Annotated in this window: 53 protein-coding genes; 17 read left to right on the plus strand and 36 right to left on the minus strand. The window is 62.5% G+C overall.

The genetic code is table 11. The features are described from left to right. Positions 1-391 precede the first annotated feature (391 nt). Both tyrS and ACFWEM_RS31895 read right to left on the minus strand, forming a co-directional pair. Positions 392-1,669 carry a tyrosine--tRNA ligase gene (gene tyrS, locus ACFWEM_RS31890; protein ID WP_037131306.1) on the minus strand — a complete coding sequence of 426 codons (1,278 nt, stop codon included), beginning with the start codon at positions 1,667-1,669 and terminating at the stop codon, positions 392-394. A gap of 19 nt (positions 1,670-1,688) precedes the next feature. Continuing rightward, positions 1,689-2,297, minus strand: a complete 609-nt coding sequence (locus ACFWEM_RS31895; RefSeq protein WP_378539681.1) for a DNA-3-methyladenine glycosylase — start codon at positions 2,295-2,297, stop codon at positions 1,689-1,691. Between the two features lie 86 nt (positions 2,298-2,383). Between ACFWEM_RS31895 and ACFWEM_RS31900 the strand changes: the two genes are divergently transcribed. Genes ACFWEM_RS31900 through ACFWEM_RS31910 form a run of 3 tightly spaced genes read left to right on the plus strand, consistent with a single transcriptional unit; the run spans position 2,384 to position 4,484 of the window. Continuing rightward, a complete protein-coding gene (locus ACFWEM_RS31900; protein WP_378539682.1) occupies positions 2,384-3,118 on the plus strand; it encodes an ABC transporter ATP-binding protein in 735 nt (244 codons plus the stop codon). Next, positions 3,115-3,870 carry an ABC transporter permease gene (locus tag ACFWEM_RS31905; protein ID WP_003944033.1) on the plus strand — a complete coding sequence of 252 codons (756 nt, stop codon included), beginning with the start codon at positions 3,115-3,117 and terminating at the stop codon, positions 3,868-3,870. Before ACFWEM_RS31900 ends, ACFWEM_RS31905 begins: the two co-directional genes overlap by 4 nt. Beyond that, entirely contained in the window at positions 3,867-4,484 is a 618-nt protein-coding gene (locus tag ACFWEM_RS31910; protein WP_378539683.1) for a TetR family transcriptional regulator, read from the plus strand. Before ACFWEM_RS31905 ends, ACFWEM_RS31910 begins: the two co-directional genes overlap by 4 nt. Here the strand turns inward: ACFWEM_RS31910 and ACFWEM_RS31915 are convergent. From ACFWEM_RS31915 to ACFWEM_RS31980, 14 genes are all read right to left on the minus strand, one after another. Next, complete coding sequence (locus ACFWEM_RS31915) at positions 4,481-4,687, minus strand: Trm112 family protein (protein ID WP_003944045.1); 207 nt, start codon at positions 4,685-4,687, stop codon at positions 4,481-4,483. The two genes, ACFWEM_RS31910 and ACFWEM_RS31915, sit on opposite strands and share 4 nt — an antisense overlap. Before the next feature lie 39 nt (positions 4,688-4,726). Further along, positions 4,727-7,708: an acyl-CoA synthetase gene (locus ACFWEM_RS31920; RefSeq protein WP_378539684.1), complete on the minus strand. Its 2,982-nt coding sequence runs from the start codon at positions 7,706-7,708 to the stop codon at positions 4,727-4,729. A 170-nt stretch (positions 7,709-7,878) separates the two neighbouring features. Then, the gene (gene argH, locus ACFWEM_RS31925; RefSeq protein WP_378539685.1) at positions 7,879-9,348 is read right to left on the minus strand and encodes an argininosuccinate lyase; all 1,470 of its coding nucleotides are present in this window, start codon (positions 9,346-9,348) and stop codon (positions 7,879-7,881) included. 3 nt (positions 9,349-9,351) lie between these two features. Further along, positions 9,352-10,551, minus strand: coding sequence for an argininosuccinate synthase (locus ACFWEM_RS31930; protein WP_003944066.1), 1,200 nt, complete (start codon positions 10,549-10,551; stop codon positions 9,352-9,354). 47 nt (positions 10,552-10,598) lie between these two features. Next, on the minus strand, positions 10,599-11,078 hold the full coding sequence (locus tag ACFWEM_RS31935) for an arginine repressor (RefSeq protein WP_007736224.1): 480 nt from the start codon (positions 11,076-11,078) through the stop codon (positions 10,599-10,601). Then, a complete protein-coding gene (argF, locus tag ACFWEM_RS31940) occupies positions 11,075-12,025 on the minus strand; it encodes an ornithine carbamoyltransferase (RefSeq protein ID WP_378539686.1) in 951 nt (316 codons plus the stop codon). The genes ACFWEM_RS31935 and argF overlap by 4 nt, the downstream gene beginning before the upstream one ends. After that, positions 12,022-13,221 carry an acetylornithine transaminase gene (locus ACFWEM_RS31945; RefSeq protein WP_378539687.1) on the minus strand — a complete coding sequence of 400 codons (1,200 nt, stop codon included), beginning with the start codon at positions 13,219-13,221 and terminating at the stop codon, positions 12,022-12,024. The genes argF and ACFWEM_RS31945 overlap by 4 nt, the downstream gene beginning before the upstream one ends. Continuing rightward, a complete protein-coding gene (gene argB, locus ACFWEM_RS31950) occupies positions 13,218-14,141 on the minus strand; it encodes an acetylglutamate kinase (RefSeq protein WP_317553961.1) in 924 nt (307 codons plus the stop codon). The genes ACFWEM_RS31945 and argB overlap by 4 nt, the downstream gene beginning before the upstream one ends. Next, positions 14,138-15,349: a bifunctional glutamate N-acetyltransferase/amino-acid acetyltransferase ArgJ gene (gene argJ, locus ACFWEM_RS31955; protein ID WP_317828995.1), complete on the minus strand. Its 1,212-nt coding sequence runs from the start codon at positions 15,347-15,349 to the stop codon at positions 14,138-14,140. Before argJ ends, argB begins: the two co-directional genes overlap by 4 nt. 44 nt (positions 15,350-15,393) lie before the next feature. After that, complete coding sequence (argC, locus tag ACFWEM_RS31960; protein ID WP_378539688.1) at positions 15,394-16,464, minus strand: N-acetyl-gamma-glutamyl-phosphate reductase; 1,071 nt, start codon at positions 16,462-16,464, stop codon at positions 15,394-15,396. 38 nt (positions 16,465-16,502) lie between these two features. Then, a complete protein-coding gene (locus ACFWEM_RS31965; protein WP_378539749.1) occupies positions 16,503-16,802 on the minus strand; it encodes a PspA domain-containing protein in 300 nt (99 codons plus the stop codon). Positions 16,803-17,080: 278 nt separating this feature from the next. Continuing rightward, positions 17,081-18,016: an SDR family oxidoreductase gene (locus ACFWEM_RS31970; protein WP_378539689.1), complete on the minus strand. Its 936-nt coding sequence runs from the start codon at positions 18,014-18,016 to the stop codon at positions 17,081-17,083. Continuing rightward, a complete protein-coding gene (locus ACFWEM_RS31975) occupies positions 18,013-18,924 on the minus strand; it encodes a bile acid:sodium symporter family protein (protein WP_378539690.1) in 912 nt (303 codons plus the stop codon). Before ACFWEM_RS31975 ends, ACFWEM_RS31970 begins: the two co-directional genes overlap by 4 nt. Continuing rightward, positions 18,924-20,243: a flavin-containing monooxygenase gene (locus ACFWEM_RS31980; RefSeq protein WP_378539691.1), complete on the minus strand. Its 1,320-nt coding sequence runs from the start codon at positions 20,241-20,243 to the stop codon at positions 18,924-18,926. Before ACFWEM_RS31980 ends, ACFWEM_RS31975 begins: the two co-directional genes overlap by 1 nt. A 56-nt stretch (positions 20,244-20,299) precedes the next feature. Between ACFWEM_RS31980 and ACFWEM_RS31985 the strand changes: the two genes are divergently transcribed. After that, entirely contained in the window at positions 20,300-21,364 is a 1,065-nt protein-coding gene (locus ACFWEM_RS31985) for an Lrp/AsnC family transcriptional regulator (RefSeq protein ID WP_378539692.1), read from the plus strand. A gap of 58 nt (positions 21,365-21,422) precedes the next feature. Here the strand turns inward: ACFWEM_RS31985 and pheT are convergent, their stop codons facing one another. From pheT to infC, 6 genes are all read right to left on the minus strand, one after another. After that, positions 21,423-23,909 carry a phenylalanine--tRNA ligase subunit beta gene (gene pheT, locus ACFWEM_RS31990; RefSeq protein ID WP_378539693.1) on the minus strand — a complete coding sequence of 829 codons (2,487 nt, stop codon included), beginning with the start codon at positions 23,907-23,909 and terminating at the stop codon, positions 21,423-21,425. A 60-nt stretch (positions 23,910-23,969) separates the two neighbouring features. Further along, complete coding sequence (gene pheS / locus ACFWEM_RS31995; protein ID WP_003944109.1) at positions 23,970-25,040, minus strand: phenylalanine--tRNA ligase subunit alpha; 1,071 nt, start codon at positions 25,038-25,040, stop codon at positions 23,970-23,972. Between the two features lie 154 nt (positions 25,041-25,194). Then, a complete protein-coding gene (locus tag ACFWEM_RS32000) occupies positions 25,195-26,025 on the minus strand; it encodes a TrmH family RNA methyltransferase (protein ID WP_378539694.1) in 831 nt (276 codons plus the stop codon). A 23-nt stretch (positions 26,026-26,048) separates the two neighbouring features. Then, positions 26,049-26,438, minus strand: a complete 390-nt coding sequence (rplT, locus tag ACFWEM_RS32005; RefSeq protein WP_019748616.1) for a 50S ribosomal protein L20 — start codon at positions 26,436-26,438, stop codon at positions 26,049-26,051. Between the two features lie 63 nt (positions 26,439-26,501). Further along, entirely contained in the window at positions 26,502-26,696 is a 195-nt protein-coding gene (gene rpmI, locus ACFWEM_RS32010) for a 50S ribosomal protein L35 (RefSeq protein WP_003944043.1), read from the minus strand. Between the two features lie 43 nt (positions 26,697-26,739). Further along, entirely contained in the window at positions 26,740-27,432 is a 693-nt protein-coding gene (gene infC / locus ACFWEM_RS32015; RefSeq protein WP_378450004.1) for a translation initiation factor IF-3, read from the minus strand. Between the two features lie 388 nt (positions 27,433-27,820). Between infC and ACFWEM_RS32020 the strand changes: the two genes are divergently transcribed. Both ACFWEM_RS32020 and ACFWEM_RS32025 read left to right on the plus strand, forming a co-directional pair. Beyond that, positions 27,821-28,189: a DUF1844 domain-containing protein gene (locus ACFWEM_RS32020; RefSeq protein ID WP_020907885.1), complete on the plus strand. Its 369-nt coding sequence runs from the start codon at positions 27,821-27,823 to the stop codon at positions 28,187-28,189. Between the two features lies 1 nt (position 28,190). Further along, positions 28,191-28,607: a DUF1801 domain-containing protein gene (locus ACFWEM_RS32025; protein WP_378539695.1), complete on the plus strand. Its 417-nt coding sequence runs from the start codon at positions 28,191-28,193 to the stop codon at positions 28,605-28,607. A 5-nt stretch (positions 28,608-28,612) separates the two neighbouring features. Here ACFWEM_RS32025 and ACFWEM_RS32030 read toward each other — a convergent pair whose 3' ends face one another. After that, positions 28,613-29,323: a helix-turn-helix transcriptional regulator gene (locus ACFWEM_RS32030; RefSeq protein WP_378539696.1), complete on the minus strand. Its 711-nt coding sequence runs from the start codon at positions 29,321-29,323 to the stop codon at positions 28,613-28,615. Between the two features lie 80 nt (positions 29,324-29,403). Between ACFWEM_RS32030 and ACFWEM_RS32035 the strand changes: the two genes are divergently transcribed. Then, positions 29,404-30,111: an alpha/beta fold hydrolase gene (locus ACFWEM_RS32035; RefSeq protein ID WP_378539697.1), complete on the plus strand. Its 708-nt coding sequence runs from the start codon at positions 29,404-29,406 to the stop codon at positions 30,109-30,111. Positions 30,112-30,183: 72 nt separating this feature from the next. Here ACFWEM_RS32035 and uvrA read toward each other — a convergent pair whose 3' ends face one another. Continuing rightward, positions 30,184-33,144: an excinuclease ABC subunit UvrA gene (gene uvrA, locus ACFWEM_RS32040; RefSeq protein WP_378539698.1), complete on the minus strand. Its 2,961-nt coding sequence runs from the start codon at positions 33,142-33,144 to the stop codon at positions 30,184-30,186. Positions 33,145-33,318: 174 nt separating this feature from the next. Here uvrA and ACFWEM_RS32045 point away from each other — a divergent pair, with 174 nt between their 5' ends. Further along, the gene (locus tag ACFWEM_RS32045) at positions 33,319-34,005 is read left to right on the plus strand and encodes an MBL fold metallo-hydrolase (RefSeq protein WP_378539699.1); all 687 of its coding nucleotides are present in this window, start codon (positions 33,319-33,321) and stop codon (positions 34,003-34,005) included. A gap of 28 nt (positions 34,006-34,033) precedes the next feature. Here the strand turns inward: ACFWEM_RS32045 and ACFWEM_RS32050 are convergent, their stop codons facing one another. Then, positions 34,034-34,603 carry a DUF2716 domain-containing protein gene (locus ACFWEM_RS32050; protein WP_378539700.1) on the minus strand — a complete coding sequence of 190 codons (570 nt, stop codon included), beginning with the start codon at positions 34,601-34,603 and terminating at the stop codon, positions 34,034-34,036. A 245-nt stretch (positions 34,604-34,848) separates the two neighbouring features. Between ACFWEM_RS32050 and ACFWEM_RS32055 the strand changes: the two genes are divergently transcribed. The 3 genes from ACFWEM_RS32055 to ACFWEM_RS32065 all read left to right on the plus strand — a co-directional run bounded on the left by ACFWEM_RS32055 (position 34,849) and on the right by ACFWEM_RS32065 (position 38,774). Then, positions 34,849-35,814 (plus strand): DoxX family membrane protein, encoded by a 966-nt coding sequence (locus ACFWEM_RS32055; protein WP_378539701.1) that lies wholly within the window; start codon positions 34,849-34,851, stop codon positions 35,812-35,814. A 132-nt stretch (positions 35,815-35,946) separates the two neighbouring features. Further along, positions 35,947-38,229: a HelD family protein gene (locus ACFWEM_RS32060; protein ID WP_378539702.1), complete on the plus strand. Its 2,283-nt coding sequence runs from the start codon at positions 35,947-35,949 to the stop codon at positions 38,227-38,229. Between the two features lie 137 nt (positions 38,230-38,366). Further along, a complete protein-coding gene (locus tag ACFWEM_RS32065) occupies positions 38,367-38,774 on the plus strand; it encodes a hypothetical protein (RefSeq protein ID WP_378539750.1) in 408 nt (135 codons plus the stop codon). A 1-nt stretch (position 38,775) separates the two neighbouring features. On the opposite strand, the gene ACFWEM_RS32070 is transcribed toward ACFWEM_RS32065, so the two are convergent. From ACFWEM_RS32070 to uvrB, 3 genes are all read right to left on the minus strand, one after another. Next, complete coding sequence (locus tag ACFWEM_RS32070; RefSeq protein ID WP_019748627.1) at positions 38,776-39,228, minus strand: universal stress protein; 453 nt, start codon at positions 39,226-39,228, stop codon at positions 38,776-38,778. Positions 39,229-39,416: 188 nt separating this feature from the next. Further along, entirely contained in the window at positions 39,417-40,292 is an 876-nt protein-coding gene (locus ACFWEM_RS32075; protein WP_378539703.1) for a hypothetical protein, read from the minus strand. Positions 40,293-40,337: 45 nt separating this feature from the next. Beyond that, positions 40,338-42,500, minus strand: coding sequence for an excinuclease ABC subunit UvrB (gene uvrB, locus ACFWEM_RS32080; RefSeq protein WP_019748629.1), 2,163 nt, complete (start codon positions 42,498-42,500; stop codon positions 40,338-40,340). 86 nt (positions 42,501-42,586) lie between these two features. Here uvrB and ACFWEM_RS32085 point away from each other — a divergent pair, with 86 nt between their 5' ends. Further along, positions 42,587-43,105, plus strand: coding sequence for a DUF402 domain-containing protein (locus ACFWEM_RS32085; RefSeq protein WP_378539704.1), 519 nt, complete (start codon positions 42,587-42,589; stop codon positions 43,103-43,105). Between the two features lie 4 nt (positions 43,106-43,109). On the opposite strand, the gene coaE is transcribed toward ACFWEM_RS32085, so the two are convergent. After that, positions 43,110-44,324 (minus strand): dephospho-CoA kinase, encoded by a 1,215-nt coding sequence (coaE, locus tag ACFWEM_RS32090; protein ID WP_378539705.1) that lies wholly within the window; start codon positions 44,322-44,324, stop codon positions 43,110-43,112. A 159-nt stretch (positions 44,325-44,483) separates the two neighbouring features. On the opposite strand from coaE, the gene ACFWEM_RS32095 reads away from it, so the two are divergent. After that, the gene (locus tag ACFWEM_RS32095; RefSeq protein ID WP_003944056.1) at positions 44,484-44,699 is read left to right on the plus strand and encodes a hypothetical protein; all 216 of its coding nucleotides are present in this window, start codon (positions 44,484-44,486) and stop codon (positions 44,697-44,699) included. A 174-nt stretch (positions 44,700-44,873) separates the two neighbouring features. On the opposite strand, the gene rpsA is transcribed toward ACFWEM_RS32095, so the two are convergent. Further along, a complete protein-coding gene (gene rpsA, locus ACFWEM_RS32100; RefSeq protein ID WP_230813265.1) occupies positions 44,874-46,361 on the minus strand; it encodes a 30S ribosomal protein S1 in 1,488 nt (495 codons plus the stop codon). Positions 46,362-46,715: 354 nt separating this feature from the next. On the opposite strand from rpsA, the gene ACFWEM_RS32105 reads away from it, so the two are divergent. Beyond that, the gene (locus tag ACFWEM_RS32105) at positions 46,716-47,561 is read left to right on the plus strand and encodes a class I SAM-dependent methyltransferase (RefSeq protein ID WP_378539706.1); all 846 of its coding nucleotides are present in this window, start codon (positions 46,716-46,718) and stop codon (positions 47,559-47,561) included. Positions 47,562-47,564: 3 nt separating this feature from the next. On the opposite strand, the gene ACFWEM_RS32110 is transcribed toward ACFWEM_RS32105, so the two are convergent. The 4 genes from ACFWEM_RS32110 to ACFWEM_RS32125 form a co-directional block, all read right to left on the minus strand. Continuing rightward, positions 47,565-48,326, minus strand: coding sequence for an amino acid ABC transporter ATP-binding protein (locus tag ACFWEM_RS32110; RefSeq protein ID WP_019748634.1), 762 nt, complete (start codon positions 48,324-48,326; stop codon positions 47,565-47,567). Further along, positions 48,323-49,279 (minus strand): amino acid ABC transporter permease, encoded by a 957-nt coding sequence (locus ACFWEM_RS32115; protein WP_019748635.1) that lies wholly within the window; start codon positions 49,277-49,279, stop codon positions 48,323-48,325. The genes ACFWEM_RS32110 and ACFWEM_RS32115 overlap by 4 nt, the downstream gene beginning before the upstream one ends. Then, positions 49,279-50,163 (minus strand): ABC transporter substrate-binding protein, encoded by an 885-nt coding sequence (locus ACFWEM_RS32120; protein ID WP_378539707.1) that lies wholly within the window; start codon positions 50,161-50,163, stop codon positions 49,279-49,281. Before ACFWEM_RS32120 ends, ACFWEM_RS32115 begins: the two co-directional genes overlap by 1 nt. 194 nt (positions 50,164-50,357) lie before the next feature. Beyond that, the gene (locus tag ACFWEM_RS32125) at positions 50,358-51,455 is read right to left on the minus strand and encodes an isocitrate/isopropylmalate dehydrogenase family protein (RefSeq protein ID WP_378539708.1); all 1,098 of its coding nucleotides are present in this window, start codon (positions 51,453-51,455) and stop codon (positions 50,358-50,360) included. Between ACFWEM_RS32125 and ACFWEM_RS32130 the strand changes: the two genes are divergently transcribed. Continuing rightward, complete coding sequence (locus ACFWEM_RS32130; protein ID WP_378539709.1) at positions 51,421-51,996, plus strand: 2'-5' RNA ligase family protein; 576 nt, start codon at positions 51,421-51,423, stop codon at positions 51,994-51,996. The genes ACFWEM_RS32125 and ACFWEM_RS32130 overlap by 35 nt on opposite strands. On the opposite strand, the gene ACFWEM_RS32135 is transcribed toward ACFWEM_RS32130, so the two are convergent. Then, on the minus strand, positions 51,941-52,870 hold the full coding sequence (locus tag ACFWEM_RS32135; protein ID WP_378539710.1) for a DMT family transporter: 930 nt from the start codon (positions 52,868-52,870) through the stop codon (positions 51,941-51,943). The genes ACFWEM_RS32130 and ACFWEM_RS32135 overlap by 56 nt on opposite strands. A gap of 213 nt (positions 52,871-53,083) precedes the next feature. Between ACFWEM_RS32135 and ACFWEM_RS32140 the strand changes: the two genes are divergently transcribed. Both ACFWEM_RS32140 and trxA read left to right on the plus strand, forming a co-directional pair. After that, complete coding sequence (locus tag ACFWEM_RS32140) at positions 53,084-54,079, plus strand: helix-turn-helix domain-containing protein (RefSeq protein WP_378449765.1); 996 nt, start codon at positions 53,084-53,086, stop codon at positions 54,077-54,079. A gap of 74 nt (positions 54,080-54,153) precedes the next feature. Beyond that, complete coding sequence (trxA, locus tag ACFWEM_RS32145) at positions 54,154-54,525, plus strand: thioredoxin (protein WP_214890358.1); 372 nt, start codon at positions 54,154-54,156, stop codon at positions 54,523-54,525. A 91-nt stretch (positions 54,526-54,616) separates the two neighbouring features. On the opposite strand, the gene polA is transcribed toward trxA, so the two are convergent. Continuing rightward, positions 54,617-57,364, minus strand: a complete 2,748-nt coding sequence (polA, locus tag ACFWEM_RS32150) for a DNA polymerase I (RefSeq protein WP_378539711.1) — start codon at positions 57,362-57,364, stop codon at positions 54,617-54,619. Between the last annotated feature and the right edge of the window lie 140 nt (positions 57,365-57,504).

Genomic DNA, 57,504 nt, shown 5'->3' on the forward strand with positions numbered 1-57,504 from the left:
AACATCATCCGACATGCGAAGTACCAAAAAAATATTTGGCACTGACATTCATCGACACACTGTTGAGTTCTCAAAGAACACGCACACACCATCACTTCAACCAGGTTGAAAGCTCCGGGGCAAGGGTTACAATCTTAGCTTGTTCGCTCTAGGGAAGCAAATTCCCGCTGAGCGTGACTGTCTCCGACTTCGTCCAACCGCGTGTCCCCGGCCTCTCGGTCGGGGTTGGTGTCCGTGTCGCTCTGACTTGGACAAAGTTACGCGAATGAAAACTGAGCGTCAAACGTGCAGGTCGCAGGTGTTCGTCAGGTTAAATCCGCTGGTGGCCCGCCCGCAGGCGGGCCACCAGCGGCCACAGGAGCCTCGCAAGACAACTGTGACCCCACACACGTCAGTTCGGAAGGATTTTCACGCCGGCGAAGTTGCGCTTTCCGCGCCGGACGACCAACCAGCTGCCGTGAAGCAGATCGGATGCGGTGGGCTCCCAGTCGTCGGCCGACACCTTCTGGTTGTTCACCGAAGCGCCGCCCTCTTTCACTGCGCGTCGAGCAGCTCCCTTGCTCTCACACAAACCGCTCGTCACGAGCAGATCGATGATCGTGCGCGGCTCCCCCGGCGCCAATTCGCTGACAGATGCTTCTTTCAGCGCGGCAGCAAGCGTCGACTCGTCGAGTTCCGCCAGCTCCGCCTTGCCGAACAACGCCTGGCTGGCGAGCTCGACAGCACGGGTGTTGTGTTCTCCGTGAACCAAGGTCGTCATCTCCGCGGCGAGTCGCTTCTGCGCTTCTCGCGCATGCGGCCGCTCCGCCGTTGCAGTCTCCAACTCCGCGAGTTCGTCCGCAGTCAAGAAGGTGAACCAGCGCAGGTACTTGATCACGTCGGCGTCGCCAGTGTTCACGAAGTACTGGTACCAGGCGTACGGGCTGGTCATCTCTGGGTCGAGCCACAAACTGCCGCCACCGGTCGATTTTCCGAACTTTTTGCCATCGGCCGAGGTCACCAGCGGAACCGTCATTGCGTGCACGCTCTCACCGTCGACACGACGGTTGAGTTCGACGCCGGCAATGATGTTGCCCCACTGATCGGACCCGCCGACCTGCAACGTGCAGCCGAGATCGCGCCGCAGGTGCAGGTAGTCGTTGGCCTGGAGCAGCATGTAGCTGAACTCGGTGTACGACATTCCGTCCGATTCGAGGCGACGCTTGACGGTGTCGCGCGCGAGCATCACGTTCACGGAGAAGTGTTTGCCCACATCACGCAAGAAATCGATGGCCGACATCTTGCCCGTCCAGTTCATGTTGTTCTCGATGACCGCACTCGTCGGCGAATCGTCGAAATCCACGAATCGTTCGAGCTGACCACGGATGCGACCCGCCCAGTCTGCGACAGTGTCGGCGGAGTTCATCGTCCGTTCCCCGACGTCACGGGGGTCACCGATCAAGCCCGTTGCACCGCCGGCAAGAACGATCGGGCGGTTGCCGGCGCGCTGAAAACGCTTGAGCGCAAGGAGCGGAACCAGGTGGCCTGCGTGCAGACTCGGTCCGGTCGGGTCGAACCCCGCATACAGCGTGACCGGTCCGGCCTCGAGATCTTTACGCAAAGCGTCGAGATCGGTTGATTGGGCGATCAGCCCGCGCCAGGTCAGTTCGTCGAGAATATTCTCAGTCACGGACTCGATCATCCCATCTTCACGAAACGGCCGGTGCTCGCGGGCTTCGGCGATACGCGGACACCGCCGGGGAGTCCGGAATCCAGAAGCGCCACGGGACCTCCGCCGCGGTGCTGACACCCACCCGCGGTCCGCTCACCCATACCTTCGACTCCCCCAATTCGAGCCGAATCCGCGACGCCGGGTCGAACACGTCTGTTCCGTTGTCCCCCAGCGTGATTGCGGCGGAAGCGCCGAGATTACCTGGCCCTCTGGCCCATTGGTGAGACGGCCGATCCGGCGATCTCCGTGCGGACACCACATCGTGGCCGGCTTCGATTTCGGCGGCTCGGAGCAGAACACCGCCCGCGACACCATCCGGGCCGTACGAGATGTTCATGCAAAAGTGCATTCCGTAGCTGCGGTAGACGTACAGACGCCCCGCCCGCCCGAACATCACGCTGTTTCGCGGCGTTTGCCCCCGATATGAATGCGCTGCCGGATCCGGCCAGGGCCCGTCCTTCTCCCCGCCGTAAGCCTCCACCTCGACAATTCTCAGAGAGACCTCATCGACGATCAGGGTCGAGCCGAGAACCGCCAAGCCCGCTTCCAACGGGTTTTTCACATTTACCAAGGTCTCGATACTCACCCTTCGATTGTGCCCACACCGTTGACTCGCCGGTCGGCCGAGTCGCATAATTCAACAAGTGATGAATTATTGAAACGAGGCGCACAGTGACCACAACGCCGGCAATAGACATCCGCGGACTCCGAGTCATTCGCGGCAAACACGAAGTACTCCACTCGCTTGACCTGCAAGTTTCGGCGGGATCGATCACCGGACTGCTCGGACCCTCCGGTTGCGGCAAGACAACCCTCATGCGCGCGATAGTCGGAACGCAGATCGTCGAAAGTGGTGAGGTCAGAGTCCTGGGAGATCGCGCCGGGTCCGTCGGCCTTCGCCGTCGAATCGGGTACGTCACCCAATCCCCCAGTGTGTACGGCGACCTGACGGTCACACGAAATGTTCAGTATTTCGGCGCTCTGTACGGAAAATCCGGCGCAGACGTCGCAGCAGCGATCGACGCCGTCGGATTGAGCCGTTATGCCGACCAGACCGCAGCCGACCTGTCCGGAGGTCAACGCGGTCGAGTTTCGCTGGCATGCGCGCTGGTGGCGTCACCTGATGTGTTGATCCTCGACGAACCGACCGTCGGCCTCGATCCGGTGCTTCGCGTCGAGTTGTGGGAACGATTTGCCGACCTCGCTCGCAGCGGAACCACCCTGTTGGTCTCCAGCCACGTCATGGACGAGGCGGACCACTGCGCAGAACTGATTCTGATGCGCGACGGGTACCTTCTCGCGCAACTCACCCCTGACGAACTGCGCGCGAAAACCAGATGTGAACGGCTCGAGGACGCCTTCCTCGAACTGATTCGGACTTCACCCGTCGGAGGCGAAATATCATGAGCATCAGGATCTTCGGCGCTACGACCGTCCGAATTCTGCTTCAGCTCCGCCAAGATCACCGCACGGTGGCCATGATCTTGCTGGTCCCGTCGTTGCTGATGATTCTGCTCTATTTCCTCTACCAAGACGTCCCGACGCCGCCCGGCCAGGTTTCGCTCTTCCAACGAGTGGCGATCACGATGTTGGGAATCTTGCCGTTCGTCGTCATGTTCCTGGTCACGTCCATCGCGATGCAACGCGAACGCAGTTCAGGCACACTCGAACGCCTGCTCACCACGCCGATGGGCAAACTCGATCTTCTCGCCGGATACGGTGCAGCATTTTCGCTCTCCGCAGCCGCTCAGGCAGCTCTCGCGTGCGCGGTAGCTTTCGGATTTCTCGGGCTCACCATCGCGGGCAGTCTTGCGTGGGTCATCGTCATTGCAGTTCTCGGCGCGATCCTCGGCGTTGCTCTTGGTCTGTTGGCCAGTGCGTTCGCGAAGACCGAATTCCAAGCAGTGCAGTTCATGCCTGTCGTAGTGGTTCCACAGCTCTTCCTCTGCGGCCTCCTGGTACCTCGTGACCAATTGCCGACCTGGCTCGAATGGATCAGCAACGTCCTCCCCTTGAGCTACGCCGTCGACGCGCTTCAACAAGTGTCGATGCATGCCGACGCGACAGGTCAGATGTGGCGTGATCTCGCCGTCATGGCAGGCTTTGCCGCCGCCGCACTATCGCTGGCCGCAGCCACACTCGATCGCCGCACTCCATGACCGACAACAGCACCGCGCCGACGCCAACTCGTTCGGGGCGACGACCGGGCAAGTCGGAGACTCGCGCGCAGATTCTCGATTCGGCGCGACGAGAGTTCTCCCGGAACGGTTTTCGAAGAACTACCGTTCGATCGATAGCCGCGGCCGCTGACGTCGATCCGGCCATGATTCATCACCATTTCGGGAGCAAGGAGCAGTTGTTCACCGCTGCTATCGCGCTACCGATCGATCCAGCACAGGTACTGGGACCGGTTCACACCTCCCCGACCGAAAATCTCGGCGAAAGCCTTCTCCGGGCGGTGATCGGGCTCTGGGAATCGGAACATCAGCCGGCGATTCTGGCGGCTTTTCGATCAGCCATTTCCGGAGACGGATCGCAACTGATTCAGAGCTTTCTGCTCGATATCGTATTGCGTGACATCATTCCGCGGGTGGACACACCACCGGGCACCGGCCTGATCAGAGCAGAATTGGTGGCCTCTCAGATGGCCGGGCTACTGGTCACGCGATACGTGCTCGGACTCGAACCGCTCGCGACGTTGAGCGTCGACGCACTGGTACCGCTGGTAGCTCCGAACCTCCAGCGGTACCTCACCGGTGAGTTGCCGATCTAGCCTTCGGCCCGTGCGAGCAACTTCTCGTGCTCGTCGTCGGCCACATCGCGTGCCTCGTCGATCAACAGAACAGGAATGCCGTTCTCGATCGGATACGCGCGCCGCAAACGGGGGTTGTAGAGCAACTCGTCCCCGACCAGCAGCAGCGGGCCCTTGTCCTGGGGGCAGGCCAGAATGCTGAGCAACGTCGAATCAATAGCCACGTGAGTCCTCTCGAACCGATCAAACAGAATGCCCTCAGGCTACCGTGCTCCGGTGCCCACCCTCGTCGGCATCAACTGCGCGGCAATTGCCTTGGTCAGCCGCTTGTACGACTGCGTCTCGGAATCGAGGAACCAGGTCCGTGGCCCCGGCGCCGGCAGTCCGGCCGCAGCCAAAGCAGTAGAGCTCGGACGGTACGACGAGCCCACCGGGATCTCGTCCACTACGTGCACGATGTCCGGGCGAGCGTCGAAATCGATGCGCGAGAGAGCCTCTGCAAGCTCGGCAGACCGGAACTGCCGCCCCGGACGCCAGGTCACGGCAGCGACCGCCAACTGATGCGGTGCGTCGCCGACGCCGTACGCGACTGCAAGATCTACCCGCGCGACACTCGACAAAGCGTCGACGATCGGCTGGGTGAACACGGGACCGCGGAGGGTGGAAATGACCGTGTTCTTGTGATCGATCAGCCAGTAGTCGCCGTCGCCGTCCCGGCGGAAGAGATTCTCGGTGGGAATCCACGAATCGCCGGCTTGGAAGAGACCTCGCATGGCGCCGCCCGAGAGATCAGCGGTGAATCCCGCGCGCCCGAGCAGCAAGCCGACCTCGTCTTCGGCGCACTCACGGACAAATCCGTTGCCGTTTTCGAGGAGCCGACCACTGAGCGGGTCGTAGGCCGCCAACCGAACCTGCGCGCTCCCCGGCAGCGGGCGACCTTTGGAGCCAACTTTGGAGCCTGCGACGTTGGCGAGAATCACATCGCCTTCGGTCGACGCATAGAACTCGAGCACCTGCGCGGGGTCGAACGCCTCCGTGGTCCGCTTCCACAGACCATGGGGCATTCCCGAACCGATGAACAGGCGGACCGGATGGCTACCGTCGATGAGGAGAAGATCCTCGTCGAGGATCTCGCGCATCATCGACCACGTGTAACTCACGACCGTCACGCCGTAGCGGTGGATTTCTTCGACAAACCTCGCCGGGTTCAGTCCGCGTGAGAGAGCAATCCGGGAACCACCGGCCATTGCGCCACCGATGGTCGCGAGCAAACTCGACGAATGGTGGAGCGGCGCAAGGCAGTACACGGTGTCACCGCGATCGAGATCTGCCGCCGTGGCCGTGCCGAAGGCCGACAATGCCCACCGGTAGTTGGTGATCTGCTTGGCTTCGAGCACACCGCCGGATTCCGCAAAGATGATGAACGCGAGTTCGCGGGCGACACCGGGATCCGGTCGGTACCACCCGGGCAGATTGACCTTCGTCGGATCGATTTGTTCGAGATCGATCACGTCGTGCGACGGATCCACCTCGAGGCCACGGGCATCGCCGCCGCCGAGAACCAGAACAGGCCTACCGGTAACCACTGCGGCATCGACGTTCTCCGGATCGGTGATGATCCGATCGACCGATCCCAGCTTGACCGCAGCCGTGATGTCGGACCCTGGCGGAAGCATGACGGCAACGGCACCGAGTCGCGAGAGAGCCGCGATGGCCGCAAGTGCGCTGGGACGGGTCTCCATCAGAACACCGACATGTGCTGCCGGACGCACTCCCACGGAGATCAAACCGCGTACGACATTGTCGATGCGGGCGTTGACCGCTTCGTAGGTGTGCACGCGATTGTCGAAGAGGAAGCACTCGCCGTTCGGCGCCTTTCGACGCTGCTCCGCAAGCAATTGGCTCAGGGAGATCTTGGTGTGCGGCTGAATCTGGTTGAGCCGCGCCAGACGTGGCAACGCGCGCGCAGCCTCGCCGGACAACTCGAAAGTGCCGCGCAAGGCGCCGGCGGCAAGGTCACTGATTCCCTTGGTGACGCCTGCCCCTACTTCGGCGACCGAGGCGACGGTGTGGATGATCCGATTGCTGATCGACACGCCGGTCTGGTCTTCGAGGTCGGCGCCGTAGACCATGTTCGCGATGCGGTCCGGGAGCGGCCCACCCGTTTCGGTCCACTGCACGAATTCACCGGTTGTCGGCCAGGTGTGATTGGCCGCGGTGGAACCGACAACCAAACCGAAATGACCTGCGCGCAAAGTAGATTCATAGACCTTCGCCCGCGGAGCCGCTTGACTGATACCGCGAACCGCTTGCGGCTGACCGATGTCGTCGACCTCGCCGACAAAGGCCAGGATGGGGCAGGTGATTTCGGCGAGCGAGACCAATTGATCCTTGATGACAAAACCACCGGTCATCATCCTGTTGTGCACGATGAACTGCTTGAGCAGTTCGGCTACCGCAGGCCCCGACCACGCGACCCAACCCTCGGTGGCGAGGAAGCGTCGCTGCTGCTCTCTCGGTAGCAACGCCTCACGGTCGTGCAGTTGAAGCAGGAAGTCGACGCGCATCTTCAGCGACTTCACGGGATCGAGCAACTGGAACCCGGTACGAGCCATCCATCCGGTGACTGCCAGGCGATTGAAGACGTGATCGGCGAGGAAATCCGCACCCTTGGTAGCCAATCCGGCCGGGATGCCGAAAGGCAATGCAGCGAGTGTGTCTACCGGGCTGCCGAAGGTGATGACACTGGCTATGTTTCGGCTGCGTCGGTAGGCAGCAGCCTGATAGGCGAACATTCCACCCTGCGAGTAACCGGAGATGTGAACATCTTTACCGGTGTGACGGCGGATGTGATCGACGATGTCGCTGAGAGCGATGATGTGATCGGCAAGATTGCGATCCCAACCGCCCTCTTCGGAGTCGGGCGAACCGAAATCGACGACCCAAGGGTCAAGGCCCATCTCGTGCAGAATTCCCACAGCGCCCTGGTCGCGGGTCACGTCGTACACGTTCGCCGACATCATCATCGGCGGGATCAGCAAGATCGGTGCGCCGACGGTTTCCGGGTCACTGTCCGGGAAGTAACGCCGTAGCCGATACATCGCTGCGCGTTCGACGATTTCGAACGGCGACGTGGTCGCATCCGTTTCCAACCCACCCAACCGGACGACCTCGAGGCCGTTTTGTGCTGTCGCAACCACCCGACGAATCGGGCCCAGCACAGACTTGGAATTCAATCCCACCATTTCACTCCCAAGTTACTCACCATGTGACGTCAGTCTCATTTTTCCCGCGCGCGACAAGCCTACTGACGACGAATACGCGTACGCGGTCAGGGAGCAAATTCTGCTCCCTGACCGCGTACGACCGAAGGACTACTGCCGAAAAGAGAGGGACGACACTCGCGACCTCGAGGTCAGAGTGTCCATCCCCGCAGCGACTGCGCCACTGCTCGGACTCCGTCCAACTGCTCTGCCACCCGCACCCCCGCGGTGCCGCCCCGTGCATTACGCGAAGAGATGGAACCCTCGACTGTCAGCACCTCACGAACAGCGGGCGTCAGCGCGCTGTCGACGCCGGCCAGTTCCTCGTCCGTGAGATCTTCGAGTCCGACGCCTCGCGCTTCGGCGACACGCACACACGCTCCGGCTGCCTCGTGTGCAACCCGGAACGGCACGCCCTGACGCACCATCCACTCCGCGATGTCGGTGGCCAACGTGAACCCTGCCGGAGCAAGTTCCGCCATACGCTCGGTGTGGAACTCGAGAGTCTGCACCAGACCGGTGATGGCCGGGAGCAACATCTCGAGCTGCGCAACCGAGTCGAAGACCGGTTCCTTGTCCTCTTGCAGATCGCGGTTGTACGCCAGCGGCTGAGCCTTGAGCGTCGCCAACAATCCGGTGAGGTTACCGATCAAACGACCCGACTTACCGCGCGTGAGTTCCGAGACATCCGGATTCTTCTTCTGCGGCATGATCGACGATCCCGTGGACCACGCGTCGGCAAGAGTGATGTAGCCGAACTCCGGTGTGCTCCAGATGATGATCTCTTCCGCCATACGGGAGAGATCGACACCGATCATTGCGAGCACGAACGCTGCCTCGGCTGCGAAATCACGCGAAGCCGTTGCGTCGATCGAGTTCTCGGCCGAGCTGTCGAACTTCAGTTCCGCCGCAATCGCTTCGGGATCGAGTCCGAGTGAGGAACCGGCCAGTGCACCGGAACCGTACGGGGACACCGCAGCTCGCACGTCGAAGTCGCGAAGGCGTTGCACGTCGCGCAACAGTGGATGTGCGTGAGCGAGCAGGTGATGCGCCAACAGGACCGGCTGAGCCGCCTGCAGGTGCGTCTTGCCCGGCATCACGGCATCCGGATGCGCCCCGGCCTGAGTCGCCAATGCGTCGACCACGTCGAGAACTCCGGTGGAGATGCGGCGGACCGCATCGCGAAGCCACATGCGGAACAGCGTGGCCACCTGGTCGTTACGTGAACGACCAGCACGCAGGCGTCCACCGACCTCAGGCCCGACGCGCTCGATCAGACCACGCTCGAGTGCGCCGTGAACGTCCTCGTCCGAATCACTGGGCCCGAAGGCGCCACTGGCGACATCTGCCGCCAGACGGTCGAGACCGTCGAGCATCGTCGCGAGGTCGGCTTCGCTGAGCAGGCCGGCCTTGTTCAGCACACGTGCATGCGCCTGCGACGCCCGCACGTCGTACGGAGCGAGGACCCAGTCGAAGTGAGTCGACTTGCTCAGCGCCGCCATCGCAGCGGCCGGTCCGGACTCGAACCGCCCGCCCCACAGCGCACCTTCGTTGGTGCCGTGTTTTTGGGCGTCTCCGTCACCGTAAGGTTTTTGGGCGTCTCCGTCACCGTGAGCCGTCATGGCTCAGAGTCCCAGATCGCGCTTCGCGGCGACCTTCGACGACAGACCGTGGATCTCGACGAAGCCCTTCGATGCAGACTGGTCGAAGCTGTCGCCCTCGTCGTACGTCGCGAGGTTGAAGTCGTAGAGCGACTCCGGGCTGCGACGGCCGTTGACGGTGATGGCTCCACCGTGCAGGAAGAGACGGATGTCGCCGGTGACGCGTTCCTGCGTCTTGTCGACGAACGTGTCCAGTGCATCCTTGAGGGGCGAGAACCAGAGGCCGTCGTAGACCAGCTCGGACCAACGCTGCTCCATCTGACGCTTGTAGCGACCGAGTTCGCGTTCGAGGGTGACGTGCTCGAGTTCCTGGTGTGCGGTGATGAGAACCATCGCGCCGGGAGCCTCGTAGATCTCACGGCTCTTGATGCCCACGAGACGGTCCTCGACGACGTCGAGGCGGCCGACGCCCTGAGCGCCTGCGCGCTTGTTCAGTTCCTGAATGGCTTCGAGAACCGATACCGGGCGGCCGTCGATGGCGACCGGGCGGCCCTTGTCGAAGCTGATGATGAGCTCGTCGGGTGCATTCCAGTTGACCGTCGGGTCCTGGGTGTAGTCGTAGACGTCCTTCGTCGGCGCGTTCCACAGATCCTCGAGGAATCCGGTCTCGACGGCGCGGCCCCAGACGTTCTGGTCGATCGAGAACGGCGACTTCTTGGAGACGTTGATCGGGATGTTGTTCTCTTCGGCGAAGGCGATGGCCTTCTCGCGGGTCCAGGCGTAGTCGCGGACCGGTGCGATGACCTGCAGGTCGGGTGCGAGGGCGCCGAATCCGACCTCGAAGCGAACTTGGTCGTTGCCCTTACCGGTGCAACCGTGCGAGACGATGGTGCCGCCATGCGAGCGTGCAGCTTCGACGATGTGCTTGACGATCAGCGGACGGCTGATGGCCGAGACGAGCGGGTAGCGGTCCATGTACAGGGCGTTGGCTGCGATGGTCGGCAGGCAGTATTCGTCCGCGAACTCGTCGCGGGCGTCGACGACAACGGATTCGACTGCGCCGCAGTCGATCGCGCGCTGACGCACGACCTCCATGTCCTCGCCACCCTGCCCCAGATCGATGGCGACGGCGACAACTTCAGCGCCCGTCTCCTTACCGATCCAACTGATGGCAACAGAAGTGTCCAGCCCGCCCGAGTAGGCGAGTACGACGCGATCGGCCATGGTTTTTGTGCTCCTTCGGTTGAAAATCTCTATCAAAGAATAAGGGGTCAGGCGAGCGATTCGATCATGGCCGCGAGTTCCGCTCCGGAAAGCGGTTCCCGGGCCACTACGAAGATGGTGTCATCTCCGGCGATCGTGCCTACGATGTCCGGCATCGAGGACCGATCCAGTGCGCTCGCGAGGTAGTGCGCGGCTCCCGGCGGTGTCCGGAGGATCGCCATGTTGCCGCTGAAATCGGTGGAGACCAACAGCTCACCCAACAGCCGGGAGAGGCGGTCGGTACCGCCGGCCACACCGCGTACCGGGTTCCCGTCTTCCGGCACCACGTAAACACCGGCGCCGCCGTCGGCGGCACGCAGTTTCACCGCTCCCAGCTCTTCGAGGTCACGCGAGAGCGTCGCCTGCGTTGCTTCGATGCCCTCGGCACCGAGCAAGGCCGCCAGCTCCGTCTGACTTCGGACGGGGTGAGCCGCCAGAAGCGCGATGATGCGCGACTGGCGACCAGCCCGAGTGGGAGCGACGCTCACGCCGGGTCCAGTTGTGTTCGCTGCTCCAGCAGCCACACGAGCAATGCCTTCTGGGCGTGCAGACGGTTCTCCGCCTCGTCCCAGACCACACTCTGCGGCCCGTCGAGAACCTCGTCGGTGACTTCTTCCCCGCGATGCGCGGGCAGGCAGTGCAGGACGACGGCCTTCGGATCTGCCTTTGCGAGCAGCTCCTTGTTGATCTGGAACGGACGGAAAGGTCCGACCCGATCGAGTCCGTCGTTCTCCTGACCCATCGAGGTCCAGGTGTCGGTGACCAACGCGTCGGCGCCGACGACGCCGGCCTGCGGGTCCTGCGTCAGCGTGATGGTCGCGCCGGTTTCCTCGGCGCGTTTGCGTGCTGCTGCCACTACCCAGTCCGCCGGTTCGAAGCCCGCGGGGCTGGCAATGGTGACGTCGATGCCTGCGGTGACTCCGCCGAGCATCAGTGAGTGAGCCATGTTGTTGGCGCCGTCACCCAGGTAGGTCAGCTTCAGCCCCTTGAGCTCACCCTTCTGCTCGGTCAGCGTTTGCAGATCTGCCAGAACCTGACAGGGGTGAAACTCGTCCGACAATGCGTTGACGATGGGAATGGTTGCGCCCGTTGCCATCTGCTCCAAGCGCTTCTGGCCGAACGTGCGCCACACGACGGCGTCGACGTAGCGGGAGAGAACGCGTCCGGTGTCCGCCAGCGTCTCTTCACGCCCGAGTTGGGTGCTGCGCCCGTCGACGACGACGGCGTGGCCGCCCATCTGTGCGATGCCCATCTCGAACGAGAAACGTGTACGCGTCGAGTTCTTCTCGAAGATGACGCCGACTCCGCGTGGACCCTCGAGTGGACGCCGAGCGAACGGGTCCTTCTTGAGAATCGCAGCGAGTTCCAGAACTTCGGCCTGCTGCGCCGGAGTCAGATCGTCGTCCCTGAGAAAGTGTTTCACCACGGTAGTCACTTCTCCCCCGGCTGGTCAGCCGATAGTGCACTGTCGAAGATGGCAGGTAGTGCTGCCACGAAGGTTTCGGCCTGCTCATCCGTGAGGATCAGCGGCGGCGCCAACCGGATTACTCCGGGTTGCGCTGCATTCACAAGGTACCCGGCTTCGCGGGCTGAATTTTCCACCGCCGGCGCGACGTCCTCGGTCAGCACGACACCCAGCAACAGTCCTGATCCCCGTACGTAGTCGACCAACGGATGGCCCAGATCTTCGATGCCAGTCGAGATCGACTTACCCAAACTGTCCGCGCGCGAGATCAGGTCTTCCGCTGCAATGGTTTTCAGCACGGCAAGTGCAGCCGCGGCGCACACCGGATTTCCACCGAATGTCGTCCCGTGCTTACCCGGCCCGAACAACTCTGCCGTTGCTCCGGTCGCGATGCAGGCGCCGATCGGCATTCCGCCGCCGAGCCCCTTCGCAAGCGTGATGACGTCGGGAACGATGCCGACGGCCTGATGGGCGTAGAACCAGCCCGTCCGGCCGATGCCGGTCTGCACTTCGTCGAGTACGAGAAGCGCACCGCGTTCGGCGGTGATCCGCCGAGCTTCCACGAGGTATCCCTCAGGCGGCACCACGACGCCGCCCTCACCCATGATCGGTTCGAGGAACACAGCGGCGGTGTCGGAATCGACGGCCCGCTCGAGCGCTTCGACGTCGCCGTACGGCACGAACTCGACACCGGCAGGCATCGGTTCGAACGGCGCCCGCTTGGCAGGCTGACCCGTCAGAGCGAGTGCGCCCATCGTGCGACCGTGGAAAGAGCCCTCGGCTGCGATGATCTTCTTCCGGCCGGTGGCGCGAGCGAGCTTGAAGGCAGCCTCGTTCGCCTCGGTACCGGAGTTGCAGAAGAACGCGCGCCCGCTCACGTTGCCGAGATGAGCGAGCAGCTGCTCCGCCAACTCGACGACCGGCTCGCTGGCGTACAGGTTGGACACATGGCCCAGCGTCGACAACTGCGTCGTGACGGCTTCGACGACGGCCGGATGCCCGTGTCCGAGGATGTTGACGGCGATTCCGGCCAGGAAGTCGACGTACTGCTTGCCGTCGGCGTCGGTGAGTACGGCCCCGTCACCGCGGACGAGAGCAACCCGGGGTACGCCGTAATTGTTCATCAGCGAAGCGGACCACCGCTGCTGGAGATCGATCGTGCTCATGAGGTAACTCCCTGCTGGGGACCGGCGACCGAGGAACCCGGCACGACCATCGTGCCGATTCCTTCGCCGGTGAAAAGTTCGAGTAGGACTGAATGTTCGAGCCGGCCGTCGATCACGTGCGCCGACGGCACACCTCCGCGCACCGCGCGAAGGCAGGCCTCCATCTTGGGCACCATGCCGGCATCGAGACTCGGCAACAACTGAGCAAGGGCGTCGGTGTCGATTTCGGTGGCCAGCGAGGATCGGTCCGGCCAATCGGTGTACAGACCTTCGACATCGGTGAGGACAACGAGCTTCTCCGCACCGATTGCCTCGGCCAGTGCCGCAGCAGCAGTATCGGCATTGATGTTGTGGACGACACCGTCGGCGTCGGGGGCGATGGTCGAGACCACCGGAATACGTCCTGCCGCAATGAGATCGAGTACCGCGTCCGGGTTCACGGTGGTGACGTCTCCGACCAGACCGATGTCGGTCTGCTCCCCCTCGACCGCAACAGTGCGTCGAGTAGCGGTGAACAGGTGCGCATCTTCACCGGAGATACCGACCGCATAAGGACCGTGCGCGTTGATCAGGCCGACGAGTTCACGGCCGACCTGACCGAAAAGCACCATCCGCACGACGTCCATCACCTCGGGCGTCGTCACACGGAAGCCACCGCGGAACTCACCCTTCATGCCAAGGCGTGCCAGCATCGCATTGATCTGCGGGCCACCGCCGTGAACGACGACGGGATGGATGCCGACAGTCCGCAGAAACGCCATGTCGGCGGCAAATGCCGTCTTGAGCGTCTCGTCGATCATGGCGTTTCCGCCGTACTTGACCACGACCACCTTGTCGCGGAATCGCTGCAGCCACGGCAGCGCGTCCGCAAGGACATGTGCCTTCTGATGCTCGCTGATGACGGGATACGTCTCGGTCATGACGAGTACGCCGAGTTCTCTTCGACGTAGGCATGCGAGAGGTCCGTGGTGCGAATGCTCACGGACTCGTTGCCGATTCCCAGATCGATGTCGAGTTCGATGTCGATCCCGCTCAGGTCGACCTCACGTGCTCCCGGAGCACCGACGCCGTCGATGCAGACCGGACTTCCGTTGAAGGACACACTGATTCGGTCTGGATCGAGCTCGATGGGAGCGATACCCACTGCTGCGAGGACGCGACCCCAGTTGGGATCGGATCCGAAAAGCGCCGTCTTGACCAGGCTGTCCCGAGCAACGGTCCGGGCGCCGATCAGCGCGTCGGATTCGGACGCTGCGCCGCGAACCGTCACCTTGACCCGCTTGGTGACACCCTCGGCGTCGGCCATCAACTGATCGGCGAGGTCGTCACACACTGCGAATACTGCGGCGTTGAGCTCGTCCTGCGTAGGCGTCACACCGCTGGCACCGGAGGCCAACAGCAGCACTGTGTCGTTGGTGGACGTCGCGCCGTCGACGTCGAGACGATCGAAGCTCAGGTGGGTGGCGGCGCGCAACGCGGTGTCGAGCTGCTCGGCCGTTGCGACGGCATCGGTCGTGACGACGCACAGCATGGTGGCCAGCGCAGGCGCGAGCATGCCTGCGCCCTTGGCCATTCCGCCGACGTTCCACTTGTTCGCGTGGTGCAGCGACGCCTGCTTCGGCACGGTGTCCGTGGTCATGATCGCGTATGCCGCGTCGGTGCCGCCGGAGATTCCGCCGGCAAGTTCGTGCACGACCTCCGTGACACCCGGGATCAGCTTGTCCATGGGCAACCGGTCACCGATGAGTCCGGTGGAACACACGGCGACCTCGATCGCGCCCGTCTCGGTTCCCCAATTGCTCAGTGCCGAAGCAACTTCCTCGGCCGTCTTGTGTGCATCCTGGAATCCACCCGCGCCCGTGCAGGCGTTCGCGCCGCCCGAGTTGAGCACCACCGCGCGCAGCTTGCCCGTCGTCAAGACCTGCTGAGACCACAACACCGGAGCCGCCTTGACCTTGTTCAGGGTGAAGACGCCGGCAGCGGCCAGATCAGGGCCCTCGTTGAGCACCAGTGCGAGGTCCGACTTGCCACTCTTCTTGATACCGGCGGCAATTCCGGCACCGCGGAATCCGGCAGGTGCGGTGACGCCCTGTGTACGGAGCAGACGTCCCCCGGCGACGTGAACCACGTCGGATTCGGTTGGGTTGTCGATCTGCTGCGGATTGTCGGTGCTCACGGAGCTACTCCCACGGTAGAGAGACCTGCGGTCTCGGGTAGGCCAAGGGCAAGGTTCATCGATTGCACAGCGCCACCGGCGGTGCCCTTGGTGAGATTGTCGATTGCCGAGATGACAACGAGCTGACCGGCGTCGGCGTCCACGGTGACACCGATCTGCACGGCATTCGATCCGATCACGGCGCCGGTCTGCGGGAAGACTCCGGCAGGCAGCACATGGATGAACGGCTCGTCGTTGTATGCCTTTTCGTAGACTTCGCGTGCCTGCTCTTCGGTCGCGGTGGTGGCCGCCGTGCAGGTCGCGAGGATACCGCGCGGCATGGGGGCGAGGACCGGAGTGAAAGACACTGTGATGTCCTTGCCGCCTGCTGCCGAGAGATTCTGAATGATCTCAGGGGTGTGGCGATGGACGCCGCCGACGCCGTATGCGCGGACCGAGCCCATGACCTCCGAACCCAGCAGATCAGCCTTCGGTGCCCGGCCGGCGCCCGAAGTGCCACTGACCGCAACCACGTTCACGTGTGAGTCCACGATCCCCGCGGCAACGGCGGGGGCCAGCGCGAGGCTCGCCGCCGTCGGGTAGCAGCCCGGAACGGCGATGCGGGTTGCGCCTACCAACTTCTCGCGGGCGCCGGGCAGTTCAGGAAGCCCGTAGGGCCAAGTGCCGGCATGAGTGCTCTTGTAGTACTTCTCCCAGGCTGCGGAATCTTGCAACCGGAAGTCCGCACCGCAGTCGATGATGACCGTCGATTCGGGTAGCAGCTTGGCGTACTGCGCTGAATTACCGTGCGGGAGACCGAGGAAGACGACGTCGTGGCCCGAGAGAATTTCGACAGTGGTCTCTTCGAGTACCCGCGAAGAGAGTGGGAGCAAGTGGGGGTGATGCTCACCGAGCGTCGAACCGGCGTTGCCACCGGCGGTCAGCGAACCGATCACCAGAGTGCCGTCGGCATAGGAGGGGTGTCCGAGAAGCAGACGCAGAACCTCACCACCGGCGTACCCACTGGCGCCGGCAACGGCGACTCTGATCGGCTTGCGTGTGTTCTCGGTCGTACCACCTTCAGTCATGTCACACAGTATGCATCATTGTGCATCGGAATGCATAATTACTTACCCATGGATCGCCGGATCTCCTCGAGCTTGGCTTTTGCAGCCTTCTGGCGCTCGTCCCACTGCTCGTCGACGGACTTTCCGGCAGGACTTTCGTGTGCCAATTCGGCCGAACCTATGGAGGTACCGAAGCGCCCCTCTATCTTCTCCCGAACGCGGTCGAAAGTGGGGACTCCCCCTTCGGTGTAGTCGGGTTCGGGAATTCTCGGATCGGTCGCAAGTACCACCGGGACGTCGATGATCTCGTCGACCTCCACAACGGTGTCGGGCAGTTCGACTTCTTCGGCGTCGGTGATCTCGTTCTCGTCCTCGACGCGGTTCGGCTCGAGGCTCGCGGCAGCGGTGTCCACCACGGAAAGAAGGACCGACAAGCTCGGACGACGCTCGACCACTGCGCGGACGACCGCGAGGAAGTCCTTGTCGTCGAGTGCATCAGCAGCTTCGACTACCTGGTGTACGGAAATACCGGGTGCTGACCCATCATTCTCGGCCCCATCATTGTGTGACACTGGCAGTCCCTTCTCGAAACGTCGACGGACAACTCCGATCCTTCCACGACCGTCTGCCGAAGGGGTCAGCGTGAGGCGAGGTAAGCCGCAAACGCGTCCTCGCTCGAATACTCGGGGACGTATCCGAACTGTTCCTTGAGCCGCCGATTGTCGAGGACCGGCCGATACTGGAGAAATCCGACCCGCTCCGGACCGTGTTCCGTCAAACCCAATCGCCGTCCGACGCGTAGAACGCCCCGGAGGAGCCACGCGGGAAGCGTCACCGTGCTCTTGCCCATTCGGGAAGCCAACTCGTCGACAGTCAGCGCACCGTCGCCCGCGACATTGAAGATGCCCACCTGGTTTCCGGTCACGGCCTCGGCAAAAGCGCTCGCCACGTCGGTGTGCCAGACGAACACGAAAGGGCTGTCGCTCCCGGCGACCTTGAGCAGCTTGCGGCGATCGAACAACGCTGTGATCTGGTTGTCGACGCTTTCGCCCAAGATCGTGCCGATCCGGAAGACAACTTGCTCCAACTGCGGATGTACGACGCGATACTCGGCGAGCATCTCCTCGACCAGACGTTTGTGCCGACTGTAAGTGAATTCGTCGTTGCCGCGAACGGGAACGTCTTCGGTGATCCACGCCGGGCTGTCGGAGTGGTAGCCGTACGCCGCCCCGGACGAAGACACGACAATCCGTCCGACCCCGTGTTCGACGCAGGCCGCGAGCACGTTTCGTGTCCCGTCGACGTCGACGAGGTACTCCTGCTCCACTGTCGTGTTCTTGCCGGGATTCACGATGGACGCAAGGTGTATCACGACGTCCGGACGGTGCTCACCGAACACCCGCCCCAATTCTGCGGGGTCGCACACGTCCGCTCGAACGCGGTGGACTCGATCGTCCGGTGTTGCCTTCACCGTGAGGTCGGCACAGACGACGGTGATGCCTCGTGCGATCAGTTCATCGATGACAGCCGTGCCGAGGAAGCCGTTTCCGCCCGTTACCAGCGCGACAGTCATGCCGGCACCGCCTTTCTGGTACGGCGCTTGGACCAGACCGTCGCCAAAGCCAACCCGGCGACGATGTCCCAGATCCCCCACCAGCCGGCCACGATGGCCATACCGCCGAGTCCGTCGAAGAACGTGAATACCAATCCGAGGCCCAGTCCGGCGTTGCGGATGCCGACCTCGAACGAAACTGCGCGACGGCTGTATTCGTTCAACCCGGTGACGGCGCCGCAGAAGTATCCCAGTGCGAGGGCAACCGTGTCGTGCAGGAAGACCGCAAGCAGTACCACCCCGATGTAGTCGACGAAGTACGACGCGTTCCCCGACACTCCCGCAACGATGAAGATCAAAAGCGCCACCAACGAGCCGTTCTTCACCCACGGCTGCGCTTTCGCCGCGACCTCCGGGAACTTTCGCGCCGCCCAGATGCCGACAACAAACGGCACACCGATGATGAGCGCGATTTGAACGACCATCTCGAGCGCATTCAAGTTCACCGACTGCAACAGCGCGTCGGTCTCCGAGCGTCGGCTCCCCCAGAACGCAAGATTGAGCGGCATGAGGAAGATCGCGAGGACGTTCGACACCGCCGTCATGGACACCGAGAGCGCGACGTCGCCGCCCGCCCGGTGAGTCAGGACGTTCGAGATGTTTCCTGGTGGGCAGCATGCCACCAGGATCATGCCGAGTGCTACCGACGGAGCCGGCGAGAGAATCAGCGTCAGGAGAAAAGTCACTGCCGGCAACAGCAGGAACTGGGCAGCGATACCCACCGCCATCGCCTTGGGTTTGGTGAGCGCACGACGGAAGTCCTCGACCGAGGTGTCGAGGGCGATCCCCAGCATGATCGCAGCGAGCACCACGTTGAGGATCATCAACGATCCCGGGTTGAAGTTGAGAACCACGTCGTCGATCGGCATCACTGCCCTCCCTTCGCCAGAGCCGTATCGAGCAGTTCGATGTGCCGCTTGATCGCCGATCGGTAGGCGTCCTTGTTCACGTAGTAGGCCATTCGACCCAGCTTCAGGTACTTGTATCCCCCGGACAGATCGGGTGGTGGACCGGCCGCCGCTGCCATGAATTCGCGTGCCGCGTCGGGAGCTTCGGTGCGCGCCGTGATCAATTTGGCCACCAACTCCGCTTGCTCGAAGCGGCCCTGCCACCCGAGCCCGGAGGCTTCGACCATCCCGAGAACGAAGAGATTCTCGTGGCGACGACTCGCGACGTTGAGGAACAGGTCAGGAGCAGCGCCCGACCAGTCCAGGTCCGCGCGCGCGATGAAGGGGTAGTCGAGGTGATACCCCGTGGCGCAGAGAACGAGGTCGTAATCGGCGGACGGACCGTCGACAAAATGAACCGTCCTGCCGTCGAACCGGTCGACATCGCCGCGCACGTGCACGTCACCGTGCCCGACGTGGTGCAGGATCAACGAGTTCACGACCGGATGCGATTCATAGATTTTGTAGTCCGGCACCGGAAATCCGAACCGCACCGGATCTCCCGTGAACTGCTTGAGCACCAGCGTGTCGACGCGTTGTTTGATCCACGGCGGCAACGGCTTTCCCTGATTCAAGGTGTCCGAGGGACGGCCGAACAGATACTTCGGAACGAAGTAGTAGCCTCGCCGAACGCTCAGGTCGACGGACTCCGCCTGGTGGACGGCGTCAATTGCGATGTCACATCCACTGTTGCCCGCTCCGATGACCAGTACCTTCTTCCCACGGAAGATCTCGGCGCTGCGGTACTCGCTCGTGTGCATCAACGTGCCGGTGAAGTCGCCGCGGAACGTCGGCATGTTCGGCTTCGACAACGTTCCGTTTGCGATGATCACGCCTCGGTACCGCGCAACCGTTGTCTCACCGTTGCGGCTGCGCGTGGTGACCTGCCACAGCGGATCCACGGGCGAAACGTCGATGACCGTAGTACCGAAGGTGAAGTGCCTGCGAAGATCGTGAGTGTCGGCATAGTCGCGGAAATACTCGGCGAGTTCGACGTGGCTCGGGTAGTCGGCCACCGAATCCGCCATCGGGAACTCCGCGAACGCGGTGGTGCCCTTCGAAGAGATGAGGTGCGCCGACTCGTAGACGGTGCTGTGCGGGTTGTCGATGTCCCAGAGCCCACCGACGTTGTCGTGGCTCTCGAAGCCGTCGAACGCTATCCCGGCCCGATCGAGGTTTCGCGCGCCGGCCAATCCAGACGGGCCCGCTCCGATCAGCGCGTACTTGTCCTCTGTGATCATCCGTCGAGCGTCGCAGATAGTCCGAATCTTGCAGCAATATGCCGGATAATGACGTTATGAGCGCACCAGATGCCGGCAACGGTCGCGGGATAGATGAAATCGATCTGAGGATAATCAATGCGCTTCAGCTCGCACCTCGATCCACGTGGCTTTCGTTGGCCGGACCACTCGAACTCGACGCCGCGACTCTCGCCCGTCGTTGGAATCGACTCTCCGAATCGTCGTTGGCCTGGGTCACGGTCACTCCAGGGCCACAGGTGCTGGGCAGCATCGTCACAGCGATCATCGAAATCGATTGCTCACCTGCTCTTCTCGACGCCGTCGCGGCACGGCTGACTTGCTCGGCCCACGCCGTGACGATCGAAACATCAACGGGCAGAGCAGATCTGCTCGTCACGGCCGGTACTGCGGACTTGGCGTCGATGTCACGTTTCATCTCGGAGGAGGTCGCAACGATCGACGGCGTATCGGCGCTACGCACGTCTGTCATCACACGTTGGTTCACCGAAGGAGGTCGTTGGCGACTCAACGCGCTGGCACCTGCCGAGCGCGGTGTCCTGACCACTGGTGACACACGTCAAGCCGGAAGAGCACGCACAGTCGGCATCTCGGAACAGGATCGCAAGGTTCTGACAATGCTCGCCTACGACGGGCGCGCTCCCATGCGGGAGTTGGCCGACGCGATCGGTGTCAGTCCCGCTGCGTGCAAACGCCAGGTCGACCGGCTCACGTCGTCCGGGTTGGTGGCGCTGCGGTGTGAATTCGCCCGTCCACTGGCCGGGCTTCCTGTACTCGCCACTCTGTGGTGCCGCATCGAACCCGAACTTCTCGATGCAGCAGGTCGAATACTGAGTCGGGCGCCGGAAGTTCGGAATTGCTTCGCCGTGGTCGGCGCTGACAACCTGGTTGTTCAGTTGTGGCTGCATTCTCCGGCAGAACTCGATGCCTTCGAGATTCGCCTGCGCCAAGAATTCCCAGGACTGCACGTCGGCGAACGGTCGATCGTCCTCTACTTACGCAAACTCCTCGGTCACGTACTCGATCAGAACGGACGCAGGACATCGACGATCGCGCCGGATGTGTGGTTGCCGAGCCGCACCGAATCACGGGGAAGTCGATAGCGCGAAAGAGCCCACGACCACCAGGGATGGTCGTGGGCTCTGTGATCAGTTGGGAAAATCAGCCCCGCATCTGCGCACCGACAGCCTTGGACGCCGCCTCCACTGCCGCATCACGCGCGGCACTGGCCTCGTCCTCGGTCAGCGTGCGGTCGACGCCGCGGAAGCGCAATGCGAACGCGAGCGACTTGCGACCTTCACCGACCTGCTCACCTTCGAAGACGTCGAACAGGCGAATGTCTTCGAGAAGCTCGCCACCGCCGGAACGCAGAGCTTCCTGCACCTTGGCCGCCGGAATGTCGCGATCGACGACAACTGCCACATCCTGGAGCACTGCGGGGAACGGCGAAATGCGCGGCGCCGGCAGGTTCTCGACCAACGGCAAAGCGTCGAGGTCGATTTCCAATGCGCAGGTACGCGCAGGCAGTCCGGCACGCTCGAGTACAGCCGGGTGCAATTCGCCGGCATGACCGACAACATTGCCGTCGACCAGCACCTCGGCGCAGCGGCCGGGATGCCACGGCAGGTACTGCGCCGCACGCAGTTCCACCTCGACGCCCGCTGCAGCCGCGATGACCTGCACTGCTGCAAAAGTGTCCGAAGCCTCGGCCTGACGACCCGGACCCCAGGGGCCGCTCGGCTCCCGCAATCCACTCAGCACAGCAGCGAGGTGAACGGGCTGCGCCGGCAACGACGCGATCAGGTTCGCGATCTGCTCATCCGTCGGACGGCGATCGACCGGCAATGCATCCACGGGCTTGGTGTCGGGGCCCGGCAGCACGACCTGCGCGATGCCGTACAGCGACAGATCACGCTGGCCGCGAGAAGCGTTGCGAGCCAATATCTCCAGCAGACCCGGAAGCAGAGTTGTCGCCAACTCCGGACGATCGGCTTCGAGCGGGTTGAGTACCTTGCTGGTGTTACGGCGCGGATCGTCCGCGTCAAGACCCCAGACGTCGAAGACGTTGGTGGGCAGGAACACCGGAGGAAGGACCTCGACATAGCCGGCGTGAGCGACAGCCTTCGAGACCGTGCGCTTGCGCCGCTGCGACGCAGTCAAACCGCGTCCGGCCGGAGCGGCGGGAAGAACCGACGGGATCTGCTCGAGACCTTCGAGGCGGAGTACTTCCTCGACGAGGTCTGCAGGCTGCACCAGGTCTGGACGCCACGACGGCGGCGTCGCGACCAACTGGCCGTGCCCCTCTTCGCTGACGCCGACCTCGACGTTGCACCCGACCTGGGTGAGGCGGCGAGCGGCGGTGCCGTTGGGGTACGTGACTCCGGCGACACGGTCGGGCAGGTCGATATCCATGCGAATGGCAGCGCGAGGGGCGACGTCACCGACGTCGGTCAGGACCGGCTCGATCCGTCCGCCGGCAATCTCGACCAGCAGAGCGGCTGCGCGATCGACAGCCGCGAGCGGAATCGCCGGATCGACGACGCGCTCGAAACGCTTGCTCGCCTCGCTCGGCAGCTTGTGCCGGCGGGCTGTCTTGAAGACTGCGAGCGGATCCCAGGTAGCTCCTTCGAGCAGGATGTCCGTCGTTGCAGTTCCCACCTCGGTGGTGGCGCCGCCCATGACGGCCGCCAGAGAAATGACTCCGGAATCGTCGGCGATGACAACATCTTCGGGATCGAGCGTGCGTTCGACGTCGTCGAGCGTCGTCAGCTTCTCCCCCGCCTTGGCGCGACGGACCACCAGGTCGCCTTGCACCGCGGTCGCATCGAACGCGTGCAGAGGCTGACCGAGTTCGAGCATCACGTAATTGGTGACGTCGACGGCCGGCGAGATCGGGCGAACACCGGAAAGCAGCAGTCGACGCTGCAGCCACCACGGGCTCACCGCCTCGGGATCGATTCCCGTGATCTTTCGCATCACGAAACGCGACGCCTTGGACTCCGGTTCGAGATGCACCGGCCAGGCTTCACCCTCGGCTGGATGCGCGGGAACCGAAGCGGGATCGGCGTATTCGAGATCGAAGCCGCACGCGAGCTCTCGCGTGAGACCACGGACCGAGAAGCAGTAGCCACGGTCCGGGGTGATGTTCAGTTCGATGATCGTGTCACCGAGACCGAGCAACTCGTTGCCGTCGGCGCCGGGTTCGGCGGTACCGGGCTCGAGCACCAGGATGCCCGAATGGTCCTTGCCGATACCGAGTTCCGAGACGGAGCAGATCATGCCGTCGGACACCTGGCCGTACGTCTTGCGAGTGGCGATTTCGAATCCGCCGGGCAGCACTGCGCCGGGCAGTGCAACGACGACGAGGTCGCCCTCGTTGAAATTGCGCGCGCCGCAGACGATGCCGCGAGGCTCGGGCTCACCGACCTCGACCTGACAGAAGCGGATCGGCTTCTTGAACTCGGTCAGTTCGGTGATGAAGACGACCTTGCCGACGACCAAGGGGCCGTCAATCGCCTCGAGTGTGTCGAGTTCCTCGACTTCGAGTCCTACCCGGACGAACCCGGCGTCCAACTCTTCCGGGGTCACCTCCCAGTCCGGAGTTGCCCGCTGCAGGATCTCGGTCAGCCAGGATTGCGCTACTCGCACGTCTGCTCAGCTCTCTCGTTTGTCGATAAGTCTTTGTGAAGGTTCCGCGTACCGGGTCAGTTAGCCTGCGACACCGAAGGGCAGCGTGAAACGCACGTCGCCTTCGACGATGTCACGCATGTCCGGGATGCCGTTGCGGAACTGCAGGGTCCGCTCGAGGCCCATTCCGAATGCGAAACCCGAGTACTCGTCAGGATCGATACCGCTGGCACGCAGAACGTTCGGGTTGACCATGCCGCAGCCACCCCACTCGACCCAGCCTGCCCCGCCCTTCTTGTTCGCGAACCAGACGTCGACCTCTGCCGACGGTTCCGTGAACGGGAAGTAGTTGGGGCGCATACGGGTACGCGTCTCGGGGCCGAAAAGGGCGCGAGCGAACGCGTCGAGAGTTCCGCGCAGGTTGGCCATCGTCAGGCCCTTGTCGACGGCCAGTCCTTCGACCTGCGAGAAGACAGGCGTGTGGGTCGCATCGAGTTCGTCGGTGCGGAACGTGCGACCCGGGCACACCACGTATATCGGCACCTCACGCGAGAGCATGGTGCGGACCTGCACGGGTGAGGTGTGGGTTCGCAGCACCTGGCGAGAGTTCTCGGGCGCGAGGTGGAAGGTGTCCTGCATCGTGCGGGCAGGGTGATCCGGCAAGAAGTTAAGCGCGTCGAAGTTGAAGTGCTCGGTCTCCACCTCGGGGCCCTCGGCAACTTCCCAACCCATCGCGACGAATACGTCGGCGACCTGCTCGGAAATCAGGCTGATCGGGTGACGCGCACCGACAGGGTGGCGATCGGAGGGCAGAGTGACGTCGATTGCCTCGGCGACCAACACCGCGGCGTCACGCTCGGCGAGAAGGACCTCACGACGAGCGTCGTACGCGTTGTTGATCCGGGTGCGGAAGATGTTGACGCGCTTGCCTGCGTCCGCCTTTTCCTTACCCGGAAGGCTGCCGAGTCCCCGGCGAGCGAGGGCGATCGGGGACTTGTCCCCCAGATGCTCCACCTTGACGTGCGCCAGCGCATCCAGGTCAGCGGCGTCCGCGAGCGCCTTCTCGGCATTCTCAGCCGCAGCGGTCAACGCTTCTTCGGTGAGCACACTCGCGTCGACCTCCGGCGGTGTCGCGCCCTCATTTTTGGCCACGGCTGTGACACTCCTGTCGCTTCTCGGTTTGCTTCTCGTACTGCGTGCTACTCGTACTGCTTGCGAGCTTTCGAGCCCGTTCGAGCATTGTCTCTGCTCTTGTATTGTCTCAGGCTTCCGCAAATGGGATTCCGTGAGGTCTTCGCGCGCGTTTTCAGCTGCGATCGGTCGTGCGATTCTGCACCCTCGCGCTTGCATACAGGCAAATTGCCGCCGCTGTTGCAAGGTTCAGACTTTCGGCGCGGCCGTGGATCGGAATCCGCACCCGATGATCGGCCTGCGCTGCGATCGCCGGATCGAGACCGTGAGCTTCGTTTCCGAACAGCCAGGCAGTCGGCTTGCTCAGCAACTCGTCGGCCTCGTCGAGATCGACCTCGCCGTCGGCCGCGGTCGCGAGAATTTGAATGCCGGCGGCGCGAATCTGTTCGATCACCGACACCGTGTCTCGTTCGCGGACAACCGGCAGGTGAAAGAGGCTGCCCGCCGACGAACGAACCACCTTGCCGTTGTGCGGATCGACGCTGTCACCGGCGAGGATTGCCGCATCGGCGCCCACCGCGTCGGCGATGCGAATGACGGTGCCGGCATTGCCGGGTTCGTTGACCTCGACCGGCACTGCGAGCAGGCGGGTGTCCTGGTTGACGGCTGCGCTCAGCGGTACGTCGAGGAGATCACTGACAGCAACAAGACCGGGCGGCGTGACGGTATCGCTCAGAGCTTTGATTGCCCGATCGGTGACAAGAGAAACGCGAACTCCCGCGGTCAGCGCCCGATCGATGACGTGCTGATACCGCTCGGCTGCGTCTTCTGTGTAGAAGAGGTCGTGGACCGGGCGGTTCTCGCCGTTCGCGAGCGCACCGTTCAACAGTTCGGTGACCGAGTTCTCGCCTTCGACGAGGAAACGTCCTGCTTTACGTCGTTCTGCTGTGCGCAGGAGCTTGACAGCAGAAACGACCCGCGGAGTCCGCTCGGTGAGCGGGTCCACGGGCCGTTGCTGTGATGCGTGAATCAGGCTGCTTCTCCGGCAGGAGCGTTCACGTCAGCCGGCAGAGCGGCCTTCGCGAGTGCGACCAGGCCGGCAAAGGCCTCGGCATCGGAGACAGCGAGCTCAGCCAGGATCTTGCGGTCGACCTCGACCTCTGCCAGGCGCAGGCCCTGGATGAGGCGGTTGTACGTGATGTCGTTTGCGCGAGCTGCAGCGTTGATACGCGTGATCCACAGCTTGCGGAACTCGCCCTTGCGCGCACGACGGTCGCGGTACGCGTAGGTGAGCGAGTGGAGCTGCTGCTCCTTGGCCTTGGTGTACAGACGCGAACGCTGTCCACGGTAGCCGCTGGATGCAGCAAGAATTGAACGACGCTTCTTCTGGGCGTTGACCGCCCTCTTTACGCGTGCCACTTGAAAAATCCTGTCAATCTAGGGGCTGAAAGTACGACCCCGGGTGGTCAGTAAGGGGGCGACTCAGATGCCGAGCATGCGCTTGATGCGCGGAGCGTCGTCAGGGCTGACAACAGCGACACCGTCGAGACGACGGGTAACCCTGCTGGACTTGTGCTCGAGAAGGTGGCGACGGCCGGCCTTCTGGCGCATGAGCTTTCCGCTGCCGGACACCTTGAATCGCTTCGAGGCGCCGCTGTGGCTCTTCATCTTGGGCATGGAGTCCTCAGTTCTTGTTACGTGGTGGATCTTGGGAAATCGACTAGCTGGCCGGAGCCTCGGGAGCGGCATCGCCGGTCGCCGGTGCTTCCGGAGCTGCTTCACTCGTAGCCGGTGCGGCCGGAGCCGGACGCGGTGCGGCCTGAGCCACTGGCGCCTGAGCGCTCTCCTGCGCCTTGACGCGAGTCTTGGCGCCCTTGTGCGGTGCCAAGACCATCGTCATGTTTCGGCCGTCCTGCTTTGCCGAGGTTTCGACGAATCCGAGATCTGCGACGTCTGCTCCCAGACGCTGCAGAAGGCGGTAGCCGAGTTCGGGGCGTGACTGCTCACGTCCGCGGAACATGATCGTGACCTTGACCTTGGAACCGGCTTCGAGGAAGCGAACGACGTTGCGCTTCTTGGTCTCGTAGTCGTGGTCGTCGATCTTGGGTCGGAGCTTCTGCTCCTTGATGACCGTCAGCTGCTGGTTCTTACGTGACTCACGTGCCTTCTGTGCAGCCTCGTACTTGAACTTGCCGTAGTCCATGATCTTGCAGACCGGTGGACGGGCATCAGGAGCTACCTCGACCAGGTCGAGGTCGGCCTCAAGGGCCAAGCGGAGTGCATCTTCAACACGCACGATGCCTACCTGTTCGCCGCCAGGTCCGACCAAACGAACCTCGGGAACGCGGATACGATCGTTGATGCGGGTCTCAGTGCTGATGGGGCCTCCTAGGTTGAACGGTGCGGTCTTCATGACCGCACGCAGCCCGTACCGCCCGCACCCCAACAAAAAAGCCCCGCTGTGATGATTGCTCATCCGCGGGGCCCGATGTCGACCGATCACATAAGATCCAGCTCACGCCGAAACCTATCTCCTCGACTGTGCGAGGAACCTGACGAAGAACTGATCTCCATTACAAGAACGGATCTTCGCTATCAGGTGACCGGAACCGCTGAACTGCAGCATTACCTGCCGTGCAGAGGTGGGAGTCGGACTCCACTTGCTGCCCCCGAACAAGTCGGAGGCGGTCGTTGCAACAAGAGTAACAGGTCGCCGGAGATGAAAGAAATCGGTGCCGGTCCCCCACATCGGGGAGAGGCCCGATTCAACACGATCACGGCCTGATGGAATCCTTACATCCATGAGTGAGAACTTCGAGGCAGATCAGAACACCGACGGCGCGAATCCCGACGTCCGCGAACTCTCCGAAGTTCCCGCGGTCGAGGTCATCAGCCGCGCCGCAGTGATGCTGATGAGTTCGGCTGCCGAGAAACTCGGCCTCTCCGATGCCGACCCGTCTTCCAGCCCCTACCTCGACCTCGACGAAGCGCGTCGAGTCATCACCGCGCTTGCCGGACTGGTGACTGCGTCGGTCGAGTACCTCGGCCCCCACGCCGGACCCATCCGCGAAGGTCTCCAAGCCTTGCAGCGCGCATTCCGTGAGGCCTCCTCGCATCCGGACGAGCCAGGAAAGGGACCGGGCGAGAAGTTCACCGGCCCGGTCTACTGAGTTGGCAACCGCCAACAAGACTCAACCGACGCCCGAGGACGTCGACGCGTTCATTTCCCGCGTCGACGACCGCAAGCGCGCCGACAGTGTGGAGTTGATCTCCTTGCTGTCGGCCGCCACGGGCGAGCCTGCTGTGATGTGGGGCTCGAGCATCATCGGATTCGGCGCACGGCACTACCGGTATGCGAGTGGCCACGAGGGAGACACGCCACTGATCGGGTTCTCCCCCAGAGCCACCGCACTCACGTTGTACTTGTCGCTGAACTTCGACGATTACACGGACACGCTCGCGCGCCTCGGCAAGCACAAGATCGGTAAAGGCTGCCTGTACGTCAAACGGCTGAGCGACGTCGACCCAGCCGTCTTGACCGAGCTGATCACGGATTCCGTTGCCGCAGCCCGCAACATGATCGACTGAGTCACTCACCTTCGGGGCGCGACAGGCCGAGCGTCGTCGGGCGGTTGACCGAAGACGCTCGAATCCCGTGGTGTGAAGTGATTGTTCGTCAGCGTGGCCCGACGCATTCGATCGAGTCGAAACCACCGCACGGCGTCGCGCTGGCGACACCAGCCGATGAGAAACCACAGGCCACGGTCCTGCGCCAGAATGTGCGGCTCAACTGCCCGCGCCGTCTCCGAACCGTCCCCATCCACATAGTGCAACGACACGACGCGACTCTGTTCGAGACCCTGCTCGACGGCCTGCCGGTTCGCGCGCGAATCCGTCAGAGCCCCGACGTCTCCGCGAATCCACACGCGGCCACCGAGTTCGGCGACCTTACGACGACTCTCCTCGTCCATCACGTCGAGCAGTTTTGCCAGCGCCGCACGTCCATCCGGCGCAAACGGAGCATCGCCCATCGCCGTCAACGCCAACGCGATTGAAACTGCTTGCGGAACAGTGAAATTCACCGGCGGTAGCGTGGCGCGACCTACGAGTCGGTATCCACCCCCAGGGCCTGAGCGCGCCTCGATCGCCGCACCCGACATCATCAGCGTCTCGATATCGCGTTTGATCGTTCGGGTGGTGACACCGAATTCCTCGGACAATCGGGAACACGTAGCCCCTCGATCGCCCTGTCGCCGAAGCTCCTCGACAAGAGCATGCAATCTCGCAGCTCGATTCACACCCACGAGTGTCTCAGATTTCGATACCAAACGGTGACATAATTAGTGACAGTCCGTTGTCACCATCCCGGCTGCACAGTGAGTATATGAAAACTCACATCGTTCTTGTTCCCGGATTCTGGCTCGGTTCATGGGCATGGGATGCAGTTCTCCCACACCTCGAGCGTTCCGACACCCGCGTGACCAGTCTGACGCTGCCCGGACTCGACGCCGTCGATGCAGATCGATCAGCGGTCACCTTCGACGCCCACGTCCGCGCAGTCATCGACGCTGTAACGGATTCCGACGAACGCACGGTCCTGGTCGTTCACAGCGGCGCCGGCCCGGTGGGGTACGCAGTCACCGATCGCATCCCGGATCGCGTCGCTCGGATCGTCTACGTCGACTCGGGCCCGATGCCCGACGGCGCAGCGCTGCGGCCGGATTTGGCCGCAGATGTCGTCGAGATACCTCTGCCGACGTGGGCAGAACTCGAAGCAGACGGCAGCAGCCTCGAAGGACTCGACGAGAAAGCTCTCGACGCGTTTCGCGCCAACGCCGTCCCCGAACCGGCCGGACCGGCACGTGAGCCGATTGTCCTGACGAACGAGAAGCGCTACCAGGTGCCGTCAACCGTCGTTTGCAGCACGTTCCCGTCAGCGGTGATCGCCCAAATGGCCGACGGGGGTCATCCGATGGCCGCGGAACTGGCGAAACTCCCAGTGACGTATGTCGACCTCCCGACCGGCCATTGGCCGATGTGGTCGCGCCCCGAAGACGTTGCCCAGGTGATCCTCGAGGCCACCGCTTCCTGACCGACAGAGCGGTGATGCCGGGTCGAATTCCGACCCGGCATCACTGACCGACTTCTACCTACTCACGTTCTGCTAGCTCACGGAAGCAGCTTTCTTCCGTGGCGCAGCCTTCTTAGCTGCAACTGCCTTCGTTGCGCGCTTCTTGGTGATCGGCTTGGCCTTGACCGGTGCGTGCTGTGCGGTGAGAACTTCACTGAGGAACTTGCCCGTGTAGCTCTCGGGGACCGCGGCCACGTCCTCCGGAGTACCTTGCGCCACAACGGTTCCGCCGCCGGATCCACCTTCGGGTCCCATGTCGACGACCCAGTCCGACGTCTTGATCACGTCGAGGTTGTGCTCGATCACGATCACGCTGTTGCCCTTGTCGACCAGACCGTTGATGACGATCAAGAGCTTGCGGATGTCCTCGAAATGCAGACCCGTGGTGGGCTCGTCGAGGATGTACACGGTCCGGCCGGTCGACCGTTTCTGCAGTTCGGCGGCGAGCTTGACGCGTTGTGCCTCACCGCCGGACAGGGTGGGAGCCGGCTGACCCAGTCGAACGTAGCCCAGACCGACGTCGACCAGAGTCTTGAGGTACCGGTGAATGGAGGTGACCGGTTGGAAGAACTCGGCTGCTTCCTCGATCGGCATGTCGAGAACCTCGGCGATCGACTTGCCCTTGTAGTGGACCTCGAGCGTTTCGCGGTTGTACCGAGCGCCGTGGCACACCTCGCACGGCACGTACACGTCCGGCAAGAAGTTCATCTCGATCTTCAGCGTTCCGTCGCCGGAGCACGCCTCACAGCGTCCGCCCTTGACGTTGAACGAGAACCGGCCTGGCTGGTATCCGCGGACCTTCGCTTCCGTGGTGGCTGCGAAGAGGGTTCGGATCTTGTCGAACACACCGGTGTACGTCGCCGCATTCGATCGCGGAGTCCGGCCGATCGGAGACTGATCGACCTGCACGAGCTTGTCCAGCTGATCGAGACCGTTGATTCGTGTGTGACGGCCGGGCACCTGGCGTGCACCGTTGAGCTTGTTCGCCATGACGGTCGCGAGAATGTCGTTGACCAACGTCGACTTACCCGAACCGGAGACACCGGTGACAGCGGTGAGAACGCCCAGAGGGAAGCTCACGTCGATGCCGTCGAGATTATGCTCGCGAGCTCCGACGACCGTGACCTGACGCTTGCGGTCCACCGGCCGACGAATGGCCGGAACCTCGATGAAGCTGCGACCCGACAGGTAGGCGCCGGTCAGGGACTCTTCACACGTCAGCAGATCTTCGTACGGCCCACTGTGGACGACCTTGCCGCCGTGCTCGCCGGCGTACGGTCCGATGTCGACCACCCAGTCAGATGTACGGATGGTGTCTTCGTCATGCTCGACCACGATCAATGTGTTGCCGAGGTCACGCAAACGCGTCAGAGTTTCGATCAGTCGCCGGTTGTCGCGTTGGTGAAGACCGATGGACGGCTCGTCGAGGACGTACAGCACGCCGACCAGTCCGGATCCGATCTGCGTTGCCAAGCGGATTCGCTGGGCTTCGCCACCGGACAACGTGCCTGCGGCACGCGAGAGGGAAAGGTATTCAAGGCCGACGTCGAGCAGGAACCCGAGGCGCGCCTGAACTTCCTTGAGGACCTGACCCGCAATGGCCTCTTCGCGCGAACCGAGGGTGAGGCTGTTGAGGAAGTCCGCGCAGTCGGAGATGGAGAGTTCACAGACCTCGGCGATGGACTTACTGCCGAAATCTCCAGCCGCAATAGTTACTGACAGGATTTCCGGGCGCAGGCGAGCTCCACCACACGCCGGGCACGGGGTATCGCGCATGTACCCGTCGTAGCGTTCCTTCATCTGATCGGACTCAGTCTGTTCGAGGCGGCGGTGCAGGAACGGCATCACACCTTCGAACTCGGCGTAATAAGAACGGGTACGGCCGTACCGATTTTTGTACCGGACGTGAACCTGCTCCTCACTACCTTCGAGAATCGCTTTGCGGGCCTTCGCCGGCAACTTGTTCCACGGCGTTTTCATGTCGAAACCGAGGATGTCGCCGAGGCCGGACAGCAAACGTCCGAAGTACTCCGAACTCTGGCCCATCGACCACGGCGCGATTGCTCCGTCTTCGAGACTCAGGTCGGGATCGGGAACCACCAGATCCGGGTCGACCTCCTTGCGGATACCGAGGCCGGTGCATTCGGGGCAGGCGCCGTAGGGCGAGTTGAAGGAAAACGAGCGCGGTTCGAGATCATCGATGGCAAGAGCGTGGCCATTCGGGCAGGCCAGCTTCTCAGAGAAACGACGCTCTCGATCAGGTGCATTTTCCTCGCGGTCGACGAAGTCGAGGACGACGATGCCTTCGGCCAATCGAAGGGCGGTCTCGACCGAATCGGTAAGGCGCTGCTTCGAGCTCGCCTTGACCTGCAAGCGGTCGACAACAACTTCGATGTCGTGCTTTTCCTGCTTCTTGAGCTTCGGCGGATCTGCGAGCGAATGGACCACACCGTCGACGCGCACTCGCGAATAGCCCTGGGTGTTGAGCTGATCGAAGAGATCGACGAACTCGCCCTTGCGTGTGCGAACCACCGGTGCGAGGACCTGGAACTTGATGCCCTCGTCCATCTCGAGCACCTGGTCGACGATCTGCTGGGGCGTCTGACGTGCGATCTTCTCACCACACACCGGGCAGTGCGCTGAACCTGCGCGGGCATAGAGGAGTCGGAGGTAGTCGTAGACCTCGGTGATGGTGCCCACCGTCGAACGCGGGTTGCGGTTGGTCGACTTCTGGTCGATCGACACCGCAGGCGACAGTCCTTCGATGAAATCCACGTCCGGCTTGTCCATCTGACCGAGGAACTGACGCGCGTATGCCGAGAGCGACTCGACGTAGCGGCGCTGACCTTCGGCGAAGATCGTGTCGAAGGCGAGGCTGGACTTGCCGGAGCCCGACAACCCGGTGAAGACGATCAGGCTGTCTCGCGGGAGGTCGAGATCGACTCCTCGCAGATTGTGCTCACGCGCACCCCGCACGATCAGGCGATCCGCCACACCAATTCCCTTCATTGTCAATCATCTGGGGCCGTCCCCCCGGAGAAGTCTCGAGCGGCCCCGCAAACGCGAGTCCTCGAGCGATCGTCATCGTAGGCCGAGCCACCGACACGTTTATCTCACCAAGCGAGCCCATCGCTCTACCTGCCCCTATTCGAAGGTAGCCTGCGATTCATGACGAATCAGCCCATCGTGATCGACGACTCCTACACCGGTCAGGTCTCCCCCGATTCTGCCCCTCAGCGGCGCACAGTCGAAGGTGCCGTCATCACGAAGATGTCGGTCGGCCCCATGGACAACAACACTTACCTCGTCGTCTGTTCCACGACCGGGAAATCTCTCCTGATCGATGCGGCCAACGAAGCCGAGAAGATCATCGCGCTCATCGAACAGGAAGCACCTGTTTTCGATTCCATCGTCACCACCCACCAGCACGGTGACCACTGGCTGGCCTTGCAGGACGTCCACGCCGCCACGAAGGTGCCGACCGCCGCTCATCCCCTCGATGCGGATGTCCTTCCCGTCACCCCGGACGTTCTCCTCGAAGACGGCGACAAGGTGAACGTTGGCAACTTGAGCCTCGACGTCATTCACCTGTCCGGACACACTCCCGGCTCCATCGCGCTGGCTCTCACCGAACCGAGCGGGCAGGTTCACCTCTTCACCGGTGATTCACTCTTCCCCGGAGGAGTAGGCAAGACTGCCGACCCCGAGAAGTTCACTTCCCTGCTCGACGACGTGGAAAACAAGCTGTTCGGAAGGTTCGACGACGCAACCGTCGTCTACCCGGGGCACGGCAAAGACACGACGCTCGGCGCCGAGCGCCCGCACCTGGCGGAGTGGCGCGAACGCGGTTGGTGACGTTTCACCTGTTCCGTACTGGACCCCGCTAACCGGCTTCGTAGCTGTCGACCTGCTCACCGTTGACTCGAAGTCGCGGAAGCCAGGTCGACAGAGTCCGGCCCAGTCCTTCGACCATCTGTTCCCCGAACACACACAGCGTGCGTTCCCACGGATGGCCGAAGGTCCCTTCCGTGAAGTCGTCCCGACTGAATATGTAGTAGTCACCGTTCGGATAGACCGGAACACGCCACTCCGCAAGCTCATTCGCAGCAGCATGTGCCTCCGCGTCGAAGGTGTAGCCCGGATGCTGCCAATCCAGAACGACGAAGTTGGGGTCGTCGTTCCAGACGGTGACAAAGCAGCGCAACGCTTCGGCGTTGATCGCATCGACGCGAGCGGCCCACGCCCCTGGAGTCGCAGCTGGCGCCGCACCCAAATCGAAGACCACGGATGGGATGGGTTCGGCGATAGCGGGCCAAGATCGTGCGTCGATGCCGGGCGTGAACCCGTAGCGCGCACGAAAGATCTCCCAGTTTTTCACGTTCTCCTCGTCCGACAGCTGTCCCCAGCCGGAGGGAAGGGTCGAGCCGAAGTTCTGAGTCATCTTGGTGGTCACACCACCATCGTGCTCGATCGGTGTGCATTGTGTGACACCTTCGAACACGCCGTGGGCGGACAAACGGTAACGGGTACTTCAGAACGGTGTGTCCGGATCGATGAAGAAGTCATCGCCGCAGTACAGCCTGCTTCCGCGGCCAAGAATCCGTCAACCGGGTCAGGCGTGGCGGGATCGCCGAACCGGACCAATTCCTCGTGAGATCGCTAGGGTGGAAAACGAACCTACATCGGGAGGCTTGAAACATGCTGGTACGTCGAATTGCTCGTCCACTGCTTTCCACGATCTTCATCGCCGGGGGAATCGATGCTTTGCGCAACCCCGCTCAGCGAGCAGCCAAAGCGTCACCCCTGATCGACAAATCCGTCGAGACGCTGCCAGGAGCAGTGACGCAGAAGGTGCCTGCTGATCCGGAAACACTCGTCAAGATCAACGCCATCGTCCAGATCGGTGGCGGTGCCCTGCTCGCCACAGGCAAGGCTCCGCGGCTCGCGTCGTTGGTCCTCGCCGGAAGCCTGGTGCCCACCACACTGGCCGGCCACGACTTCTGGAACGAAACCGATCCATCACTGCGAGCGATGCAGCGCACCAACTTCATCAAGAACGTCAGCTTGCTCGGCGGACTGATGATCGCGTCCGTCGACACCGAGGGCAAACCGTCGCTCGGCTGGCGTGGCCGCCGCGCCGCGAGGAAGGCCCAGGCGTCTATCGCTGCGGCACTTCCGTTGGTCGCATCGCAGACCGATCACACGAGCGATCGCGTCGAACATGCTCTGTCGGTGGCATCCGAGCGTGGTTCCGAACTCGCCGAAACCGCGAAGGCACACGGAACGGATTGGCTCGAACTCGCCAAGGGGCGTGGTTCCGAGTTCGCGGAGATCGCGAGCAAGCGTGCCGCTGAATTCAGCGAGGTCGCCAAGGAGCGCGGCCCGGACATCCTCGAAGTCGCGCAGAAGCGCGGTTCCGAACTGGCCGAGACCGCCCGCGAGCGCAGCGCCGAACTGGCCGAGACCGCCCGCGAGCGCAGCGCCGAACTGGCCGAGCTGGCGAGCAAGCGCAGCTCCGAGTTCGCCGAACTCGCGCTCGAGAAGAGCAACGAGTGGGCAGAGACGGCGTCGGAACAGACCGAGGTGCTGGGTAAGCGGGCCCGCAAGCGCGCCGAGAAGGCACTCGAAAAGGCTCGCGCCAAGAAGGACGAATTGACGCACTGAGTGCACCGAAAATCACGGTCAGGCCACCTTCGGGTGGCCTGACCTGTATCTATGCGGCAGTTCATCTGGGGGAACTAGACTGTCTTGGCGCTTTTGCAGCGCATGAATTTCTCATCAAGCCTAGGAGATCCTTTGCCCGACGCGGACCCGTCACTGAACGAGCAAGAGCTCGAGCAGCAGTACGTGACGATGCTGTACTCCCGTCTCGACGATCTTCGAAAGTATGCCCAAACACGCTTGAGCACGGTCCTCCTCGAGACCGGCGGCACCCCGCAGGCACGCAGTGAACGCGAATCCTTCAATGCCATGTACACCGAGGATCTCGCCAAGTACGACGCAGCCGAGAACGGAATGTGTTTCGGACGCATCGACTTCGACGACGAGCGACGCTACGTCGGCCGACTCGGAATTCTGGACACCGACAACGACTACGAAACGCTGCTCCTCGACTGGCGCGCCCCGATGGCACGGCCGTTCTATCTGGCGACGCCGGCGGCACCTGAAGGTGTGAAACGGCGACGTCATATTCGCAGCCGTAGCCGCACGGTCACGGGTATCAACGACGAATACCTGGACCTCGATGCGGCCCGCGCCGCCGGAGTAGTCACCGAAGCCGGCGGCGTCGCCGGTGAGAGCGCACTCCTGGATGCTCTGAACGCAGCACGTACGGGCCAGATGAACGACATCGTCGAGACAATCCAGAGCGAGCAGGATGCCATCATCCGCTCCGAACACAAGAGCGTTCTGGTGGTCCAGGGCGGTCCGGGTACCGGCAAAACAGCTGTCGCACTTCACCGTGCCGCCTTCTTGCTCTACACGTACCGTCAGCAATTGGCCAAGGCCGGCGTTCTCATCATCGGGCCGAACGCGACCTTCCTCGACTACATCAGCCAGGTCCTCCCTTCACTCGGTGAGACCGGCGTCCTGCTCTCGACGATTGGTGACCTGTACCCCGGAGTGCGCGCAACACGTACCGATTCCCTCGCCGCCGGTGAGATCAAGGGTTCGCTCGCGATTCTCGACGTGCTCAAGAACGCCGTCAGGGATCGACAGGAAGTTCCGTCCAAGCCGATCACCCTGCGATTCGACACGTACGACTTGAAGCTGGATCGCAAAACCGTCACGAAGGCGCGCGGTCGGGCTCGATCGTCGCGTCGCCCACACAACCTGGCGCGCCCGATCTTCGTAGCAGCGGTCATCGAGGCGTTGGCGCTGCAGATGGCCGAACTCATCGGCGGAAACCTCGTCGACGGCGGCTCACTCCTCAGCCGGGACGACATCGCCGACATTCGCGACGAGATGCGCGAGGACTCCGACATCATGTCCGCCATCGGAAAGCTCTGGCCAGAGTTGTCGCCGCAGCAAATCCTCGCGGAACTGTGGACGTCTCCGGCGAGGTTGGCCAAGGCAGCGCCGCAACTCGACGACGGACAACGCGACGAGCTTCTGCAGAGCGTCGGGCCAGGATTCAGTGCGGCCGACGCTCCCCTTCTCGACGAACTCGCCGAGATACTCGGCGTCGACGATGCCGCCGAACGCGAACGCGCACAACGCGAATGGCGTGCACAGATCGCCGACGCCCAGGGTGCTCTCGACATCCTCACCGGCTCCGCACCACAGGACCTCGAGGACGAGATGGATCCTGAGATCCTGATGGCGTACGACTTGATCGACGCCAGCCAACTCGCCCAGCGCCACGATCAAGGCCAGCGCCAGACTACGGCGGAGCGCGCTGCCGGCGACCGAACCTGGACCTACGGTCACGTGATCGTCGACGAAGCCCAAGAGCTCTCCGAGATGGCGTGGCGAATGCTGATGCGGCGCATACCGAATCGGTGGATGACGTTGGTCGGCGATACGGCCCAGACCGGCGATCCTGCGGGAACCTCGTCCTGGCAGACGATCCTCGAGCCCTACGTCGCCAAGCGCTGGAAGCTCACCGAACTGACCGTGAACTACCGAACTCCGTCGGAGATCATGAATGTCGCTCACCGCGTGCTCGAAGAGATCGACCCGGAGCAGTCGGTGCCCCGGTCGGTGCGCGACAGCGGATTCGCGCCGTGGGCACTCAAGACCACGGCCGAAGAATTGGAATCGACCGTGCGCCGCTGCATCGAGTCCGAGTCGCACCCCGGTATCACCGCCGTGATCGCCGGCTCCGGAGTTGTTGCCGATCTGGCGGGCCTTGCGAGCGAGACCGTGAGCGTCCTGTCGGTCAAGGACGTCAAGGGGCTCGAGTTCGACACCGTGTTGATAGTCGAACCCGCCGACATTCTCGACGAGTCACCCCGGGGAATGAACGACCTCTACGTCGCGTTGACCCGAGCTACCCAGAGGCTCGGCATCATTCACATCGAGTCGCTCCCCGCGGTTCTCGACGGCGTCGAGGCCGCAGAGTTGGCCTTCGATTCGTGAGCCTCACGGAGTAGGTTCGTGCGTGACACCACGAATGGTGGTGTCACTCCGATTTGTGTCGACGACTGAAGGAATGACCCCTCGTGCTTGGCCTGCCCGCAAGTTCCGCCGCACCCATCCGCAAAATCTGTCGCGTGATGATCGGTGTCGGGATGCTGGCAGCGGTGACCGCAGGTTGTTCAAAAGACGATTCGAGTTCGACGGCAGCTGCAGGCAGCGACGACATCGCTGCTGTTGCTGCCGCACCCACAGAAACCCCGGTGGACGACGCCGAACGTCTGCGAGCGGCGATCGCGTCGTCCGGGGTGAACCCCGCGTTTTCCGACGACATGTTGCAGGCGCTCGGTGACGGCGTCTGCCAGCAGCTCGCGGCCGGCACGGATCGAGGGACGATCATCGCGAATCTGCGGCAGGTATCACTCAATGGAACGAGCGAACCGGTGATCACGAGCGGAAACGGCTCGGCCGCATCGACGCCACTTCCCAGCGCTGATCAGCTGGCTGAAGTGTTCGTCGATGCGGCCGAGGCCGACTACTGCCGGTAAATCAACGAACGGTGTGCACGATCAGAACGTCGGACGTCGCCTTGCGCGCGGCATCGGAAGGCACCGATCCGAGTAGACGCCCGGTCAGAGTGTTCAATCCGCGATTTCCGACGACCAGCAAGTCGCCCTTCACCTCGTCGAGCAAAGCGAGAAGCGATTCGACGGGAGCGCCGACGATGGCGCGTTCGACAACGTCCTTGGCGCCCTGGGCGTGTGCACGCTCACGGGCCGTCCGAAGGATCTCGTAGGTCGGAGCGGAACCGGTGACCTGGTAGGCCTCGTTACCCAACGCATCAGCGGCAGCGCTCACGTCCTTGGGATCGGCCGGGTAGTACGCACACGCGATGACGAGCTGAGCGTCCGAGCCACTGGCGATGGCGGCAGCTCTGTCGACTGCCTTCAGTGACGACTCGGAGCCATCGGTTCCTACGACAACGGTCCGGTAGGCACTCATTCATTCCTCCATGGTTACGGGACGGACGGTACGGCCGGCAACGGGCGCAACGCTGTTGCGCCCGCTCGACAACCGCTGCGCTGACATTAGCGGGATTGTGCCGCGGATAGTGTTATTTGCAGTACACGCCACAAGCCCACAGTGAATGTGATCATCAGTCACAGACACATTTGTCCCGTAGTGACCGATCAGCGAAGTTTGCCGAAGCGAGGCCCGAACAGCGCCGCCGGGAAAACTTCCTGCTCGACCAGGGCACCACGCCACGGCGTCGCCAATTCCAGCAATCGCTTGGCACCTTCTTCTCCGAGCGCATCCCATGGGGCAAGCGCAAGGTCGTCCGTCAGGTCTTCGACGACGTCGCGCAGTTCCTGCCCGTCCTCGGTCAGCGCACCGGACGAACGGTCGAGCAGTTCGCGATCCTTCAGGCTTTCCACTGCCTCGTCCCACTGTTCCTGCGACCACCCGCGGCGAGTCTGTGCGAACTTACGCTGAAACCCGATTCCCGTGGCTGTGTGCGTGATCAACGCGTCCAGTCCGTTCAATCCCGCGGTCTGAAGGGCAGCAATGTGGCCGTCGCCGCGATACTCACGCAGCAGTGTCAGCGCATGCCAGAAACGCAGGTGCGGTTCGGTCGGCCAGTCGAGCGACGCCCAACCCGCGTACAGCGGGCGGCCGTCCACTCCGGGAATGTTCTGCGCCGCGATCGAGACGAGTTCGGCGGCCTCGGCCATGTCCGCCGACCCCGTCACATCTGCACCGAACAGGCGGACGTACGCAGCGTCGACTGCTCGATACCGCGCCGCGACAACCTCTGTGGCCCTTGCCAATTCCCAGGCACGCGGAATGACACTGGCGATCAGTTCAGGATTGAAGTTGAAGAAGGTGGCCGTGACGACAGTCGCGGGCGGAGCGCCGAGCGGCGCTGATCGCCCCGCGAAGTACACCATTCGGCCAGGTTCCAACCCGACGCCGACAAGTTCCTTCTCCGTCTCCGGCACGAAGTAGGCCAGCGAGTGAAGAAGTTCGAGAGTCCGCGCGGTCTTGCCTGCAGTCTGTGCATCCATACCTGAAACCGTAGCGGGCGCGAGCACGAACGTGCGCGAGGCGACCTACTTGAGGCCTGCGGCGTCCATCCCTCGAAGTTCCTTCTTCAAATCCGAGATTTCGTCTCGCAATCGCCCAGCCAACTCGAACTGAAGGTCGCGTGCAGCATTCATCATCTGATCGGTGAGTTCCTTGACCAGATCCGCCAATTCGGCGCGAGGCATCGACTTGGTATCGCGCCCCTCGTACACACCGGCGCTGACCGCACGACCGGCCTCGCCCTGTGCGCGCCGACCGCGCGTCGCATTGCGACCCGAACCCCCGACGTCGACCGAAGCTGCGGTGTCCTCCGCCTCCTCGTACACCTGATCGAGAATGTCCGCGATCTTCTTGCGTAGCGGTTGCGGGTCGACGCCCATCTTCTCGTTGTAGGCGACCTGCTTCTCGCGCCGTCGCTCGGTTTCCTCGATCGCCTGCGCCATGGATGCGGTGATCTTGTCCGCATACATGTGCACTTGGCCGGACACATTTCGAGCCGCTCGACCAATCGTCTGAATAAGGCTGGTGGAGCTACGGAGGAAGCCTTCCTTGTCGGCATCGAGGATCGCGACCAGCGACACCTCGGGAAGGTCGAGTCCCTCACGCAGGAGGTTGATGCCGACCAGCACGTCGTACTCCCCCAGGCGGAGCTGCCGGAGCAGCTCGACTCGCCGGAGCGTATCGATATCCGAGTGCAGATACCGGACGCGAATACCGAGTTCGAGAAGATAGTCGGTCAGGTCTTCCGACATCTTCTTGGTCAGAGTCGTCACCAGCACACGCTCGTCGCGTTCGGCGCGCTCACGGATCTCGTGAACGAGATCGTCGATCTGCCCCTTGGTGGGTTTGACGATGACCTCGGGATCGATCAATCCGGTCGGGCGAATCACCTGCTCGACGAACTCACCGCCGGACTGACCCAACTCGTACTTGCCGGGGGTTGCCGACAGGTAGACGGTCTGACCGATCCGCTTACTGAATTCTTCCCACGTCAGGGGGCGGTTGTCGGTGGCCGACGGCAGCCGGAATCCGAATTCGACCAGGTTGCGCTTGCGCGACATATCGCCTTCGTACATGGCGCCGATCTGCGGGACGGTCACGTGCGACTCGTCGATGACCAGAAGGAAATCTTCGGGGAAATAGTCGATCAGCGTTGCGGGGGCAGTTCCAGGACCGCGGCCGTCGATGTGGCGCGAGTAGTTCTCGATGCCGGAGCAGAACCCGACCTGCTTGATCATCTCGAGGTCGTATTGCGTTCGCATGCGCAGACGCTGAGCTTCGAGAAGCTTGCCCTTGCCCTCGAGTTCGGCGAGCCGCTCTTCGAGTTCTGCCTCGATGTCCTTGGCCGCACGCTCCATGCGTTCTGGGCCGGCGACGTAGTGTGTCGCCGGAAAGATACGGACCGTGTCGACCTGACGAACGATGTCACCGGTCAGTGGATGCAGGTAGTACAGCGCTTCGATCTCGTCACCGAAGAATTCGATGCGTACCGCCAACTCTTCGTAGGACGGAATGATCTCGACCGTGTCGCCGCGCACGCGGAACGAACCTCGCGTGAACGCCATGTCGTTGCGGTTGTACTGGACATCGACGAGTAGACGCAGGAATGCATCGCGCGGTACCTCGACACCGACGTCGAGCTGAATCGAGCGATCGAGGTACGACTGCGGGGTACCGAGGCCGTAGATGCACGACACCGAGGCCACCACGACCACGTCCCGTCGTGACAGAAGACTGGACGTCGCCGAGTGGCGCAGCCGCTCGACGTCGTCGTTGACCGACGAATCCTTCTCGATGTAGGTGTCGGTCTGGGCGATGTACGCCTCGGGTTGGTAGTAGTCGTAGTACGAGACGAAGTACTCGACCGCATTGTTGGGAAGCATTTCCCGAAGCTCGTTCGCGAGCTGAGCAGCCAGAGTCTTGTTCGGAGCCATCACCAGAGCGGGGCGTTGCAACTTTTCGATCAACCACGCTGTGGTCGCGGACTTACCGGTACCGGTCGCACCGAGGAGGACGACGTCCTTCTCCCCCTCGTTGATCCGTTTTTCCAGCTCGGCGATAGCCGCCGGCTGATCGCCTGCCGGTTCGTACGGACTGACGACCTCGAAGCGCGCGTCTGAGCGCTCGATGTCACCAACCGGACGAAACTCGGAATGGGCGACCACGGGATGTTCGGAAGCAAACGCCATGAAACCAGGGTAAGCGCACCCACCGACACAATGCCCGCTCGTCCGCATTCAGCTGAAATCGCACTTCGGCGGTAGGTTCTTCGACCATGAGCGAGGAACGTCCCCACATTCACCGGCCGAAGGTCGAAACCTTCGACATCGCAGCTCGCACCAACGTCGATCCCAAGGGTTTCGTTCGCCCGGTCGAGCACTACCGCGAAGAACCGTGGGGGCTGTACATGGCGCGCCACGCCGACCATCCCCAGTTTCACTATCTCGAGTCCTGGATCATTCCCGAACTCGGAATTCGGGCATCGATTTTCCACTTCACCCCGGAACACGTCAAAGACTGGGATTTCTACGTCGACATCGGTGAATTCACCCGCGGCGAGCACTTGTGGACCTCGGAGGACCACTACCTGGACCTGATCGTGCAGACCGGACACAGCATCGAACTGCTCGACGTCGACGAGTTGCTCGAGGCGAACACCGTCGGAATCCTCGACCCGAAGACGTCCGAGCGCGCAATGCTGAACGCTGCCCGAGCCATCGACGGTGTCGCCGCCCACGGTCACAACCTCGACGCCTGGCTCGACTCGTTGGGCATGCCGGTCACGTGGCGCTGAGCCGTTAGAGGGACCAGCCTGATTTCTCGGCCCATTCCCACGCCCGGTGGAATGCGGCGTCGAACCACGGGGTCTTGACCCCCAGATAGGCGTCGATCGCCGAGGCGTAGTCGTCGATGCCGGCAGCGCTCGAAGCTGCCTTGACCTTGAGTTCGGCATACTCGGCACGCGCCGACGCGTCGGCGCGAAGCCAGTCACGGAAGAGGATCGCGAACTGCTGACCCGGCCAACCGTCCACCCGAATGTGGATGTTCGCGCGGCGGCCTGGATCTGCGCTGCCGTGAATTCGCTTCGCCCAGACCGCCGGATCGGTCTCGCCACCGAGGTACGACGGTTTCGGGTCGTCAGCGACGATGTGCTCGATCCGGGGGAACCCGGCAGTGGTCAGATCCTGCGCGAGGTCGTCGGCAACGCCGAGGTGCTCGACAGTGATCTGAATGTCGATCACGTCCTTGGCATCGAGACCAGGCACTGCGGTCGATCCGATGTGATCGATACGGCGCGCGCGGTCACCGGCCGCCAGTGACAACCGGCCGATGATTCGTTCCGCCTGCGCCGGCCACGTCGGGTCAGCAGGAGTCAGCTCGGGAAGCGCGCGCACCACCGTGCCCTCGCGGAGGTTCTTCTCGAAGGGAACAAGTCGATTCGCCCACAGGTCGCGGACCACGTCGTCAAGTGAACCCGGCTCGCCGCTGTTGTCGAGCCACACGTCGGCAACAGCACGACGCTGATCGTCACTTGCCTGCGCTGCGATACGCGCACGCGCGTCGGATTCCGGCATACCGCGTGAGCCCACCAGGCGTCGAACTCGCTCCTCCTCGTCGACGTAGACGATGACGACCAAGTTGAATGCCGGCGCCATGGAACCCTCGACCAAGAGCGGAATGTCTTGAACGAGCACTGCATCCGACGGCGCGGACGAGATCTGCTCCATGGTCCGCGCACCGATCAATGGGTGAAGGATGCCGTTCAGAGTTCCGCGTGACGTGTCGTCGGCAAACGCCAATGACGCCAACGCGGGGCGGTTGAGGCTGCCGTCCTCGGACAGAATCCCGTCGCCGAATGCATCGACCAGAGCGGCAAGTCCAGGAGTACCGGGCTCGACCACTTCTCGGGCGATCAAGTCGGCATCGACGATGACGGCTCCCAGTTCGCTGAGGATTTTCGACACTGTCGACTTACCGGCTCCGATGCCTCCAGTGAGGCCTACTCTCAACACACTCGACAGTCTCTCATCTCTGCGCCCGAGAGATTCAGACACGCCTACGGATCGAACACGCCGAGGCCTTCGAGGCTCAAATACCACAATTTCGGTGACCGTGCGGTTATGTTCTAGCGAACGCACCTGTACCTGCAACTTCTCGAGAAAGTGGACGCCATGCGAGCAGATCGCGACCATCACGGTCAGCACCGCCTCGGAATGCCGAACGGCGTGCACTGCATAGAGTTTCCCGAAGTTGCTTTTGCCCTGGCAGAGCACCGTCGTACGTGGTTCACGATGCTCGTGAGCCAAGGCCGACACAGCTTCGCATCGATGCGTAAGCGCACAGCCGAAGCGACCGCCACCTATTGGGTGCCTGCTCCCGCAAACTGAGTTCTCTTCACGAAATACAAAATGACCGGCAACCATTCGGTGCCGGTCATTTTTGTGTTCACTCACGCAATCTTCCGCCGGCAAGTGATACCTGACAGGAAAAGAACCCCGCCCCTGCAAGTGCAGGGGCGGGGTTCTTCACAGATCACGCTTGATCAGATCAAGCGGTAATCCTTATGCGTTGCCCGACAGCTTCTCGCGAAGTGCGGCGAGCTGTGCATCGCTGGCAAGCGATCCGCCAGCAGACTCGGCCGGAGCGGAGCCGGCAGCAGCCGGAGCCTCGGTGTCGTCTGCAGCAGCCGTCTCCGAGGAGTAGCCGGCAGCAGCGGTGGCAGCCTCAGCGGCCTCGTCTGCAGCAGTCTTCTCCATCTGAGTGGTGTGCATCTTGTGGCGACGCTCAGCCTCGGCGTAGCGGTTCTCCCACTCTTCACGCTGCTTGTCGAAGCCCTCGAGCCATTCGTTGGTCTCGGGATCGAAGCCCTCGGGGAAGATGTAGTTGCCCTGGTCGTCGTACGAGTCGGCCATGCCGTACTTGGACGGATCGAACTCGGCGTTGTAATCCTCGTTGGCCTGCTTCAGCGACAGCGAGATACGACGACGCTCGAGATCGATGTCGATGACCTTGACGAGTGCATCGTCGCCGACGCCGACAACCTGGTCCGGAACCTCGACGTGGCGCTCAGCGAGCTCCGAGATGTGAACGAGGCCTTCGATTCCCTCTTCGACGCGCACGAACGCACCGAACGGAACCAGCTTCGTGACCTTGCCGGGCACGATCTGACCGATGGCGTGCGTGCGGGCGAACTGACGCCACGGATCTTCCTGCGTTGCCTTGAGCGACAGGGAGACGCGCTCGCGGTCCAGGTCGACGTCGAGAACCTCGACGGTGACCTCGGTGCCGACCTCGACAACCTCGGACGGGTGATCGATGTGCTTCCAAGACAGCTCGGAAACGTGAACCAGACCGTCTACGCCGCCCAGGTCCACGAATGCACCGAAGTTGACGATGGAGGACACGACGCCCTTGCGGACCTGGCCCTTCTGGAGCTGGTGCAGGAATTCGCTGCGAACCTCGGACTGAGTCTGCTCGAGCCATGCGCGGCGCGACAGGACCACGTTGTTGCGGTTCTTGTCGAGCTCGATGATCTTGGCCTCGATCTCCTTGCCGACGTACGGCTGGAGGTCGCGGACGCGACGCATTTCGACGAGCGAAGCGGGGAGGAAGCCACGAAGACCGATGTCAAGGATGAGGCCGCCCTTGACGACCTCGATGACGGTGCCCTTGACGGCCTCGTCCTTCTCCTTGAGCTCCTCGATGGTGCCCCAGGCACGCTCGTACTGAGCGCGCTTCTTCGACAGGATCAGTCGACCTTCTTTGTCCTCCTTGGTGAGGACGAGAGCCTCGACCGCATCTCCCACGGAGACGACCTCGTTGGGGTCGACGTCGTGCTTGATGGAGAGCTCACGAGAAGGGATGACGCCTTCGGTCTTGTAACCGATGTCGAGCAGAACCTCGTCGCGGTCGACCTTGACGATGGTTCCTTCGACGATGTCACCATCATTGAAGTACTTGATCGTGGCATCGATGGCGGCGAGGAAGTCCTCGGCGGAGCCAATGTCGTTAATGGCAACCTGCGGCGAGGTGACGGTTGTGGAGGGCATATGTTGAATTGCTCCGGACGAGTTGTGGTCGGTTGATGGATTTTGTCGGACGAGATGCGCAACTGTGGCGTACAAATGTTGGAAGTACTTTTTTGGAAGTACTAGATCTATGTACCCAGCTGCATCAATAACGAACAACCGAATACCGGATCACATTCCACACCGCAGAACCGCACCGCGAGCTCTCTCGTTCCGACTGACTCCGAGATCCTGGCCAAGATGATCTTGGTAAAGACCTCGTATAGACAATCGGTCGGATGACAGACACTCGCGTGGGTAAGACTACGCGTCGGCTATCTTGCCGGGCAAACCCGGGTACCCTGCGGCCGAGTCACCCGTTCTACTGTGTTGTTCATGTCTGACGAGCGCCATGCCGCCGCCAATTCCATTCTCGGTACCAGCGGTGTCGGCCGGGTCCGTGTCGATTCGAGTGCAAGCGACCGCGCCAGCCGCGCGTGGTGGGACGCCGACGCCGACGATTACCACAGAACCCACGGCGAGTTTCTGGGCGTGAACAGCGCAGAAGGTGAATTCGTCTGGTGCCCCGAAGGACTGCACGAGGGCGATCATCACTTGCTGGGCGACATAGTCGACAAAGACATCTTGGAGGTCGGTTGCGGCTCGGCTCCCTGTGCCCGATGGCTCGCCGGACACGGCGCTCGGGCCGTCGGCCTCGACATCTCGATGGGGATGCTGGCGCGCGGACAGGACGCAATGAAGGCCGGTGGACCGGCGGTCCCGTTGATTCAGGCGAGTGCCGAACTCCTGCCGTTTGCCGACGAGAGTTTCGACATCGTCTGTTCGGCCTTCGGAGCCGTCCCGTTCGTGGCCGATTCACAACGGGTCATGAAAGAGGTCGCCCGAGTTCTGCGTCCCGGCGGATCGTGGGTCTTCGCGGTCAACCATCCGATCCGATGGATCTTCCCCGACGATCCCGGGCCCAAGGGATTGACGGCAACGCTCCCCTACTTCGACCGCACCCCGTACGTCGAGGTCGACGACAACGGAGTCCCCACCTACGTCGAGCATCACCGAACCATCGGTGACCGGGTTCGTGAGATCGTCGCGGCCGGACTTCAGATCCGCGACATCATCGAGCCCGAATGGCCGGAGTGGTTGGACCGCGAATGGGGACAGTGGAGTCCCCTCCGCGGCCAACTCTTTCCGGGCACTGCAATTTTCAGCGCCGTCAAACCCTGACGGCTACAGCAGTTTCGACAGGAACGCCTTGGTCCGATCGTGCTGCGGATTGGCCAGGAGTTCGCGGGGCTCGCCTGCCTCGACCACAACTCCGCCGTCCATGAACACCAACTGATCTGCGACCTCGCGGGCGAAACCCATCTCGTGAGTGACGACCACCATCGTCATGCCCTCTTTGGCCAACTGCTTCATCACGGTGAGAACTTCACCGACCAGTTCGGGGTCGAGCGCGGACGTCGGCTCGTCGAACAGCATCAGCTTGGGGTCCATCGCGAGAGCGCGGGCGATGGCAACTCTCTGCTGCTGACCGCCCGACAACTGGGCCGGGTACGCGTTGGCTTTGGCGCTCAACCCGACCTGATCGAGGAGGTCCTTCGCTCGTTCGACGGCCTTCTTCTTGCTGACACGCTTGACCTGCGTTGGCGCTTCGATGATGTTCTCGAGAGCGGTGCGGTGCGGGAACAGGTTGAAGTGCTGAAACACCATCCCGATGTCGCGGCGTTGTTTGGCCGCTGCTCGCGGGTGGAGTTCGTACAGCTTGCCGTTCTTCTCCGAGTAGCCCACCAGGTCGCCGTCGACGTACAGACGGCCGGCGTTGACCTGCTCGAGGTGATTGATACAGCGCAGGAACGTCGACTTGCCCGACCCTGATGGTCCGACGAGGCACAGAACTTGGCCGGGGTCGATTTCGAGCGAGATCCCTTTCAGGACTTCGAGTGCGCCGAAGTTCTTACAGACTCGGTCGGCTTTCACCATGGGTGTCATTTGCGTTCTCCTCCGGGTGTGTCCGGAAGCGTTTCCACTACCGTAGCTTTGCCTTGCGCGTCGGCTAGTGCTTGAAGCTGGCGCGTGGTCAGTGCACGAGTTGCGCCCTTCGAATAGTGACGTTCGACGTAGTACTGCCCGATCATGAGCAAACTCGTGATTGCGAGATACCACGTTGCCGCAACCATCAACAGGGGAATCGGCTCGAAATTGGCGCCCGAGATATCGCGCGCTCGACCGTACAACTCGAAGCTGTACGGGACTGCCGTCACGAGTGAGGTGGTCTTGAGCATGCTGATGACTTCGTTACCGGTCGGCGGAATGATGACGCGCATGGCCTGGGGCAAGACCGTGCGGCGCATCGTCTGACTCCACGTCATACCCAACGCGACAGATGCTTCGGTCTGGCCCTCGTTAACCGAACTCACGCCGGCACGGACGATCTCGGCCATGTATGCGGCCTCGTTCAATGCCAGACCGATCACCGCAAACAGAAACGCTGCCTGCAAGTCCTGGAGATTGATGTGCGCAAACTGATGCACGAAAGGAATACCGAGATCGATGCTCTTGTAGATCGACGGGAACAAGCCCCAGAAGACCAACTGCACGTAAACCGGGGTTCCACGAAAGATCCACAGATAGCCCCAGGCCGCGGCGCGAAGCACCGGGTTGGGAGAGAGTCGCATGACTGCCAAGATCACCCCGAGGACGATCGCGATCACCATTGCCAGCACCGTCAGCTGGATCGTTGTCCACGCACCAGCGGAGATCCGTTTGTCGAACAGGTACTGACCGTAAGTCCCCCACGCAAAGGCTTCGTTGGTCGCCGCGCCGTAAACGAACAGTCCGAAGAGGACCACGACGACGACCGCGGCAATCCAACGACCAGGTCTACGTAGTGGGATCGCCTTGATCGGCACCGGATCGCCAGTCTCAGTTGTTGTCATGTTCATCAGCTCTCCGCGCCGTTGATCTTGGATACTTCGATGACGCCGGCCTCGACACTCCAGGTCTGCGCGATCTGTTGATAGACGCCGTTGTCGATCAGGTATTGCATTGCCTGTTGCAGGGCGGGTCCAAGGGCCGAACCCTTCACGATCGGCCAGCCGTACGGTGCCGAATCGAAGGGTTCTCCCGCAGCTTCCATCCGGCCCTTGCTCCGTTTGATCGCATAGCCGGTCACTGGCGAATCAGCGGACAGCGCGTCGACTCGACCGAGAATGAGCGCGTTGGCCGCGTCGTCCTGGCTGTCGTACTTGATCTTGTCGATCGGCGGCTTGCCCGCGGCAACGCACGCCTCGCTCTTGGCAGGTACTTCGTCGATGTCCTCGGTGGTTGTGGTCTGTACCGCAACCCGCAATCCGCACGCGTTGTTCGGGTCGACGGGATTGTCCGGACGTTGCGCCCACTGGATACCCGCGCTGTAGTACGTGACGAAGTCGACTGTCTTCTCCCGCTCCTTGGAATCGGTGAACGAAGACATGCCGAGGTCGTAGCTTCCCGATTGGATAGCGGGGATGATCTTGTCGAAGTCGGCTTGGTTGAAGACAGCTTCGACACCGAGCACGGCCGCAACGGCGTTCATCAGGTCGACGTCGAAGCCGACGATGTTGCCATCCGCGTCCTTGAATTCGTTTGGGGCGTACGGAATGTTCACCCCGACCTGCAACTTGCCCGACTCCGTCACCTTGGGCGGCAGGAAAGCAGCGATTTCCGGCACCTTCTGGACATCGAGTGGAGGTCCTTCGGGAACGAGACCCTCGTTGTTGGTGACGCACCCACCGCACAGAGCGACGATCAAGCCCACCAACAAGACTCGCACCAGGTTGGCACGCATTCCCTCGCCACTACCAGCGCCACTACCTACGCCACGTGGCCTTGGTGCCCGTGCGTTTTCACCGACCACGACTCTGCTCTCCACTCGTCGATCGCCGCACTTGCAACGTCCATCCGAAATTCAGTCGAACGGTAGGTTACGGCAGGAGTTCCACCGTCGCCGACTTCGCAAGATTCCGGCCTGTCGTACAAGAATCAGCGACGCAGAGTGTGTGCGTACACGACTTCGGAAAATTCGCTGGTCGATGCCAAACCGCCGAGGTCGGCGGTGGCGATGCCCGACGCGATGGTCGTGCGAACGGCGTCCGAAATCCGGCCTGCCGCCGCAGACAACAACCGATCGCCACGCGCATCACCGAGCCAGTCGAGCATCATCGCGCTCGAGAGGAACAGTGCCGTTGGGTTCGCGCGATTCTTCCCGGCGATGTCGGGTGCTGCACCGTGCGCGGCCTGAGCCATGACCTGCGTCTCGGAAGCGTTGATCGACGGCGCGGTTCCGAGTGATCCGGACAGCTCGCCCGCCAGATCGGACAATATGTCGCCGAACATGTTTTCGGTCACTACGACGTCGAAGTCGCCGCCGCGCCGAACCAGGTGCGCCGCCATCGCGTCGACGTGCTCGTCGTCGACGACTACGTGTGGGAACTCTGCGGCGACGGTTCGGCAGGCGTCGCGGAAGAGGCCGGTGGTCAGCGTGAGGACGTTAGCCTTGTGGACGATGGTGACGTGATTGCGCCGGCGCGACGCCAACGCGAAGGCAGTGCGTGCGATCCGTTCACATGCGGCGCGCGTGAACACACCGACTGCCAAGGCGATGTCGGGCGTCGGCATGAATTCGCCGCTGCCGACTGCCATGTTCCGGTCCGCGTACAACCCCTCGGTGTTCTCGCGGACGATCACCAGATCCATGTCGGGCACCATCGCCTTGACACCGGGAAACGCTGCTGCCGGTCGAATGTTCGCGAACAACTCGAACTTCTTCCGGATGACGCCGCCGGGTGTGAGTTGTCCGCGAAACCTCTCCGGATAGGACGCACTGTCGTGGGGTCCGAGAATCCAACCCTGCAGCAGCTCCAACGCATCGATGGTCTCGTCGGGAATCGGTGTGCCGTGGCTGTCGATGGCCGTGCTCCCGAGCGGAAGCTCGACCCACTCGACGGGCGGCGCATGAACCGCTGACAACGCCGCATCCACGATCTGCCGTGTGGCCGGGACGATTTCGTGGCCGATTCCGTCGCCGTGCATGAGTCCCAGCCGCATGGCCGGCGTACCGATTGCGCTCGCACCTGTCATCAGGCAATCATTGCTCACCATGGTCCAGTCGGTGGAATTGCTCCTCGATCCGGTGAGTGAGTCGGCAGTGCGCGCGCAATGGCAGCTTCTCGCCGACGCCGGATTCCCAAGTCAGGCGTCCCATTACAGCCCGTCCAACCGCCCGCACATCACGCTGTTCGTCGCCCGCGAGATCCCCGCGGAGATCGACGAACTGTTGAAGCGACGCTTCTCGGCCCCGGACTTCGAAATCCGGCTGGGTGGCTACGTCGTATTCGGCGGCAAGCAGATGGTCTTGGCCCGCTCGGTCATTCCTTCGCGCGCGCTCCTTCACCTGCACCGAGAGATAGCCGAAGCAACAGTCGGATCGACTGCGCTTCCCGCCCACGTCGAGCCTGGCGGGTGGACGCCGCATGTGACGCTCGCCCGGCGCGTCGAACCTGCACGTCTGGGTGAGGCCATCGCTCTGGTCGGCACCGACGTGATTCACGGGCGCAGTGGAGCGATCAGGCGCTGGGACGGCGAACAGAAGACGGAATGGTTACTGACGCCGCCACTGTGACAGATCGGGTTGCTCGTCGGGTCACCAGGATTCCCGCGATCACCGCGAGTGCACCAACCGGCTGATTCCAGCCGATGCTCTCGTTCAACACTATTGCCCCGAGCGCGACGCCCACGACTGGGCTGAGGTAGGTGACAGTCGACGCTGCAGTCGGCCCCCACCCTTGAACGACATTGGTGTTCCAGATGAACGCGAGCCCAGTCCCCAGCGCGCCCAGCGCGATCATCGACAGGACAACTGCCGGCGTCAGGTGCATCGGTGTATTCGCGATGACCGGAGAGGCGAGAACCATCACGAGTGCACCGATACAGATCTGCAATAGCGCGATAGTACGGGTGTCGATCCCGAGCGGAAGCACGAAGCGTCTGAGGTAGACAAACGAAATCCCGTACGACGCAGTCGCTCCCAGGCAGGCGATCTGAGCACTGAGGCTTCCGCCGACGCCGAGATTCCACGGCGCCAACACGATCAGCACTCCGGCGAATCCGACCAGCAACCCCAGCGATTTGTATCGCGTCAGCGTCTCACCCGGCAGAAAGGCAAGCGAGACAGCCATAGTCATCAATGGTGTGGTGGCGTTGTAGATACTCGCGAGTCCGGAAGACATGCTCTGCTCGGCCCAACTGAACAGCAGCCACGGCACAATGCATTGCGTCGCTGCGAGAAACGCCATGTGTTTCCAGACGCGAAAGTCGCTCGGTATGCCGATCCGACTCGCCGCTGACACGAGAACAAGCGCGAGAGCGCCGAAGACCAAGCGCCACAGAACTACCTGTGTGAAGGACAAACCCTCGAGCCCGATCTTCATGAAGAGGAAACTGGCTCCCCACACCACCGCAGCTGCGGTGTATTGAAAAACCAGACTCACCCTCACAGAGTGAAGTCTCCATGAGGACTGACGTCGTGACGGGTGTCGGGCGTACGGCCGGCAAGAGCTAGTACGTTCAGGACCAGGAGGACCAGGAGACTGATGACGATGATTGCCATGTGTCCAGCCTGACGCAAGGCCGCGCCCTTCAATAGTGGCAGAAAAGCCAGACTTGGTCGATTTTCTGCCACTTTGCCGTTTTTCTGTCACACTCGAAAGATGCTCGCGAAAGTGGTGGTCCCACTGATGCCGATGACCGAGGCGTTCGAACTCGGCGTGGCATGTGAAGTATTCGGCTTCGACCGATCCGACGACGGCCTCCCGACGTACGACTTCTCTCTGATCGCCGCAGTTCCGGGCCCGATCCGAACACGCTTCGGCTACAACATCGATGTTCCGTACAACCTCGACTCTCTCGATGACGCCGATCTCATCGTCGTTTCCGCCGGTGGCACCTACGACGCAGGCGACGCGTACATGTGCTCACCGAGCCCCGACTCGAGTGTCGATCCCCTGCTGATCAAGCTCCGTGAGGCCGTGGCCCGGGGCGCCAAGGTGGCTAGCCTGTGCACCGGCGCGTTTGTCCTCGGGGCGGCGGGACTGCTGGACGGGAAGCGATGCACGACGCATTGGCGTCACGCCGAAAGGCTGGCCCAGACGTATCCGGAAGCCAAGGTCGATCCGGACGTGCTGTATGTGGACGAAGATCCGGTGTTCACCAGCGCCGGCACCGCAGCAGGAATCGATCTGTGCCTGCACATCGTCCGCAAGGAACAGGGCTCTCGCGTGGCCAACGGCATCGCGAGAAGGATGGTGGTACCGCCCCATCGTGACGGCGGTCAGGCTCAGTACGTCGCCACTCCCCTCACCTCGACGCCGAGCGCAACTCTTGCCCCGCTCCTCGACTGGATGACGGAGAACCTCGCCGTCGACCTCACTGTCGGCATGGTTGCAGCGCGAGCGAACATGTCCGCTCGCACCTTTGCGCGCCGTTTCCAAGCGGAAACAGGGACTACCCCCGCGCGTTGGCTCAGCGATCAGCGAGTACTGGCCGCCCAGCAACTACTCGAGAATTCGGACCTCTCCGTCGACGTCATCGCAGAACGCGTCGGATTCGGCGGCGGCGCCGTACTTCGCCAGCACTTCATTCGCCTGCGTTGCACCACGCCCCAGGCGTACCGCCGGACATTTCGGGCGACCGAGAACGCAAGCTGAAATCCACTCAGGGAAGAATCAGCGGTTCCGGGGCGTTGCACACACCAACAGCCCGCACAATGGAAAGGACCCCTGTGGCCACCCAGACACTCACCCAGCAGAACTTCGACGAAACGATCAACGGCAGCGACGTCGTCCTCGTGGACTTCTGGGCTTCCTGGTGCGGCCCGTGCCGCCAGTTCGCGCCGACGTTCGAAGCCTCCTCCGAGAAGCACAGCGATGTCGTTCACGCCAAGGTGGACACCGAAGCCGAGCAGGGAATCGCAGCGGCCGCCAACATCCGCTCCATCCCCACGATCATGGCCTTCCGTGAAGGCGTTCTCGTGTTCAACCAGGCCGGCGCACTTCCCGCCGCTCAGCTCGAAGAGCTGGTGACTCAGGTCAAGGCACTCGACATGGACGAGGTCCGCAAGCAGATCGCAGAGCAGACTGCCTCTGCCGAGTAGCGAAAGAAGGCTGGGCCGAAATCGAATGCGATTCCGGCCCAGCCTTTTTCGTAGCCAGCCTTTTTCGTAGCCAGCCCTTTTGGTTGCCGACTCAGTGAGCCGCGCTGTCCCAGCTTCGACCAGTTCCCACCGAAACATCCAGCGGTACCGACAACTCGATGGCTGTGGCCATCTTGTCCCTGACCAATGCAGTGACCTCCTCCAACTCGGAGGCAACCACTTCGAGCACCAATTCGTCGTGAACCTGCAACAGCATGCGCGACTTCAATCCGGCGTCGGCGAGAGCCTTCTGCACGTTGATCATCGCGACCTTGATGATGTCGGCCGCGGTGCCCTGGATCGGCGCGTTCAAGGCAGCACGTTCGGCCACCTCACGACGCTGACGGTTGTCACTGTTGAGATCGGGCAGATACCGACGACGGCCGTAGAGCGTCGAGGTGTAACCGTCCTTACGCGCTTGCTCAACTACGGCGTGGAGGTAATCCCGCACACCGCCGAAACGAGCGAAGTACGCATCCATCTGCTGCTTCGCTTCTTCGGTCGAAATCTTCAGCTGCGAAGCCAATCCGTAAGCGCTCAATCCGTAAGCCAGACCGTAGGACATCGCCTTGACCCGGCGACGCAGTTCAGGAGTGACCTCTTCGATCGGAACGCCGAATGCGCGTGAGCCGACAAAGCTGTGCAGATCCTCACCGGTGTTGAATGCCTCGATCAGTCCCTCGTCACCTGACACGTGCGCCATGATGCGCATCTCTATCTGGCTGTAATCGGCAGTGAGCAGAACGTCGAACCCCTGCCCGACCACAAATCCGTCGCGGATCTCGCGCCCCGCATCATTGCGGACCGGGATGTTCTGCAGGTTGGGATCGGTCGACGACAGACGTCCGGTCGCGGCAACCGTCTGGTTGAACGTCGTGTGGATGCGACCGTCTTCGGCCACGGCCTTGAGAAGACCGTCCACGGTCACCTTCATACGCGTCGCATCACGGTGCGCGAGAAGGTGTTCGAGGAACGGGTGTCCCGTCTTGTCGAACAGACCCTGCAGCGCCTCGGCGTCGGTGGTGTAGCCCGTTTTCGTCTTCTTGGTCTTGGGCATGTCGAGTTCTTCGAACAAGACCACCTGCAGCTGCTTCGGCGAACCCAGGTTGATCTGCTTGTCGATCACCTCGTACGCGGAGTTTGCGGCGTCGGCGACCTGGGACGCGAAACGGCTCTGAAGATCGTGCAGATGCGCGCTGTCGACGGCGATGCCGGTGGCCTCGATCTGCGCGAGCTCGATCGTCAACGGCAGTTCCATGTCGGAGAGGAGCGACTTGGACTCGATCGACTCCAACTCGGTGTCCAACGCAGCTGCCAAGTCGAGAACGGCCTGAGCGCTGAGCATCGCGGTCTCGGCCGCTTCGGCGTCAAGCTGTTCGGTGTCGTCGAGAAGTGAAAGCTGTTCCTGGCCCGATGTTTCGGCACGCAGTTCACGCTTGAGGTAGCGGAGCGACAGATCATCGAGATTGAAGGTGCGCTGACCTGGCCGGACGAGGTAGGCGGCCAGAGCGGTGTCGCTGGTCAGTCCGCCGAGCGTCCAACCGCGCCCACGCAGAGCGTGGATCGCCCACTTGGCTTCGTGCAGCGCCTTCGGCTGGGATGCATCCGCAAGCCAATCACCGAGAGCCGCTTCATCTTCCGGCGTTGCCGTCGACGCCGCGATGTATGCGCATTCGCCGTCGGAGGCCGCGATCGCGAGTGCAGTGACGTCACCGGCAAACGGAGTTCTGGTTCCGAGAACCGTCACGCCGTGACGCTCACCGGTTCGCGCGTGAGCGTCGAGCCATGCGGCAACCGCACCCGGGGCGAGTGCGTCGCCGCTGACCTCGAAGCCCTCTTCGGCTTCGGGTTCGGACGACGACAGGGTCGCGAACAGTCGATCGCGGAGAACCTTGAACTCGAGATCGTCGAACAACGCATGAATCTTCTCGCGGTCCCACGGGGCCAACACCAACTGCTCGGGCGTGTACGGCAAAGGAACGTCGCGAACCATTTCGGTCAGCTGGCGATTGAGCAGGACGTTTGCAAGGTTCTCGCGTAGTGAGTCGCCCACCTTGCCACGGACCTTGTCCACGTTGTCGACCAGACCCTGCAGGTCGCCGTACTCACGGATCCACTTGGTGGCGGTCTTCTCGCCGACGCCGGGGATACCGGGGAGGTTGTCACTCGGGTCGCCGCGCAGGGCAGCAAAATCCGGATATTGCGACGGGGTGAGGCTGTATTTCTCCTCGACGGCCGTCGGCGTGAATCGGGTGAGCTCCGAGACCCCCTTCTTCGGGTAGAGCACAGTGACGTTGTCGGTCACCAGCTGCAGCGAGTCGCGGTCGCCGGTCACGACCAGAACTCGGTATCCGAGGGCCTCCGCCTGCGTGGTCAACGTGGCAATCACGTCGTCGGCTTCGAAACCTTCCTCGGCCATGACCGGGATGCCCAGCGCGCCGAGAACGTCCTTGGTGATGTCGATCTGGCCCTTGAATTCGTCCGGAGCCTTCGCACGCTGCGCCTTGTACTCAGGGAACAGGTCGGCGCGAAACGTCTGACGCGAAACGTCGAAGGCCGCAGCCAAGTGGGTCGGCTGTTCGTCGCGGAGAAGATTGATCAACATCGACGTGAAGCCGTACACCGCATTGGTGGCCTGCCCACTGTGTGTCTTGAAGTTCTCTGCAGGCAGCGCGTAGAAGGCGCGAAACGCCAACGAATGCCCGTCGAGAAGCATCAGAAGAGGGCGATCGTCCGCCTTGCCGGTGGTGCCGGCTGAAGCGGTGGACGTGCTGGACCGAGTTGTGGTTGCGGGGCTCACGGTTCATCAGTCTAGGGATCGCGACCGACATCGACGCCTTCGCCGTTGTTTACGCAGGAACAGGCACAAGAATCGGACAATTGATGCAGCCATCGGCCTTCGATACGGAACCGAAACATCCCGGAAATCTCAGAACACCA

This window comes from Rhodococcus sp. NPDC060176 (assembly GCF_042728675.1).
Lineage (GTDB): Bacteria > Actinomycetota > Actinomycetes > Mycobacteriales > Mycobacteriaceae > Rhodococcus_F.

What these genes read in the sequence shown, in the direction of transcription:
- ACFWEM_RS31905 (WP_003944033.1), top strand. Translation starts at nt 3,115, where the DNA reads ATGAGCATCAGGATCTTCGGCGCTACGACCGTCCGAATTCTGCTTCAG.
- ACFWEM_RS31910 (WP_378539683.1), top strand. Translation starts at nt 3,867, where the DNA reads ATGACCGACAACAGCACCGCGCCGACGCCAACTCGTTCGGGGCGACGA.
- ACFWEM_RS31920 (WP_378539684.1), bottom strand. Translation starts at nt 7,708, where the DNA reads ATGGTGGGATTGAATTCCAAGTCTGTGCTGGGCCCGATTCGTCGGGTG.
- argH (WP_378539685.1), bottom strand. Translation starts at nt 9,348, where the DNA reads ATGACGGCTCACGGTGACGGAGACGCCCAAAAACCTTACGGTGACGGA.
- ACFWEM_RS31930 (WP_003944066.1), bottom strand. Translation starts at nt 10,551, where the DNA reads ATGGCCGATCGCGTCGTACTCGCCTACTCGGGCGGGCTGGACACTTCT.
- ACFWEM_RS31945 (WP_378539687.1), bottom strand. Translation starts at nt 13,221, where the DNA reads ATGAGCACGATCGATCTCCAGCAGCGGTGGTCCGCTTCGCTGATGAAC.
- argB (WP_317553961.1), bottom strand. Translation starts at nt 14,141, where the DNA reads ATGACCGAGACGTATCCCGTCATCAGCGAGCATCAGAAGGCACATGTC.
- argC (WP_378539688.1), bottom strand. Translation starts at nt 16,464, where the DNA reads ATGACTGAAGGTGGTACGACCGAGAACACACGCAAGCCGATCAGAGTC.
- ACFWEM_RS31970 (WP_378539689.1), bottom strand. Translation starts at nt 18,016, where the DNA reads ATGACTGTCGCGCTGGTAACGGGCGGAAACGGCTTCCTCGGCACGGCT.
- ACFWEM_RS31975 (WP_378539690.1), bottom strand. Translation starts at nt 18,924, where the DNA reads ATGCCGATCGACGACGTGGTTCTCAACTTCAACCCGGGATCGTTGATG.
- ACFWEM_RS31980 (WP_378539691.1), bottom strand. Translation starts at nt 20,243, where the DNA reads ATGATCACAGAGGACAAGTACGCGCTGATCGGAGCGGGCCCGTCTGGA.
- ACFWEM_RS31985 (WP_378539692.1), top strand. Translation starts at nt 20,300, where the DNA reads ATGAGCGCACCAGATGCCGGCAACGGTCGCGGGATAGATGAAATCGAT.
- rpmI (WP_003944043.1), bottom strand. Translation starts at nt 26,696, where the DNA reads ATGCCCAAGATGAAGAGCCACAGCGGCGCCTCGAAGCGATTCAAGGTG.
- infC (WP_378450004.1), bottom strand. Translation starts at nt 27,432, where the DNA reads ATGAAGACCGCACCGTTCAACCTAGGAGGCCCCATCAGCACTGAGACC.
- ACFWEM_RS32020 (WP_020907885.1), top strand. Translation starts at nt 27,821, where the DNA reads ATGAGTGAGAACTTCGAGGCAGATCAGAACACCGACGGCGCGAATCCC.
- ACFWEM_RS32035 (WP_378539697.1), top strand. Translation starts at nt 29,404, where the DNA reads ATGAAAACTCACATCGTTCTTGTTCCCGGATTCTGGCTCGGTTCATGG.
- ACFWEM_RS32045 (WP_378539699.1), top strand. Translation starts at nt 33,319, where the DNA reads ATGACGAATCAGCCCATCGTGATCGACGACTCCTACACCGGTCAGGTC.
- ACFWEM_RS32055 (WP_378539701.1), top strand. Translation starts at nt 34,849, where the DNA reads ATGCTGGTACGTCGAATTGCTCGTCCACTGCTTTCCACGATCTTCATC.
- ACFWEM_RS32065 (WP_378539750.1), top strand. Translation starts at nt 38,367, where the DNA reads ATGATCGGTGTCGGGATGCTGGCAGCGGTGACCGCAGGTTGTTCAAAA.
- ACFWEM_RS32070 (WP_019748627.1), bottom strand. Translation starts at nt 39,228, where the DNA reads ATGAGTGCCTACCGGACCGTTGTCGTAGGAACCGATGGCTCCGAGTCG.
- ACFWEM_RS32075 (WP_378539703.1), bottom strand. Translation starts at nt 40,292, where the DNA reads ATGGATGCACAGACTGCAGGCAAGACCGCGCGGACTCTCGAACTTCTT.
- uvrB (WP_019748629.1), bottom strand. Translation starts at nt 42,500, where the DNA reads ATGGCGTTTGCTTCCGAACATCCCGTGGTCGCCCATTCCGAGTTTCGT.
- ACFWEM_RS32085 (WP_378539704.1), top strand. Translation starts at nt 42,587, where the DNA reads ATGAGCGAGGAACGTCCCCACATTCACCGGCCGAAGGTCGAAACCTTC.
- ACFWEM_RS32095 (WP_003944056.1), top strand. Translation starts at nt 44,484, where the DNA reads ATGCGAGCAGATCGCGACCATCACGGTCAGCACCGCCTCGGAATGCCG.
- rpsA (WP_230813265.1), bottom strand. Translation starts at nt 46,361, where the DNA reads ATGCCCTCCACAACCGTCACCTCGCCGCAGGTTGCCATTAACGACATT.
- ACFWEM_RS32105 (WP_378539706.1), top strand. Translation starts at nt 46,716, where the DNA reads ATGTCTGACGAGCGCCATGCCGCCGCCAATTCCATTCTCGGTACCAGC.
- ACFWEM_RS32110 (WP_019748634.1), bottom strand. Translation starts at nt 48,326, where the DNA reads ATGACACCCATGGTGAAAGCCGACCGAGTCTGTAAGAACTTCGGCGCA.
- ACFWEM_RS32115 (WP_019748635.1), bottom strand. Translation starts at nt 49,279, where the DNA reads ATGAACATGACAACAACTGAGACTGGCGATCCGGTGCCGATCAAGGCG.
- ACFWEM_RS32120 (WP_378539707.1), bottom strand. Translation starts at nt 50,163, where the DNA reads ATGCGTGCCAACCTGGTGCGAGTCTTGTTGGTGGGCTTGATCGTCGCT.
- ACFWEM_RS32130 (WP_378539709.1), top strand. Translation starts at nt 51,421, where the DNA reads ATGGCCGGCGTACCGATTGCGCTCGCACCTGTCATCAGGCAATCATTG.
- ACFWEM_RS32125 (WP_378539708.1), bottom strand. Translation starts at nt 51,455, where the DNA reads ATGACAGGTGCGAGCGCAATCGGTACGCCGGCCATGCGGCTGGGACTC.
- ACFWEM_RS32140 (WP_378449765.1), top strand. Translation starts at nt 53,084, where the DNA reads ATGCTCGCGAAAGTGGTGGTCCCACTGATGCCGATGACCGAGGCGTTC.